Raw genomic sequence first — 54836 nt, 5'->3', positions numbered from 1 at the left:
ACGCTGGGCTGGCTGGACGAAGTGCTCGGGCTTGGGCTGGATGCGTGGCGGCCCGCGGAGCGCGCCTTGCCAGACGCGGTGCGTGCGCTGGTCGAGGCCCGCCAGCAGGCCCGCCTCGACAAACGCTGGGCCGACGCCGACGCCTTACGGGCTCAGATCGAAGCGGCGGGTTTCAGCGTGCGCGATACGGCGGCGGGGCCGGTGGCGGCGCCGGCAGGATGAACTGGTGTATGTACGCGTGCGCACGGAACTGCTGAGGACGGCGCGCTAGCATTCCTCATCGACTCAACGGGAGGAAACATGAAAATCGCACACCGGACCATCATGCGCATTGCCGCGATGCTGGCATTGACCGCGGCGTCTACTGGCGCGCTTGCCCAGAGCGAAGAGTATCGCCGGGGTTACGAGGACGGTTACGCAGCGGCTCAGCGCGCCGCCGGCGGCGATCAGGGCCGGCCGGACGGCCCGGTCGCCTGGGGCCGCCTGCACATCGAAGAAGCCGAGTACGGCACGCGGGATTCCACCTGCAATGCGCGCCGCGGCGTGCGCGACCAGCTGGAGCGCAACCGCGGCTCCGTGGTGGCGAACAACCAGCTGTGCGGCGACCCGGCGCCGGGCGAGCAGAAGCGCCTGCGCCTGGTCTACCGTTGCGGCGACAGCGCACCGGCACGGGCATTCGCACGCGAAGGCGAACGACTGCGCCTGCGCTGCGGACGCTGACGCAGGAGGCGGCTCAGTCGAACTTGCTGAAGTCCGGCTTGCGCTTCTCGAAGAAGGCAGTAAAGGCCTCCTTGGCCTCGCCACCCACCAGCATCGCGCTAAAGCGCTCGTTCTCCACCGCGATGGTCTCCTTGACCAGCGCCGCGCGCGAACGCTTCATCAGCATCTTGGTGGTGCGGATCGAGGCGGCCGGCAGCTTGACCAGCTTGGCGGCCTGGCCCTGTGCGAAGGCCAGCAGCTCGGCGGCCGGCAGCACCTTGGCCACGATGCCCATCTCGAGGGCTTCCTGGGCCGGGAAGGCTTCGCCCAGCATCAGCTTTTCGGCGGCGCGGGTGTAGCCGGCGGCTTGCGCCACCAGCAGCGAGGAAGCGAATTCCGGGCACAGGCCCAGCTGGCTGAAAGGCATCGAGAACTTGGCGGTGTCGGCGGCGTAGACCAGGTCGCAGTGCATCAGCATGGTGGTGCCAATGCCGACCGCGGCGCCGGCCACGGCGGCGACCACCGGCTTGGTGCAACCTTCCAGCGCCTGCATGAACTGGAATACCGGGCGGTCTTCCGTCATGGCGCCTTCGCCGACGTTGTTGAGGAAGTCGTCGAGGTCGTTACCGGCGGTGAAGATCTCCGGCTTGCCGGTGATGAGGATGGCGCGTACTTGCGCGTCGTTCTCGGCGCCGCGCAGGGCTTCGGCCATGACGGTGTACATGGCGCCGGTGATGGCGTTCTTGCGCTCCGGGCGGTTGAATTCGATGCTCAATACGCCGTTGGCGGTGGTGGTCTGGATGTCCATTCAGGGTCTCCGTTTATTGTAGAAAAAAGGCGCTGAGGGTGTGCCCGCAGCGCCTTCTTTTAACCTGCTACGTGTGGATTACACGCGCTCGATGATACCTGCCGCGCCCATGCCGGCGCCGACGCACATGGTGACCATGCCGTACTTCAGGTTGTTGCGGCGCAGGGCGTGCACCACGGTCGCGGCGCGGATCGCGCCGGTCGCGCCCAGCGGGTGGCCCAGGGCGATCGCGCCGCCCATCGGGTTGACCTTGCTGGTATCCAGGCCCAGGTCGCGGATCACGGCCAGCGCCTGTGCGGCGAAGGCTTCGTTCAGCTCGATCCAGTCCAGCTGGTCCTGGGTGATGCCTGCTGCTGCCAGCGCTGCGGGGATGGCGACCTTCGGGCCGATGCCCATGATCTCCGGCGGCACGCCGCGCACGGCGAAGGAGGAGAACTTGGCCAGCGGGGTGAGGTTGTGCTCGCGCAGGATCTTTTCGCTGACGACGATCAGCGCACCGGCGCCGTCCGACATCTGCGAGGAGGTCGCGGCGGTGACCGAACCCTTGGCGGCGAACACCGGCTTCAGCTTGGCCATGCCTTCCATGCTGGCGTCGGCACGCGGGCCTTCGTCCAGGTCGACGGTGCGGCGCTTGACGCTGATCTCGCCGGTTGCCAGGTTCGGCGTGCGGGTCACGATTTCGACCGGGGTGATCTCGTCCTTGAACAGGCCGGCCTGCTGGGCGGCGATGGCGCGGCGGTGCGATTCCAGGCCGAAGGCGTCCTGGTCTTCGCGGCTCACCTTCCACTGGTTGGCCACCTTCTCAGCGGTCAGGCCCATGCCGTAGGCCAGGCCGACGTTCTCGTCCTTGAAGGTCTCCATGTTGATCGACGGGTGGTGGCCCATCATCGGCACCATCGACATCGACTCGACGCCGCCGGCGATCATCACGTCGGCTTCACCGACGCGGATGCGGTCCGCGGCCATGGCCAGGGCGGTGATGCCCGAGGCGCAGTAGCGGTTGACGGTCACGCCGCCGACGGTGTTTGGCAGGCCGGCCAGCACGACCGCGTTACGGGCCACGTTGAAGCCCTGCTCCGCTTCCGGGAACGAGCAGCCGACGATGGCGTCGACGATCAGCGCCGGGTCCAGGTTCGGCACGGCGGCCATGGCGCCGCGGATGGCGTGCACCAGCAGATCGTCCGGACGGGTCTTGTTGAAGAAGCCGCGCGGCGCCTTGCCGATCGGGGTGCGGGTCGCTGCGACGATGTATGCGTCTTGAAGTTGTTTGCTCATGTCAGTAGTCCTTTTTGTCGGCGACTTAGTTACGCACCGGCTTACCGGTCTGCATCATGCCCATGATGCGTTCCTGGGTCTTCGGATTGTTCAGCAGCGAGATGAAGGCTTTGCGCTCCATGTCCAGCAGCCACTGCTCGGAGACGTAGCTGCCCTGGTCGATGTCGCCGCCGCTCACGATCTCGGCGATGGTGTCGCCCAGGTGGTAGTCATAGGCCGAGATGAAGCCGCCGTCGCGCATGTTGACCAGCTGGCCGCGGATGGTGCCCCAGCCGTAGCGGCCGGTGACCGGCACCGGGCGGCGCGCCGGAGCGCGGTAGCCGGCGTCGAACATGGCGCGTGCGGTGACCTTCGCCACGTGCAGCAGTTCGTACGGGTTGAAGACGATGACGTCGTCTTCCTTCAGGTAGCCCATGGCCTTCGCTTCCAGAGCCGACTTCGACACCTGTGCGGTGGCCGCGTTGGTGAAACCGGTCTTCAGGAATTGCAGGATGTCGTTGCCCTTGGCTTCGTTGGCAGCGCGCACTGCCGCTTCCTTCAGGCCGCCGCCGGCCGGCACCAGACCGACGCCGACTTCGACCAGGCCGATGTAGGACTCGATCGAGGCCACGCGCTTCGACGCGTGCAGCGCCATCTCGCAGCCGCCGCCCAGGGCCAGGCCGGCCACGGCCGCCACCACCGGGATGTTCGAGTACTTCATCTGCATGAAGGTGTCCTGCAGTTCCTTGACGATCGGGTCCATCGCCTTGGCGCCGCCGGCCATGAAGGCCGGCAGGGCCGATTGCAGGTCGGCGCCGGCCGAGAAGGCGCCGCCTTCGGCTGCGTCGGTGTTCCAGATGACCAGGCCCTTGAAGCCCTTTTCCGCTTCTTCCAGGCCGCGCTTGATGCCCTTGATGACGCCGTCGCCGATCACGTGCATCTTGGTCTTCAGCGAGATCACCAGCACTTCATCGTCCGAGTGCCACAGGCGGACCGAGTCGTCCTCGAACACGGTGGTGCCCGCGGTCTTCGGATCGACGGTGGTGCTGCCGACGACCGGCGCGCGGAACTGCTGGCGCTTGTAGACCGGCAGGTCGGACAGCGGCACGTAGGCGTTCTTCGACGCCGAGTACGAACCCTCGGCGGTGTGCACGCCCTTCTCGGCCACCGGTGCATTGAACACCCATGCTGGCAGCGGGGTGTCGGTCAGCGCCTTGCCGGCTTCGATGTCTTCCTTCACCCACTGGGCGATCTGGGTCCAGCCTGCGGCCTGCCAGGTCTCGAACGGGCCGACGCTCCAGCCGAAGCCCCAGCGCATTGCGAAGTCGACGTCGCGGGCGTTGTCGGCGATGCTGTCCAGGTGGACGGCGATGTAGTGGAAGGCGTCGCGGTAGATCGCCCACAGGAACTGCGCCTGCGGGTTGGTCGATTCACGCATGGCCTTGAACTTCTTGACCGGGTCTTTCTCTTTCAGAATGCGGCCGACGATATCGGCGGCTTTCGCGCCGCTAGCCACGTATTCGCCGGTGGCGAAGTCCAGGCGCTGGATCTCCTTACCGACCTTCTTGTAGAAGCCGCCGCCGCTCTTCTGGCCCAGCGCGCCCTTCTCGATCAGCTTGGCCAGGACGTCCGGCGTCTTGTACAGGCTGAAGAAGGGATCGTCCTGCAGGGTGTCCTGCATGGTCTTGATCACGTGGCCCATGGTGTCCAGGCCGACCACGTCCGCGGTGCGGAAGGTGCCCGACTTGGCGCGGCCCAGCTTGGCGCCGGTCAGGTCGTCGACCACGTCCACCGACAGGCCGAATTTCTCGGCTTCGTGGATGGTGGCCAGCATGCCGAAGATGCCGACGCGGTTGGCGATGAAGTTCGGGGTGTCTTTTGCACGCACCACGCCCTTGCCCAGGGTCGAGGTCAGGAAGGTCTCGAGCTGGTCGAGGATTTCCGGACGGGTGCTGGTGGTCGGGATCAGCTCGACCAGGTGCATGTAGCGCGGCGGGTTGAAGAAGTGGACGCCGCAGAAGCGCGCCTTCAGGTTGTCATCAAAGCCTTCGGCCAGCTTGTTGATCGACAGGCCCGAAGTGTTCGATGCGAAGATGGCGTTGGCGCCGATGTGCGGAGCGACCTTCTTGTACAGGTCATGCTTCCAGTCCATGCGCTCGGCGATGGCTTCGATGATCAGGTCGCAGCCGGCCAGCATGTCGAGGTTGTCCTCGTAGTTGGCTACTTCGATCAGGGCTGCGTCTTCCTTGTTGCCCAGCGGGGCCGGCGACAGCTTCTTCAGGCCTTCGATGGCCTTCAGGACGATGCCGTTCTTGTTACCCTCTTTCGCAGGCAGGTCGAACAGCACGACCGGCACCTTGGCGTTGACGCAGTGCGCGGCGATCTGCGCGCCCATCACGCCGGCGCCCAGCACGGCGACTTTCTTGACGATGAAATTGGACATTCTCGTTATCCTTTGATTAGTCGTCATTCCCGCGGAGGCGGGAATCCAAGTTTTGCGATATGCCGAGAAACTTGGATCCCCGCCTGCGCGGGGATGACGGGTCTATGTAGCGGGTGTACGCGTTAGTACGTGATGGTCTTGCTTAAAACAGATCTGCGTCCAGCGCCAGCAGGTTCGCCGAACCCGAACGCGCCTGACGGATCAGCATCGCGGTTTCCGGGTACAGGCGGGCGAAGTAGAAGCGTGCGGTTGCCAGCTTGGCTTCGTAGAACTTGTCGCCCGAATCCTTCTTCTCCAGCGCGATCTTCGCCATCTGAGCGAAGAAGTAGCTGAACACCAGGTGGCCGACCACGCGCAGGTAAGGCACGGCAGCGGCGCCGACTTCGTCCTGGTTGGTGAAGGCCTTCATGCCGATTTCCATGGTCAGCTTGGTGACCTTCTCGCCCAGTTCGCCCAGCGGGGTCACGAACTCGGACAGGTTCTCGTCCAGGCCGTTGTCTTCAACGAAGGCCTTGATCTTCTCGCCGAAGGCGCGCAGCTTGGCGCCGTTGTCCATCAGGATCTTACGGCCCAGCAGATCCAGCGACTGGATCGTGTTGGTGCCTTCGTAGATCATGTTGATGCGGGCGTCACGCACGTACTGCTCCATGCCCCACTCGCTGATGTAGCCGTGGCCGCCGTACACCTGCATCGCTTCCGAGGTGGCGATCCAGCCGTTGTCGGTGATGAAGGCCTTGACGATCGGGGTCAGCAGCGCGACTTCGCCGGCGGCTTCCTTGCGCACTTCTTCGTCCGGGTGATTCAGTTCGCGGTCGATCTGCAGCGCGACGTACGAGGTCAGGGCGCGCGCGCCTTCGGCGTAGGCCTTGGCCGTCAGCAGCATGCGGCGCACGTCCGGGTGCACGATGATCGGGTCGGCAGGCTTGTCCGGTGCCTTCGGGCCCGACAGGCTGCGCATCTGGATGCGGTCTTTCGCATACACCAGGGCGTTCTGGTAGGCGACTTCGGTCAGGCCCAGCGACTGCATGCCGACGCCCAGGCGGGCGGCGTTCATGAACACGAACATCGCGTTCAGGCCCTTGTGCGGCTGGCCGATCAGGGTGCCGACGGCGCCGTCCAGGTTCATCTGGCAGGTCGAGTTACCGTGGATGCCCATCTTTTCTTCGATGGCGCCGCAGAAGATCGGGTTGCGTTCGCCGATCGAACCGTCGGCGTTCGGCAGGAACTTCGGCACCAGGAACAGCGAGATGCCCTTCGAGCCTTCCGGTGCGTCCGGCAGGCGCGCCAGCACCAGGTGGACGATATTTTCCGAGACGTCGTGTTCGCCGGCCGAGATGAAGATCTTCGAGCCGGTGATCTTGTAGGTGCCGTCGGCTTGCGGCTCGGCCTTCGAGCGCAGCAGGCCCAGGTCGGTGCCGCAGTGGGCTTCGGTCAGGCACATGGTGCCGGTCCATTCGCCCGACACCAGCTTCGGCAGGTAGAACTTCTTCTGGTCTTCGGTGCCGTGCTCCTTCAGGCACTCGTAGGCGCCGTGCGACAGGCCCGGGTACATGGTCCAGGCCTGGTTGGCCGAGTTCAGCATCTCGTAGAAGGAGTTGTTCAGCGAGACCGGCAGGCCCTGGCCGCCGTATTCCGGATCGCAGGCCAGTGCGGCCCAGCCGCCTTCCACATACTGTTTATACGCTTCCTTGAAACCCTTCGGCGTGGTGACGGTCTTGGTGGCGGCGTCGTAGTGGCAGCCTTCGCGGTCGCCGGAGTGGTTCAGCGGGAACAGCACTTCCTGCGTGAACTTCGCGCCTTCTTCGAGCACCTGGTTGATGATGTCGGCGTCGATTTCCTGGTAAGCCGGCAGGTTCTTGAACTCCTCGGTGACGTTCAGGAATTCGTGCAGAACGAACTGCATATCCCGGATTGGCGCGACGTACTGACCCATGTTGATCTCCTGACGAAGGTAATGATATTGGTGATTATTCGGCGCGGCTCGTGACCGCTTGATGACTTTGATTGCTTTGCGGATTGCGGTAATTCTCGATCAGGCGCCCGAAGCCGCGGTGCGCGCGTTCGGGGGCGCCGGGGATGCGCAGGAAGCGCGCATCGTGGTGCACCGCCAGCACCAGGCCGTACATCTCGTACACCAGCTGCTGCGGGTCGGTATCGGCCTTCAGGTCGCCGCAATCGACGGCCTGCTGGGCGCAGCGCACCAGGGCGCCCTGCCAGATCCTCACCATGCCGACCAGCTCGTCACGGATCGGGCCCGGGCGGTCGTCGTATTCGACGGCGCCGCTGATATAGATGCAGCCGGAAGCGATTTCGACCGAGACGCGCTTGAGCCAGTGCCTGAACATGGCTTCCAGACGCGGCAGGCCGCGCGCTTCCTTGACGCTGGGGACGAACACCTCCTGCTCGAAGCGGCGGTGGTACAGTTTCAGCACCTCGATCTGCAGGTCTTCGCGCGAACCGAAGTGGGCGAACACGCCCGATTTGCTCATGTTCATGCGGTCAGCCAGCAGGCCGATCGTGAGTCCCTCGAGGCCGTCGCGGCTGGCGAGTTCGAGCGCAACGTCGAGAATCGCTGCACGCGTCATCTCGCCTTTGCGCATGACCATGGATTTGGCTGAAGTGTTAATACGAGACCCCCGTTTGAAGCGAGAAAAAATCCGAACGCTCGTACTATTATCTACCAGCCTTGAAATGTCAAACGGGAAGTTTAGAGTTGGTGTTCTAGTAGGGTGGGCACCCTGTGCCCACGCGTAACGCTAGAACAGCCAACTGCTGCCTTACGTGGGCACGGGGTGCCCACCCTACGAGTCACTAGCCCTTTCGATCGCGCGGCGGTCACGCTTGGTGGGTCGGCCCTTGATCGTGCTGCTGGGTTCCGGGGACAGGCGGCGTGCTTCCTGGTCGTTCGCGCGTTTCTGGATGCTGACGTCCGTTTCGCGATACAGCGCCTGCGCCACCGGGGCCGGACCGCGGGTGCCGGACAGGCCCAGCACGATGACTTCCCAGCGGGTAGAACCGTTATCGATGAGGATCTTGTCGCCCAGCTTTACCGAACGCGCCGGTTTGACGTTCTCGGCATTGATCTTGATGCGCCCGCGGTCGACCGCCTCCGCGGCCAGCGAGCGCGTTTTGAAGAAGCGCGCCGCCCACAGCCATTTGTCGATCCGTACGTTGTCATTGTCGCTCATAAATCACAGTTCTTGCTCAGGCGTAGCCGATGGTAAAAATCCGCATCGTCAGTTTATACAAAAGATAGGCGATTTCGTGGCCGGTGCGGCGCACCCAACTGAGTTGCTTCAAGTCATCGAGCCCGACCGGCACGCCATCGGCAATGCCGCACTCGATCTGTTTGGCCATGCTGGAGGCGAAGGCGGCATCGCGCACGACCACGTTCGCCTCCTGGTTCACGAACAATGACAGGCCGTCGCAGTTGCTGGAGCCGACCGTGGCCCAGTCATGATCGACCACCGCCACCTTGGCGTGCAGCTGGGTCTTGCGGTACTCGACGATGCGCACCCCGGCCGCCAGCAGCTGCGGGTAGAAGGAGCTCGCAACCGCATCCTGCATGCGGAACTCGCCCACGCCGATCAACAGGCAGACGTCGACCCCGCGCCGCGCCGCCTGCGCCAGCGCCTGGCGGAATTTGAGTCCCGGTGCGAAATACGGCGTGGCCATCAGCACCCGCTTGCGGGCGCGGCCGATCGCCTGCAGATAGGCGCGCTGGATAGTGCGGCGGTTGCGCAGGTTGTCGCGCACCACGAAGCCGGCGCGCATCGGATGCTCGCCCAGCCCCGGCGCCTGCCTGCGCGATTCGCGGAACAGGTGGTAGCGGTGTTTCAGGTTCAGGTGGCCGGCGCGGGTCCACTGGGCCTGGGCTTCGCGGTGGATGCGCTCCACCAGCGGGCCGCGCACGCGCACCGCGAAATCCCAGCGCGGCGCCGGCAGCGGTTTGTAGGGCGCGTAGTCGCACAGGGTATCGTCGTTGGTGTTGATGCCGCCGACGAAGGCGGTCTCGCCGTCGACCACGCAGATCTTGCGGTGGCTGCGCGCGGCGCCGCGCCGGAACCAGGGATTGAACATGCGGTAGTGCACGCAGTGTTTGTTGAATTCCTCGCCCAGGCGGCAGGCCGTGCGGCGGCCGGTGCCGAACCAGTCGACCAGCACGCGCACCTTGACCTCGCGCTTGGCGGCGCGGATCAAGGCCTCGGTGACGGCCTGCGCCGTCTCGTCCTCGGCGTAGATATAGGTCTCGTAGAGGATTTCCTGCTTGGCCGAATCGATCGCGGCCAGCAGTTCCTTGAAATAGTTGCCGCCACTTTCCAGCAGCTTGACGTCGTTATTGGCGACGTAAGGGACCGAACGCATGGGCGGTCAGGACAAGGCCAGGTTGGCGACGATGGGCGCGTGGTCCGACAACTTGGCCCATTGCGGCCCGTGCAGGACTTCCGCCTGCTCGACCTTGAAACCGCGCACATAGATGCGGTCGAGGCGGAACCAGGGCATGGCGGCCGGGAAAGTGCGTGCCGGCACCAGGCGGCGCTCGCGGCCGGCCACGTTGCGCACCAGCTCGCCGATCTTCGAACCCCGCTCCAGCTCGTCGAACACCTCGACCACGCCCAGCTTCAGGCGCAGGCAGTCGGACAGGGTATTGCGCCAGTCGTTGAAGTCGCCGGCGATGATGACCGGCTCGCCGTTCGGCGCCGAATCGTTGACCGCGCTGATCAGGGCATCGGTCTGGCGCCGGCGGCTGCCTTCGAACAGGCCCAGGTGGACCACATAGCAGTGCACCTTGCCGACCGGCGTGTCCAGCACGCAGTGCAGGATGCCGCGCTGCTCGTAGGCGTGGTCGGAGATGTCGTGGTTATGCTCGTTGGCGATCGGATAGCAGGACAGCAGCGCATTGCCATGGTGGCCATGGTCGTAGACCGCGTTCATGCCGTAGGCGGAATGCAAGCCCTCGCCGGCAAAGAACTCGTGCTGGGCCTTCTCCGGCCAGTGGTGGTGGGGACTGCGCACCTTCTCGCCATAGCGTGCCTGGTAGCGGTCATGCCGGCCCTGCACTTCCTGCAGGAACACGACATCCGCATCGAACATGCCGATAGCCTTCTTCAGCGCCAACACACGCGGTGTGCTGCGGAAAGAAGAGACGCCTTTATGGATGTTGTAGGTCGCAACACGAATTTTCATGGGAACATTTTAACCCCATCATTCCGTGTTCTTCCGGTAAGCGCGCCAATCGTGCGGCGCGTCAGGGCGCGGCCAGGACCCTGTCGAGTACTTGTTTCTCCAAGGCACCGAAATCGGCATCGCCGCGCGCCCGCGGACGCGCCAGCCCGGTCGGCAAATCCAGCGCCAGCCGCCCCGCTTCGATGAGGAGGATGCGGTCGGCCAGCACCACGGCTTCCTGCACGTCGTGGGTCACCAGCACGGCGGTAAAGCCGCGTGCGACCCACAGCGTTTCGATCAGCTGCTGCATTTCGATGCGGGTCAGCGCATCGAGCGCGCCCAGCGGTTCGTCGAGCAGCAGCAGCTGCGGCTGGTGCACCAGCGCGCGCGCCAGGGCCACCCGCTGGCGCTGGCCGCCCGACAGCACCGCCGGCCAGTCATCGGCGCGGGCTTCCAGGCCGACGCTGGCCAGGGCCGCCCTCGCCTTTTCCCGTCCATCCGGCAAGCCGAGTGCGACGTTCTCCAGCACCGTCTTCCAGGGCAGCAGGCGGGCGTCCTGGAACATCATCCTGACCTCGGGCTTGGTGCCGCCGCCGCCGATCTTGACCTGGCCGCTGTCCGGCTTTTCCAGCCCGGCGATGGCGCGCAGCAGGGTGCTCTTGCCGCAGCCGCTGCGTCCGACCACGGCGACGAATTCCCCCGGCTTGATCTTCAGGTCGACGCCCTCCAGCACGCTGCGCCCGGCATAGCGCTTGCCCAGGCCGCGCAGCACCAGGTGGGCGCCCCTGGCCGGCTGGTGCGCGGCTTCATCGGCAGCCTCGCTGACCCGCCTTTCTTCGATCCGGTTCACGTGCATGAGAGGACTCCTTATAGATAGGCGTGGTGCCAGCGCAGGAAACGGCGTTCCAGCCCGACCGCGAACAGGTCGGCCGCCTTGCCCAGCAGGGCGTACAGCAGGATCCCGACCAGCACCACGTCGGTCTGCAGGAACTCGCGCGCATTCATGGTCATGTAGCCGATCCCAGCCTGGGCCGAAATCGTCTCGGCGACGATCAGCAGCACCCACACCAGCCCCAGCGAAAAGCGTACCCCGACCAGAATCGAAGGCAGCGCGCCCGGCAGGATCACGTCGCGGTACAGGGCCCAGCCGCGCAGGCCGTAGCTGCGCGCCATCTCGATCAGGCCGGCGTCCACCGCGCGGATGCCGTGGAAGGTGTTCAGGTAGACCGGGAAGAACACGCCCACGGCCAGCAGGAACAGCTTTGCCGCCTCGTCGATGCCGAACCACAGGATCACCAGCGGGATCAGGGCCAGGGCCGGGATGTTGCGGATCATCTGCAGGGTGGTGTCGAGCAGGGTCGCGGCGCGCCGGCTGCTGCCGTTCAAGAGGCCGAGCAGCAGGCCGAAGCCGGCGCCGATGCCGAAACCGGCCGCCGCCCGCCACAGGCTCACCTTCAAGTGCGCCCACAGCTCGCCGGACAGGGCCAGGTCGCGGGCCGCCGTCGCCACCGCCCAGGGTTCGGGCAGGATGCGGCTGGACAGCCAGCCCAGTCGTGCCGCCGCTTCCCAGGCCAGCACCAGCAGTACCGGCAGGGCCCAGGGCGCCAGCGGGGCGAATAGGGCTCTTGCGCGCGCCATTTACGCCGCCTTCTTCGGCACGATATCGCTTGCCATCACTTCGCCGAAGGGCCCGGTCAGCGAGTGCTCTCCGCCCTGCTTGCCTTTACCCAGCAGCGGGAACACCAGCTCGGCGAAGCGGTAGGACTCTTCCAGGTGCGGATAGCCGGACAAAATAAACGTCTCGATGCCCAGGTCCGCATACTCCTTCATGCGCGCCGCCACCGTTTCCGGATCGCCGACCAGGGCGGTACCGGCGCCGCCGCGCACCAGGCCGACACCGGCCCACAGGTTGGGCGAGACTTCCAGCCTGTCGCGCCGGCCGCCGTGCAGGGCCGCCATGCGCCGCTGGCCCACCGAATCCATCTTCGCAAACGCGGCCTGGGCCTTGGCGATGACTTCGTCGTCGAGGTGGCTGATCAGTTCATCGGCGGCGCGCCATGCCTCTTCGTTCGTCTCGCGCACGATCACGTGCAGGCGGATGCCGAAGCGCACCGTGCGTCCGTGCTTGGCGGCGCGGGCGCGGATGTCGGCCAGCTTCTCGGCCACGGCCGCCGGCGGCTCACCCCAGGTGAGATAGACGTCCATCTGCTCGGCCGCCAGCTCGTGCGCCGCCTCCGAGGATCCGCCGAAGTACAGCGGCGGATAAGGCTTCTGCAGCGGCGGGTACAGCGTGCGCGCGCCTTTCACGGTGATGTGCTTGCCCTCGAAGTCGAAGCCGGCCTGGCCGCCCTCACCCGCCATCGCCGCGCGCCAGACGCGGAAGAACTCGTCCGAGATTTCGTAGCGGGTCGCATGGTCGGCAAACAGGCCATCGGCTTCCAGTTCTCCCTGGTCGCCGCCGGTGACGACGTTGATCAGGAGGCGCCCGCCAGACAAGCGGTCGAAGGTCGAGGCCATGCGCACCGACAGCCCAGGCGTCGACAGGCCCGGGCGGATCGCCACCAGGAATTTCAGCTTCCGGGTTTCGTGGATCAGCGAGGACGCCACGATCCACGCATCCTCGCAGGAGCGCCCGGTCGGCAGCAGCACGCCGTCATAGCCCAGCGTATCGGCCGCCACTGCGACCTGGCGCAGGTAATCGCCGTCGACGGTGCGGGCGCCGCGGCTGGTGCCGAGGTAGCGGCTGTCGCCGTGGGTCGGCAGGAACCAGAAGATCTTAGGCGCCGCGCCCGGCGCCGTGCTTAAGGTGGACATGGCTTACTCCTTCGCGAGCAATTGGGCAGGCGGCTGCGCATCGCGCACCACGATGGGTTTCGGGATCAGCTTCAGCTTGTGGAAGGCGTCGGCGATGGTCTGCTGCGCTTTCAAGACCTCCGGCGTGACCGGCTTCACGCCATACGAATAGCGCTGCCCCGCCAGCGCCACCACCTCGTTCGCCAGGCCGGTCTGCGCCGAGAGGATGGCCGCCACTTCCTGCGGATGCGTGCGGCCCCATTCATCGACCTTGGCCAGTTCGTCGAGCAGGATGCGCACCAGCTCCGCGTTCTGCTGGGCGAAGCTGCGCGAGGCCAGATAGAACTGGTGGTTCGCCACCAGGCCCCGGCCGTCGACCAGCACGCGCGCGCCCAGCTGCTTTTCGGCCGCGGCCAGGAAGGGATCCCAGATCACCCAGGCGTCGACGGCGCCGCGTTCGAAGGCGGCCCTAGCGTCGGCCGGCGGCAAATAGACCGGCTGGATGTCGGTGTAGGCGATGCCCGCCTTTTCCAGCGCCTTCACCAGCAGGAAGTGCACGTTCGAGCCCTTGTTCAGGACGATCTTCTTGCCCTTCAAATCGGCCAGCGAGCGCAGGGTCGAACCCTTGGGCACCACGATCGCCTCCGAGCCGGGCGACGGCGGCTCGTTGCCGACATAGACCAGGTCGGCGCCGGCGGCCTGGGCGAAGATCGGCGGCGCCTCGCCCACGGTGCCGAAGTCGATGCTGCCGACGTTCAGCCCCTCGAGCAGCTGCGGGCCGGCCGGGAACTCAGTCCACTTGACGCTGATGTTCTTTTCAGCCAGGCGCTTTTCCAGCGTACCGCGGCCTTTCAGCAGGGTCAGGGTGCCGTACTTCTGGTAGCCGATGCGCACCTCCTTCGGTGCGGCTGCAGCGTGGGCCGGCAGGCCGGCGGCCAGGGGAATGGAGGCGGCGGCGAACAGCAGGCCGAGGGTACGGCGGCGCTGATGCACGCGGTCCAGGGGATCGCTCATGGTGGTCCTCGATAAGTGGATGAATTCAGGCGGCGACGGCGACGGCGGCCGGGGGCTGCACTGCTTTGCGCAGCTGCGCATGCTGCAACTCCGCGTGCAGGTGCGCGATGCCGTCAGCGATGCGTTCGGCGATGGGGCCGTCCGGCTGCAGGCCCTGCTCCGAATGCCAGGGCAGCTGTGTGGACGTCGCGTAGATGCTGGGCAGGATGTGGCGCGGTCCCAGCGAGGCCAGCACGGGCCGCAAGGCGTAATCGAGCGCCAGCATGTGCGACTGGCTGCCCCCGGTGGCCACCGGCAGCACCAGCTTGCCGGCCAGGCCGTCCTGCGGCAGCAGGTCGAGGAAGACCTTCAGCACGCCCGAGAACGAGGCCTTGTAGACGGGGGTGCCGACGACGACGGCATCGGTTTCATGGACCAGGGCCAGCGCCTCGCGCAGCACCGCATCGTCGGCGTCGGCCTGCAGCAGGGCTTCGGCGGGCAGCTGGCGCACCTGCAGCGCCACCGTGCGGTGCCCCAGCCCGGCCAGGCGTTCGCCAATCAGCTGCAGCAGGCGCCAGGTGGTCGAGGGGCTGGAAGGGCTTCCGCCCAGCAATAAGACATTCATGGTGGATTCCGGATCGGATGGACGAGTACAGGCTACCGTCCGGCCCATGGAATCGGAACGAATGCTTTCGCGCTTCGATATGACGATTTAGTTAAAAGGTTTTGCGCATATCGATGTGCGCTGAACTAGGCTTGCACAGCCAGGACGACGCGATTGCGCCCTTCCCGCTTGGCCCGGTACATGGCCTGGTCGGCGGCCAGGAACAGCGCGTCGGCGTCGGCGCCGTGGAGCGGGTATTCGGCCACGCCGAACGAGGCCGTGATGACGTCCGGGCCGGCGCCGTCGTTCATCGGCGGCGCGCCCGCGATGTCGGCGCGCAGCGCTTCCGCACGCCGCGCGGCATCCGGCTGCGCGCAGTCCGGCATCAGGATCACCAGTTCCTCGCCGCCGTAGCGGCAGGCGACGTCGCAGTAGCGGATCGACTGCCGTACCAGCTGGGCGATCGCGCGCAGCACCGCATCGCCGGCGGCATGGCCGAAGCCGTCGTTGACGCGCTTGAAGTGGTCGACGTCGAGCACCACCAGCGACAGCGGCGAGGCCATGCGCCGCGAACGCGCCAGCTCGCGCCTGAGGGTCTCGTCGAAGTAGCGGCGGTTGAACAGGCCGGTGAGCGGATCCAGCACCGACTGGCGGCGCAGCGATTCGCGCAGCCTGGCGTTGCCGAGGGCAAGCGCCAGCTGCTCGGCGACCGTGACGGCCAGCTGCTCCTGCTCCGCGCGCGCGGCCGCTTCCCGCGCCAGGCCTTCGAGGTGAACCAGGCCGACCACTTCGTCGTGCGTAATCAGCGGCACGCACAGGCGCATGCTGCCCTTGCCGGCGGGCCCGTGGCTGCGGTAATGCGCGCAGGACGGCCCGTCGTAGCCCGAGGTCTTGTAGGGCGTACCGTGGTACAGGGCCCAGCAGTCGTCCTGGGTCATCTCCGACGGCTGGGCGGACGCCTCGCCCCAGCGCGACAGCTGGCGCAGCGTGCCGTCGCCGTCGCCCAGCGCAAAAAAGGTCCCGCCGGCGCCGGGGATCAGCCTGGCGAAACCGCGCGCCACCACCGCCCCGGTATCCAGCCAGGACGGCAGGGCCTCGATCGCGCGCAGCATCTCGGCGACGACCCTGAGTTCGCGGTTCTGGCGCGTGCCCAGTTCGACCGCGCTGGCCAGCTGCGCCGCTTTCTGCTCCAGCTGGAGGGCGGTCTCGCGGCGCTCGCGCAGCATGCGCCCGAGGACGACCAGCAGCGCGCCGAACACGCAGGTGTTGATGAGGGTGGCGGCCAGGCTCACGCTGAAGGAACGGCGCGAGGCGGCCAGCATCTCGGCGCGCAGCACGGTACGCCGCGCCTCGGTACGCGCATGCCGCGCGGCGACCAGCTGGCGCAGCTCGTCCATGGTGGCCTTGCCGCGCAGGGAGACCTCAGCCTGTCCGGTTTTCTCGAGGCCATCGAGCTCGGCCAGCTTGAGCTCGGCCAGGCGGGCGATCCGCAAGGTGTCAAGCCGCTCGACATCGTCGTCCGCCCTGTCCCTGGCGTCGCGGATGGCCGCCGGCAGCGTCTGCCGGGCACGGCGCCAGGGTTCGAGGAAGGCTTCGTTGCGGGTGATGATGAAGCCGCGCTGGCCGGCTTCGGCATCGCGCAGCGCATTCAGGATATCGTCGACGCGCTGCTGCCGCTCCCTTTCCACGCGCAGCGCCTCGACCAGGACTGTGGTGGATCGGTCGAGCCAGAAGGACACGGCCGCCCCCAGCGCCATCACGAAAAAGACGGCCAGGGCGGCAAACTCGATGTTTTTTTTACTCCGCATGCGACGCTCGGCAAACACCTTGTTCAGGGGGCGGCCAACCATAGCATAGATTTTGAACAGCACGATTGCGGTCGCCATTTTTAGACGCGGCGCCCGCTCCCTGCTCTATTGAAGAGATATATCTTTATAGAAATTATTACGATGAAGCGCCGAGGTGCCGCGGCAGCTGCAGAATCGCCTCCGCATTCGAGCTGGAGAAGCAGCGGTCGGCCGCCTCCAGCAGCGGCAGCCAGGCATATTGCAGGTGCTCGCGCGGCGCCAGCGTGATCGGAATATCGCGCGGCACGCAGACGGAAAACACGTGCTCGGTGTTGTGGGTGACGCCGGGGGCGTAGCGGTGGCGCCAGGTCTGGTAGATCTCGTAGACGTTGGAGAGGTGCCAGTCGTGCAGGCGGATGCTCTCGCCGTCGGCGTGGATGCCGGTTTCCTCGAACAGCTCGCGGGTGGCGGTGTCGAGCAGCGGTTCATCGACGCGGTCGAGGGAACCGGTGACGGATTGCCAGAAGCCGGGCCGGTCGGCGCGCTCGATCAGCAGGACCTCGAGGTCGGCGGTGTGGATGACGACGAGGACGGATTCGGGGATTTTGTGGGGCATACGGCTATTGTAGCGTTACCCGGATCCGTCGTCCCCGGCACTGCCGGAGACGACTTCCCGCGAAAGCGGGAACCCATGCTGAGCGTGATAAAGCTAGCTCAGTATGGATCCCCGCTTTCGCGGGGATGACGTGGTGGTGAGGCTTTACGCGACCTTCGGCTGCTCGTTACGCAGACGGATGTGCAGTTCCTTCAGCTGCTTCTCGTCGACTTCCGACGGCGCGTTGGTCAGCAGGTCTTGCGCGCGCTGGGTCTTCGGGAAGGCGATCACGTCGCGGATCGACTCGGAGCCGGTCATCAGCGTGATCAGGCGGTCCAGGCCGAAGGCCAGGCCACCGTGCGGCGGCGCGCCGTACTGCAGGGCGTCCAGCAGGAAGCCGAACTTCAGCTGGGCTTCTTCGGCGTCGATCTTCAGGGCGCGGAACACCTTGCTCTGGACTTCTTCGCGGTGGATACGGATCGAACCGCCGCCCAGTTCCCAGCCGTTCAGGACCATGTCGTAGGCCTTGGCGACGCAGGCGCCCGGGTTGGTCTCGAGCATGTCTTCGTGGCCGTCCTTCGGTGCGGTGAACGGGTGGTGGGTGGCGTTCCAGCGGTCGCCTTCCTCGTCGTACTCGAACATCGGGAAGTCGATGACCCACAGCGGCGCCCAGCGGTCGTCGAACAGGCCGGCCTTCTTGCCGAATTCCGAGTGGCCGATCTTCACGCGCAGCGCGCCGATGGCGTCGTTGACGACCTTGGCTTTGTCCGCACCGAAGAAGATCAGGTCGCCGTCTTCGGCGCCGGTCAGTTCGAGCACCTTGGCCAGGACTTCATCGGAGATGTTCTTCACGATCGGCGACTGCAGGCCATCGCGGCCCTTGGCCTTCTCGTTGACCTTGATGTAAGCCAGGCCCTTGGCGCCGTAGATGGCGACGAACTGGGTGTACGCGTCGATTTCCGAACGCGGCATCGAACCGCCCTGCGGCACACGCATGCCGACCACACGGCCGCCGGCCATGTTGGCGGCGCTGTTGAAGACCTTGAATTCGACGGTCTTCATCAGTTCGGTCAGGTCGGTGAACTCCAGTTTGACGCGCATGTCCGGCTTGTCCGAACCATAGGAGCCCATGGCGGTGGCGAAGTCCATCACCGGGAACGGGTTCGGCAGGTCGATGCCGGCGGCGTTCTTGAAGACGACGCGCATCATGTCTTCGAACAGGTCACGGATTTCCTGCTCGGTCAGGAACGAGGTCTCGCAGTCGATCTGGGTGAATTCCGGCTGGCGGTCGGCGCGCAGGTCTTCGTCGCGGAAGCACTTGGTGATCTGGTAGTAGCGGTCGAAGTTCGACACCATCAGCAGCTGCTTGAACAGCTGCGGCGACTGCGGCAGCGCGAAGAAGTTGCCCGGGTTGACGCGCGAGGGCACCAGGTAGTCGCGGGCGCCTTCCGGGGTCGACTTGGTCAGCATCGGGGTTTCGATGTCGATGAAGCCCAGGTTGTCCAGGTACTTGCGCACTTCCATCGAGACCTTGTAGCGCAGGCGCAGGTTGTGCTGCATCTGCTGGCGGCGAAGATCCAAAACGCGGTGCGTCAGGCGGGTGGTTTCCGACAGGTTGTCGTCGTCCAGCTGGAAAGGCACCGGCACCGACGGGTTCAGCACTTCCAGCTTGGTGGTGTTGATTTCGATCTTGCCCGACTTCAGGTTGGCGTTGGCGGTGCCCTCCAGGCGGTTCACAACGGTGCCGGTGACGCGCAGGCAGTACTCGTTGCGCACGTGCTCGGCGGCCTTGAACACCTCGGCGTTATCCGGGTGGCAGACAACCTGCACCAGGCCTTCACGGTCGCGCAGGTCGATGAAGATCACGCCGCCGTGGTCGCGGCGACGGTGCACCCAGCCGCACAGGCTGACGGTTTGGCCCAGCAGCTCTTCGGTCACGAGGCCGCAGTAGTTGGTACGCATGGAGGACATAGTTTTTCGATCCAGGTTGGTTATTCGGTGCCTGCTGCCAGGCGTTAGATTCTTGCTATTCGGGCGCCACGACGCCCATCGACACGATGTACTTCAGGGCCGCGTCGACCGTCATATCCAGTTCGACGACCCGGCTGCGTTCCATCATCAGGAAGAAGCCGGAGGTCGGGTTCGGGGTGGTCGGCACGTACACGCTCACGTAGTCGCCCACCAGGTGATTCTTCACGTCGCCGCCCGGCACCCCGGTCAGGAAGGCGATCGTGTACGAGTTCTCGTGCGGGTAAGGGATCAGCACGGCCTTGCGGAAGGCGTTGCCCGAGGACGAGAACAGGGTGTCGGACACCTGCTTGACGCTGCCGTAGACCGAGTTCACCACCGGAATGCGGTTGAGCAGGCGCTCCCACAGGCGCACGAACCACTTGCCGACCAGGTTATTGGTCAGCACGCCGGTCAGGAACACGATCGCCAGCGTGATGATGGCGCCCAGGCCGGGGATGTAAGTCCGCGGCTGCCAGTCGTTCGGCACCAGCACCAGCGACTGGTCCAGCAGGCTGATCACGAAGTTGAGCACCCAGGCGGTAATCGCCAGGGGAACCAGGACCAGCGCGCCGGTAATGAAATATTTACGCATTCGGTGTCCGCAAAGGGGTCAGGTACTGCTGTCGCCCGGCGTCGAAGCCGGTGCGGGCGCCGGCGCGGCGCTGGCGGTGCTGCTTTCGCTTGCGCTGCCGGCGCTGCCGCCATCGGCCGACGGCGCCGTGCCGGTCGCGGGTGCGCTGCCACCGCGGAAGTCGGTCACGTACCAGCCGGTACCCTTGAGCTGGAAACCGGCGGCCGTCACCTGCTTCTTGAACGATGACTTGCCACACGACGGGCAGACGCTCAGAACCGGATCGGAAATCTTTTGCAGTACATCCTTGGCAAAACCGCATTCATCGCAGCGGTAAGCGTAAATCGGCATCTGAATACTCCGCAAAAATCATCAAAACCCTGAATTATAAAGCTTTTGCGCAGGGATTTGCCGGTTGGCGCTATGGCCGGGCGGATTGAACAGCCTTAAAAATTGCTGCCATTCAGCAACAGTGTTGTTTTTATTCTGCACAATGGATGAGTTGCGTTTGCCGAACATCAACATACCTGTTTAAATAGCACTCCTTAGTTGCTAAGAAACAGAAGTTTGCGCGACCGGCCTCGAGCCGCCGCCGCCAAGCCATACAAGAACGACTTCAAATCAAGGGCCCGTTGCGGGCCCTTTTTCTTTTACAGCGTCAGTCCGCCGGACACTTCCAGCGTGGCGCCGTTCACATAGCTTGCATCCGCGGACAGCAGGAAGGCCACACAAGAGGCCACCTCGTCCGGGCTACCCATGCGCCCCTGTGGAACCGCCTCGACCATGCCGTCAAGCAGGTGCTGCGGAATGTCCTTGACGATGCTGGTCTCGATGAAGCCCGGGCACACCGCATTGCAGCGCACGCCCTTGCGGCCCAGCTCGCGCGACCAGGTCCTGGTCATGCCCAGCACGCCCGCCTTGGCGGCCGCATAGTTGGTCTGGCCGAAGTTGCCGCTCAGGCCAACGATGGACGAGATGTTGACGATCGCGCCGCGGCTCTCGATCAGCGCTTCCACCGTCGCGCGGGTGCAGTTGAACACGCCCTTGAGATTGACGTCGATGACGCGGTCCCACTGCGCCTCGCTCATCTTGCGCAACTGCGCGTCGGCCACGATGCCGGCGTTATTGACCAGGCCATCCAGGCGCCCGAAGTGCGCCAGCGTCGCCTCGTGCGCCGCCTGCACGCTGGCCATGTCCGATACATCGACCACGCATCCCAGCACCTCCCCACCCAGGCTCGCGACCGCGGCGTCGACCGCATCCGCGCGCAAGTCCCATACCGCGACGCGGGCGCCATCGGCCACGCAACGCCGGGCGATCGCCAGGCCGATGCCCTGGGCGCCGCCGGTGACCACGACCACCTTGCCGTTCAAATCCATATTCCATCCTTTTCTGTTGAACTATCCCGCCATCCTACCGGGCCCCGGCGCCGGCGCCAAAAAAAACGCCCCGGGCGGGGCGTCGGCGGGATGCATCAGCGCCTTACTTCCACAGCGGACACTTCGACTCGGCCTTGGTCATGTAGGCGGTGTCGCCCGGGATCACGCTGGCGACTTTCAGATAGTCCCACGGGTACTTCGATTCCGACGGCTTCTTCACCTGCAGCAGGTACATGTCGTGCACCATGCGGCCGTCCTGGCGGATGACGCCATTGGCCGTGAACATGTCCTTGATCGGCGTCTTCTTCATGTAGGCCATGACCTTGTCGCTGTCGTCGGTTCCCAGGGCTTTCACCGCTTTCAGGTAGGTGAGCGCAGCCGAGTAGTCGCCGGCCTGGGCCAGCGAGGCTTCCTTCTTCATCTTCGCGAAGTAGCGCTTGGACCAGGCGCGGGTTTCCGGGTTCAGGTCCCAGTACCAGGCGTCGGTCAGGTACATGTCCTGGGTCAGCTTCAGGCCCAGCGAATGCACGTCGGTAATCGTCATCAAGAGGCCGGCCAGCTTCATCTGCTTGTTGATGCCGAATTCGTTGGCGGCCTTGATGGCGTTGATGGTGTCGCCGCCGGCGTTGGCCAGGCCCAGCACCTGCGCCTTCGAGCCCTGCGCCTGCAGCAGGAAGGACGAGAAGTCGGAGGCCGCCAGCGGATGCTTGACGCTGCCCAGCACCTTGCCGCCCTTGGCCTTCACGATGTCGGCCGAATCCTTTTCCAGCGAGGCGCCGAAGGCATAGTCGGCGGTCAGGAAGAACCAGTTCTTTTCGCCGCGATCGAGCAGCGCGCCGCCGGTGCCGCGGGCCAGCGCCGCGGTGTCGTAGGCGTAGTGCACGGTATAGGGCGTGCAGTCCTCGTTGGTGAGGCGGGTCGAGCCGGCGCCGACGGAAATGAAGACCTTCTTTTTCTCCGCCGCGACCTTGGCCATGGCCAGGTTGGCGCCCGAGTTGGTGCCGCCGATCAGCATGTCCACGCCCTGCTGGTCGAACCACTCCCGCGCCTTGCTGGCCGCGATGTCGGCCTTGTTCTGGTGGTCGGCCACGACCAGCTCGATCTTCGCGCCCTTGATGTTTCCGCCGGCATCTTCGATGGCCAGGCGGATCGCCTCGGCGCCGCCCGGGCCGTCGAGGTCGGCATAGGTGCCGGACATGTCGGTAAGGAAGCCGATCTTGATCGTGTTGCCCGAGATTTGCGACTGCGCGTAAGCGGTGCCGGCCAAGGCACAGGCGGCGCCGAGGGCGAGTGCGGTGAGTTTGGTTTTCATGCGGTCTCCGTTATTCATTTATTGGTGAATAAAACTATAGAACGGGCTTTGCCGTTCCAGCAAGACATTTTTACAAGACTCGCGGTGCGATTGTTTCCACAATGTCAGTTTTTGTTCTTGCCCAGCCGTTTCAGGCACTGCTATAGTTTATTCATCAGTTAATTAATTAAAATAAACGGAGACACCATGCCCACCTCGCGCCCGCGCCGCCGTGCCTGCCCGGCCGGCCCTCCTTTCCATACCTGACGTCCCCGCGTCGCTGTAAACCCCCGTTTTTTTCGGTACGCCGGTCGTCGCCGAGGCCCCCTTACGCCTGTCGCCGCCGGTTCTCAATGACGTTCTCAAAACAAAAAGGAAGAACAATGCAGAAGAAGGTCCTGTCCCTGGCGCTGGCACTCGCATGCGCCCCCCTCGCCTCGCAGGCAGTCGACTTCAAGGTCGGCGCCAGCACCAATCTGAGCATCAGCGGCCTGGTCGCGGTCGGCCTGAAGGATTCGGAGGTGACCAACACCACCCGCGCGGTCGAGCGCGAGACCCGCGTCGACGACAACACCTCGCGCATCATCTTCTCGGGTAACACCGAACTGGGCGAGGGCCTGAAGGCGGTATTCCGCATCGAGACCCGCTACACCAACGACACCCGCCCCTCGACCCCGCTGGTGCCCGGCTCGACCACCTCGACCATCAGCACCGGCACCGGCTGGGCCGACGGCGACACCTGGGGCGGCCTGTCCGGCGCCTTCGGCACCATCGTGTTCGGCAAGTCGGCCATCTATTACACCGACACCCTGCAGGCGACCGCGGTCAACCTGAAGGGCGCCGGCGAAAGCTACCGGATCTGGGACGTCAACGGCCTGGGCATCTACAACATCCTGGGCGAGGTCGGCACCCGCGGCGCCAACTTCCAGACCCTGGGCCTGAGCCGTTCGCAGAACGTGATCCGCTACGATTCGCCGGCCTACGAGGGCTTCGACGCCAGCGCCGCCTTCACCAAGAACCCCAGCGGCGACGAGAACAAGTTCGGCTGCGCCGGCTGCGCCGCCGACTACGAGTCGGGCGCGACCTGGTATGGCCGGGTGCGCTACAACAAGGGCCCGCTGTCGGCCTCGCTCAGCCTCCTGAACAGCAAGGTGCAGGGCAAGGTGGTGACCGCGCCCTACCTCGGCCCGCTGGACAAGACCGCCTACCGCATCGGCGCCGCCTACACCTTCGACAGCGGCTTCCGCCTCGGCCTGGTCTACGACAACACCAAGGTGAAGAACGGCATCCCGGGCGCGGCGGGCGACGCCAAGCGCGGCGCCTACTCGATCCCGCTGAGCTACACCTGGGACAAGCACGCGCTGTACGCGACCTACAGCCGCGCCAACGACACCAGTGGCGTGGCCGACAGCGGCGCCAAGCAGATCAACCTCGGCTACGACTTCATGTTCGCGAAAAACACCTACGTGGGCCTGTACTACACGAAGCTGACGAACGGCGCCAACGGTGCGTATACGCCCTACCTGACCAACACCGCCCTCGGCGGCACCGGTCCGCGTGCGGGCGAAGGCTTCCGCCAGTTGTCGCTGGACCTGAACTACTGGTTCTGACGCTTCCGCAACCCCGGCGGGGCGCCCGCTCCGCTGGTGTAGAATTGCGCGTCCCCATGAATCTCAAAGTCAATGACGCGCTCTTCTGAAACCCGCATCCCTGCTGCCAAGGCGCGCAAGGCCAGGTCGGTCGGCCGCCGTCCCAAGACCGACGGCGGCAAGGAGACCGCACCGGTCATCCTCGATGCGGCCGAAAAGCTGTTCTCGATTCATGGCTTCCATGGCGTGACGGTGCGCGCCGTCGCCGTCGAATGCGGGGTCGACTCGGCCCTGGTCCACTATTATTTCGGCACCAAGCAGGAGCTGTTCGATGCCGTGTTCGCGCGCCGCTCGGCCCTGATCAACCAGGACCGCCTGGACGCGATGACCCGCTACGAAGCGGAGTACGGAAGCGACATGACGGTCGAAGGCGCGGCCTCGGCCTTCCTGATGCCGCTGCTGGACCGGGCCCGCCACAGCGACCCGGGCTGGAAGAATTATTTTGCCCTGCTCGGCCTGGTCAACAACTCGCGCGACTGGGGCGCGGACACCATGACCAGCAACTTCGACCCGGTGGTGCGCCACTTCATCGGCCTGCTGCACAAGGTGCTGCCACACGCCGCCACCGACGACCTGTTCTACAGCTACCACTTCCTGACCGGCGCCCTGTGCCTGACCCTGAGCGACACCGGCCGCCTGGACCGGCTGTCGGAGGGCGTTGCTTCTTCCTCCGACATGAGCGCGATTGCGCCGCGCATGATCGCCTACGCGGCGGCAGGTTTCAGGGCCGTGTGCCGGCCCCGCACCGGAACCCAGGCAGCCTAGACGCCGGGCGCCTGCGCCGTGCGCGCTGCGCCCGAGGCCCCATCGGCCTTGCGGCGCGCCGCGAACAGCGCCCCGATCTCGCCCACCACGCCGCGGCGGAACAGCAGCACGCAGGCGACGAACACCAGGCCGGTCACCATGCCCACCGATTCGCCCAGGGTCGAGAACCACTCGACGTGGGTGAGCTCCGCCAGCCAGGCGCCGAGGTCGCCCAGGCGGTTCTCCAGCGAGATGATGAGGAAAGCGCCGACGATCGGCCCCACCAGCGTGCCCATGCCGCCGACGAGCGTCATCAGGATGACGAGGCCGGACATGGTCCAGTGCACGTCGGTGAGGGTCTCGAAGCTCAGCACCAGGGTCTTGGTGGCGCCGGCCAGGCCGGCCAGCGCGGCGGACAGGACGAAGGCCAGCAGCTTGTAGCGGTCGACGTCATAGCCCAGCGAAATCGCGCGCGGTTCGTTTTCCTTGATCGCCTTGAGCACCTGGCCGAAGGGCGAGTGGATGGTGCGCACGATCAGCGCGAAGCCGCCCACGAAGATCGCCAGCACCACGTAGTACAGGGTCAGGTCGTTCGACAGGTCGAGGCCGAACAGGCTGCCGCGCGGGACGCCCTGCAGGCCGTCCTCGCCGTGCGTGAAGGGTGCGCGCAGCGCCGCGAAGTACACCATCTGGGCCAGCGCCAGCGTGATCATCGAAAAATAGATGCCCTGGCGGCGGATCGCCAGCGCGCCCATCACGAGGCCGAGCAGGCTCGATGCCAGCACGGCCAGCAGGATCCCGACCGGCACCGGCAGGCCCAGGGCCGTCAGCGCATAGCCGGCCACGTAGCCGCCGGCGCCGAGAAAGGCGGCGTGGCCGAAGGACAGCAGACCGGTATAGCCGATCAGCAGGTTGAAGGCGCAGGCGAACAGGCCGAAGCATAGCAGCTTCATCAGGAACACCGGGTACGCGAACATGGGTGCGGCGAGCGCCAGTGCCAACGCTGCCATGCATAAGATTTTCTTATTCATATATCCTCTCTTAAGTGGCCTCGAAAACCGTAGCGAGCGGCCGCAGTGTTGGCCGAGAAGCGCAGCTGTACAAGCGTACAGCGAGCATCGCAGGCCAACAATGCAACGCGCAGTAGGTTTGCGAGGTCACTTACTTTTCCTTGCCGAACAGGCCTGCTGGGCGCAGCAGCAGCACGATCACCATCACCACGAACACCACCACTTCCGAGCCTTCCGGGTAGTACACGCGGGTCAGGCCCTCGATCACGCCCAGGCCCAGGCCGGTGAGGATGGAGCCGAGGATGGAACCCATCCCGCCGATCACCACCACCGCGAACACCACGATGATCAGGTTCGATCCCATCAGCGGCGTGACGTTGATGACGGGCGCCGCCAGCACGCCGGCCAGCCCGGCCAGTGCGACGCCGAAGCCGTAGGTGAGCATCACCATCATCGGCACGTTGACGCCAAAGGCTTCGACCAGCTTCGGGTTCTCGGTGCCGGCGCGCAGATAGGGGCCGAGCCGCGTCTTCTCGATCGTGAACCAGGTGCCGAGGCAGACCGTGACCGAGGCGACCACCACCCACACGCGGTAGTTCGGCAAGATCATGAAGCCCAGGTTGGAGGCGCCGGTCAGCTGCTCGGGCACGTCGAGGGTCTGGCCCGACACCCCATAAAACGAGCGGAACACGCCTTCCAGCAGCAGGGTCAGGCCGAAGGTGAGCAGCAGGCCATACAAATGATCCAGCTTGTACAGCCAGCGCAGCATGGTGCGCTCGATCACGATGCCGAGCACGCCCACCAGCAGCGGCGCGATCACCAGCATGGCCCAGTAGTTCAGGCCGAACTGGGTGACGCCGATGTAGGCGAGGAAGGCGCCGACCATGTACAGCGCGCCGTGCGAAAAGTTGATCACGTTGAGCAGGCCGAAGATCACGGCCAGGCCCAGCGACAGCATCGCGTAGAAGGAACCGTTCACCAATCCGAGCAGCAGTTGGCTCATCAGGGCTTGCAGGGGAACGCCGAAGACTTCCATCACACCCCCAGCAGTTCGGTCAGCACGGGCATCCTGGCGTTCAGGTCTGCCGCGGCGATGGTTTCGACGATCTGGCCATGCTCGATCACATAGAAGCGGTCCGCCAGCGGCGCCGCGAAGCGGAAGTTCTGCTCGACCATCACGATCGTGTAGCCTTTCTGTTTGAGGGTGGTGATCATGCGCGCCAGCGCCTGCACGATGACGGGCGCCAGGCCTTCCGAAATCTCGTCGAGCAGCAGCAGGCGCGCGCCGGTGCGCAGGATGCGCGCCACCGCCAGCATCTGCTGCTCGCCGCCGGACAGGCGCGTGCCCTGGCTCTGGCGGCGCTCGTACAGGTTGGGGAACATCGCGTAGATCTCGTCCAGCGACATGCCTTTGCCGGCATCCAGCACGGGCGGCAGCATCAGGTTTTCCTCGGTCGACAGCGAGGAAAAGATGCCGCGCTCCTCGGGGCAGTAGCCGACGCCCAGGTGCGCGATCTTGTGGGTCGGCAGGCCGATGGCTTCGCTGCCGTTGATCCTGATCGAGCCGGCACGTTTGCCGGTCAGGCCCATGATGGCGCGCAGCGTGGTGGTGCGGCCGGCGCCGTTGCGGCCCAGCAGGGCCACCACTTCGCCCGGCTGCACGCTCAGGCCAATGCCGTGCAGGACGTGCGATTCGCCGTACCAGGCCTGCAGGTTGCTGATCTCGAGTGCGGCGCTCATCAATGTGCTCCCTGCAGTTCGCCGGCGGCGCTGCCCATGTAGGCTTCCATCACCTGCGGATTCTTCGAGACTTCGGCATAGCTTCCTTCGGCCAGCAGGGCGCCGCGCTGCAGCACCGAGATGCGGTCGCAGATGCCGGACACCACGCTCATATTGTGCTCCACCATCAGGATCGTGCGGCCGCTCGATACCTTGGCGATCAGCTCCGTCACGCGGTGCACGTCTTCGTGGCCCATGCCCTGGGTCGGTTCGTCCAGCAGCATCAGCTCCGGCTCCATCGCCAGGGTGGCGGCGATCTCCAGCGCGCGCTTGCGGCCGTAGGGCAGGCTGGCGGTCACGTGGTCGGCAAAGCCGGCCAGGTCGACCTCTTCCAGCAGCTGCATCGCACGGCCGTTCAGCACGTCCAGCGAACGCTCGCTGCGCCAGAAGTGGAAGCTGGTGCCCTGGGTGCGCTGCAGGCCGATGCGCACGTTCTGCAGCACCGTCAGGTGCGGGAAGACGGCCGAGATCTGGAAGGAGCGGATGATGCCCATGCGCGCGATCTGGGCCGGCGCGGCGGCCGTGATGTCGCGGCCATTGAACAGGATCTGCCCGGATGTCGGGGTCAGGAATTTGGTCAGCAGGTTGAAGCAGGTGGTCTTCCCTGCCCCGTTGGGGCCGATGAGCGCGTGGATATGCCCGCGTTCTATCTTCAGGTCGACGCCGCTGACCGCCGTGAAGCCCTTGAAGGCCTTGGTGAGCTTGCGTGTTTCGAGTATGACGTCCGCCACTCGTGTCTCCGTTTTTTCATCCGTTGATGAATTGTTTTTTCAATCATACACGGGTGGGTTCGGCGAAACAAGCGAGGTAAAGCTTATCTAACGGCGCCGCCAGACCATCCAGCGCTCCTTGCCCGCAAAGACCGGGACCGAGTCGGCCACCGGATCGTCGGCGATGCAGTCGAAGTGCGGCGCCAGCAGCGCGTCCAGCTGCGCACGGGCGATGCCGAAGGGCGGTCCTTTCGGGACGTCGTCGAAGAAGAAGTAGCCGGCCAGCAGGCCGCCCGGCGCCAGCAGCTGCGCCCAGCGCGCGGCGACTTCCGGCCAGCGCGCACGCGGGAGCGCGCACAGGAAGGCCTGTTCGTAGACCAGGTCGAGCGGCTCCGGCGGGGTGTAGCCGAAGAAGTCGGCCTGCACGATATGGCCGGCATGGCGTCCCGCCAGCGCCTTTGCGCGCGCCACCGCGACGGGCGAAAAATCGATGGCGGTGGCGTTCCAGCCGGCGTCCAGCATCAGCGCGAGTTCGTAGGCCGAGCCGCAGCCCGGTATCAGCACGGTCAGCGGCTTCGCTGTCTGCGCCACGAAAGCCCGCAGCGCGGCCGGCGCCCTGCCGCGGTCCCAGGGCGTGAACTGCTTGTCGAAGCGCTCGTCCCAGAACGCGGGCGCAAGCGGGTCGCGGCTGGAGAAATCGGGCATGCTGTTCAGAAGCGGACGAAATGCATGGCGGCCAGGCCTACGACCGCGATGGCCGTGACGCTTGCGAGGAAGGCCAGCAGGCGGTTGGTGCGGCGCTGGTTCTCCACCAGCTTGGCCATCAGGTCGCCCATCTCGAGGTCGCTGTGCGCGTGCTTGTGCAGCACCTGGTGCACCAGGCGCGGGATCTGCGGGAAGATCTGGGCGAAGCGCGGCGCTTCATCGCGCAGGCGTTCGACCATGCCGCGCCAGCCGACCTGCTCGGCCATCCAGCGCTCCAGGTAGGGTTTGGCGGTCTTCCACAGGTCGAGGTCCGGGTCCAGCTGGCGCCCCAGGCCCTCGATGTTCAGCATGGTCTTCTGCAGCAGCACCAGCTGCGGCTGGACCTCGACGTTGAAGCGGCGCGAGGTCTGGAACAGGCGCAGCAGCACCTGGCCGAAGGAGATATCCTTCAGCGGACGGTCGAAGATCGGTTCGCAGGTGGCGCGCACGGCGGCTTCGAGTTCGTCGACGCGGGTATCGCGCGGCGCCCAGCCGGATTCGATGTGGGCCTCGGCCACGCGCTTGTAGTCGCGGCGGAAGAAGGCCAGGAAGTTCTGCGACAGGTAGTCCTTGTCGAAGTCGTTCAGGGTGCCGACGATGCCGAAGTCCAGCGCGATGTAGCGGCCGAAGGTCGCCTCCTCCACCGACACCAGGATGTTCCCGGGGTGCATATCGGCGTGGAAGAAACCGTCGCGGAAGACCTGGGTGAAGAAGATCTCGACGCCGTCGCGCGACAGCTTTTTCAGGTCGACGCCGGCGGCCACCAGGCGGTCGGTCTGCGAGATCGGGATGCCATTCATCCGCTCCATCACGATCACGCTGCTGGAGCAGTAATCCCAGTACATCTCCGGGACCATCAAGAGGGTCGAGTCGGCGAAGTTGCGGCGCAGCTGGCTCGCCTGGGCGGCCTCGCGCATCAGGTCGAGTTCGTCGTGCAGGTACTTGTCGAATTCGGCGACCACTTCGCGCGGCTTCAGGCGGCGGCTGTCCGGCCATACTTTTTCGATCAGGCCGGCCGCCATCTGCATCAGGGCCAGGTCTTCGTCGATGGTGGTCTTCATGCCGGGCCGCAGCACCTTGACCGCGACTTCCTTGCCGTTCTTGAGGGTCGCGAAGTGGACCTGGGCGATCGAGGCCGAGGCCACCGGGGTGCGCTCGAAGGTCGCGAACAGCTGATCAGGCGGGGCGCCGAGCGAGCGCGTGATCTGAGCGATGGCCAGGTCGGAATCGAAGGGCGGCACGCGGTCCTGCAGCAGCGAGAGCTCGGCCACGATATCCGGCGGCATCAGGTCGGGGCGGGTCGACAGCACCTGGCCGAACTTCACGAAGATCGGGCCCAGCTCCTCCAGCGCCAGGCGCAGGCGGATCGCGCGCGGCGACGTGATGCGGCGCCAGAAGAAGATCGTGTTGATGAAACGGGCAGTGCGCGGCACGTCGAGGCCGGACATCGCGATCTCGTCGAGACCATATTTCGAGAAAACCGCGAAGATTTTCAGCAAGCGCAGGAATTTCAGGATCATCAGCTATCCGATTTGGGGTCCGGGAGTGCAGGAACGGTGGCGGCGCTGCGCTGGGCCCGCTGTTGTTCCAATTTCTGTTCCAGTTTCTGCTCCAGTTTGGCGATACGCTTGGCGGTGCGTTCGACGTCGTCGCGGGTGCGGTTCACCTCGTCCGCGAAGGCGTCGACGCTGCTCGGGCGGATCAGGACGCGGCGCTCTTCGAGCAGGAACTCGGCGACGTTCTCGGCCAGGCGGCGCGAGGCGCCGATGGCATGCGAGACGGCTGCGCGCGCGCCGCCCACCAGGCGGGTCGCCGCGATCGGGCCGAACAGGCGTTCGAGGTCATGCTCGGCGTCCCAGCGCAGGCCTTTCGACAGCTGCGAGATGGTATTGGCGAATTCAGCGTCGCCGTCGATGCGCACATAGGAAAAGGCGCGGTCGCGGTTTTGCAGGATCAGCGGCAGGTCGCTGAGCTTGACGTGGATGGTCACGTCCGGCGCCTCACCGTCGCCGGCCACTTCCAGCATGCCGTCCTTCGCCACGCGCATGCACAGGCGGAGATGGCCGCTCAGTTGCTCGACGCTGATGCAGGCGACCTTGCCGGCCTTGCGCATCAGCGTATCGCGCGCCCAGGCTTCCTGGGCCAGCAGGTGATTGACGGTCGCTACGAATAAAGAAGAAGTCGGTGACATTGATGCTTGCGTTCAAAAAAAAACCGCCCTGCTTGGGCGGTTTCGATCTTACCAGTTCGCCGGCGCACAAACCCGGCGGCACGGGTCGTTCTGACAAAAATTGTCAAAAATATTAGGTAATTTGCTGGATACCAGCCAAAACCCATCCCCCGTTACCGTTCAGCGGCTTGGCCAGGTTCCACACCTCGACATAGGGCTCGGCCTGCGCGCCCGGGGCGTTGCGGATCATGCCGTTAAACTGCACGCTGGCCAGGTAGTCGCGCTCGGTGGTTTCGATGCCCAGCAGCTGGGCGTCGATCGAGACGACCTCGGTGAAGTCCTGGTTGCCGCCGCGTTCCTGGATCTGCAGCTGCAGCTCGGCGAACACCTCGGGCGAGGTGAACTCGCGCAGGTCGGCGACGTCGCCGCGGTCCCACGCGGCCTGCATGCGAATGAAGGAGGCTTTCGCGTGGCGCAGGAAGGCTTCGGTGTCGAAGCCGGCCGGCACTCCCCATTGCTCATGCGCGCCCTGCTTGTTCAGCGAGACGTTCGAGGTCGGCTGGTTGTAGCCGCCAGAGTAGGTGCTCGACGAGTTCGGCTGCCAGCCCTGGTTCAGACCGGAACCGATTTCCGGCGTGCCGCCGCTCGGCGTTCCGGCAGCCGGCATCGGGCTCGGCGTGAAGCCGGAGAACTGCGAATTGGCCGGGGTGGCCTTGCGGCGGAACATGCGCACGATGAACATCACGGCGAACACCAGCAGCAGGATCATCAGGATCGAGGACAGCGCACTGGCCATGGCGCCGCCGATGCCGAAGTGCGAGAACAGCGCGCCCAGGCCGAGGCCCAGCAGCGCGCCGCCCAGCACGCCCTTCCACATGCTCGGACGCTTTTGCGGAATCGGCTGCGGCGCCATCGGGGCCGGCGCCGGGCGTTGCTGGTAGCCCGGCTGCTGATACGGAGCCGGTGCAGGCGCCGGGGCCGGCGCGCGCATCCGGCTCACCGACGAGGACTGGCGGCCGAAGGAACGGCCGCCGCCCACTGGGCGTGCGAACGCGTCGGCAACGAAGGACAGTGCGGTCACCGCGATCATCGTGCTGGCCAAGAATTTCTTCATCGTGGACACCTTAAAGTTTGATGCCGGTGTGCAGTGCAGCCACACCGGCCGTCAGGTTGTAGTACTGCACGCGTTCCAGGCCCACCGTTTCCATCATGGACTTCAGGGTTTCCTGGTCCGGATGCATGCGGATGGATTCAGCGAGGTAGCGGTAGCTCTCGGCATCGCCCGCAATGCGCTGGCCCAGCCACGGCAGCACCGAGAACGAATAAACGTCGTACGGCTTCTGCAGCGGCGCGGCCACTTTCGAGAACTCCAGCACCAGCAGCTTGCCGCCCGGCTTGAGCACACGGCGCATTTCCGCCAGCGCCTGGTCCTTGTGCGTCATGTTGCGCAGGCCGAAGGCCACGCTGACCCGGTCGAAATAATTATCCGGGAAGGGCAGCTTTTCGGCATCGCACAACAAGGTGGGGGTTACTAGACCTTTATTCAATAGACGGTCGCGGCCGACCCGCAGCATCGATTCGTTGATGTCGGTGAGCCAGACCTCGCCGCTCGGCCCCGCCTGCTTGGCGAAGGCCTTGGCCAGGTCGCCGGTGCCGCCGGCAATGTCGAGCACCTTGAAGCCGGGGCGGATGCCCGCCTGGGCAATGGTGAAGGTCTTCCAGATGCGGTGCAGGCCGCCGGACATCAGGTCGTTCATCACGTCGTATTTCGACGCGACCGAGTGGAAAACCTTGGCGACTTCGTGAACCTTCTCGTCCTCGGAGACGGTCTTGTAACCGAAATGGGTGGTGTTGGTCATTATCGTTTGCCAGTTTGATCTTCTTGCATTATACAAGCGGCCTGCTGGGTGGCGCGTGCACGCTGCGATCTAGAAAAACATTCGCCGGCGCAAGCATATTTTCCCAATGGATTCAGTCCCGCGCATACTGCTGAGCTGTTGTCGCGGAAATAACAACACTGTCAAAAACTTTCTTTCAATCGTGCAGCACTTTCTTAAAATTTTGCTTATAGTGATTCAGCTTTGTTGAGTCCGCCAGGCGAAGACCTGGGGCAAGGCAGAGTTTGGACAATCCTTTAAAGAGAGAAAAGACATGGCGACTGGCACTGTGAAATGGTTTAACGACTCCAAGGGCTTCGGCTTCATCAAACCGGATGATGGCGGCGACGATCTGTTCGCGCACTTCTCGGCGATCAACACGGCCGGCTTCAAGTCCCTGGCGGAAAACCAGCGCGTCAGCTTCGATATCACCACCGGCCCGAAGGGTAAGCAGGCTGCCAACATCCAGCCGCAGGCATAAAGCCGACCAGCCGGCTTGAGCCGGCATAAAAAAAGCGCCGAGCGGTTTCGCCGGCGCTTTTTTCGTTTACCTGCTGCTTAGTGCTTGTGGCCGCAGCCGCTGGCCGCCTTCTCGGGGGCGCCCGGCAGCACCGTGCCCGGCTCGCGGCCGCTGTCGCCTGCAAAACCGGCGGCGTGCAGGCGCTGCAGGTAGCCCTGCCACAGCGCGTCGTGCTCCTTACCCAGCTTGTACAGGTAATCCCAGGTGTAGATGCCGGAATCGTGGCCATCGGTGAACAGCGGCTTGACGGCGTAATTGCCGACCGGCTCGACGCCCTGGATGCCGACATTGCGCTTGCCGACCTGCAGCACTTCCTGGCCGGGTCCGTGGCCTTTCACTTCGGCCGAGGGCGAATAGACGCGCATCAGCTCGAAAGGGATGGCGAAGGCGGCGCCGTCGTCGAAGGCGATTTCCAGGATTTTGGACTGCTGGCGGATGGTGAGGTTGGTTGGGTTGGGCATGGTGTCAGTGGAACCGTAACAGGTGAGTCGTCATTCCCGCGAAAGCGGGAATCCATGCTGAGCTTATGTGCACGCGGCGTATGGGTTCCCCCTTTCGCGGGAACGACGGTGGTTTGCGATAACTGGATTTTAGCCGTTTGCGAACTTCCGCTCGATCGCCTGCTTCAATTGCGGCAGCAGTGCCCTTCTCTCCTCCAGCACGCCCGGGTCCGTCGCACGCACGGCCTGCGCCCACACCGGCGCCGGGAAATGCGCATCGTCCGCGTAGCGCGGTATCACGTGCCAGTGCAGGTGCGGCACCACATTGCCCAGGCTGGCCACGTTCACCTTCAGCGGCTGCATCACCTCGCGCACCGCCTGCTCCAGCTTCCAGACGGCGTCGTTGAGCAGCAGGCGGTCCGCATCCGCCAGGTCGCTGATCTCGCGCACGTGCTCGTTCCAGATGACGCGGGCGAAGCCGGGGTAATTGGCCTCGTCCGCGAGGATCACCGCGAATTTATCGTTGGCGACAACCTTTGAAGAAGCCGCCAACTCACACAGCTCGCAACCCGCCACTTTGGACGTCATACCAGCACCCTTTCGATGCCGCCGTTGTTGGCGTTGGCCACGTAATTCGGCAGCCAGTTCTCGCCCAGCAGATGGCGCGCGATCTCGACCACGATGTAGTCGGCAGTGGTGCCGCTGTCATCGTTGTAGCGCGACAGGCCCTGCAGGCAGGACGGGCAGCTGGTCAGGATTTTCACGTCGCCCTTGAAGCCGTCGGCGCGCAGTTTATCCGCGCCCTTCTCCATTTCTTCTTCCTTGCGGAAGCGGACCTGGGTCGCGATGTCCGGACGCGACACGGCAAAGGTGCCCGACTCGCCGCAGCAGCGGTCGTTCTTCTCGATCTTCACGTTGTCCACGGTTTGCACCAGCGCGTTCACGGTCTTCATCGAATCCTGCAGCTTCATCGGCGTGTGGCAGGGGTCGTGGTACATGTAGCGGGTACCGGTCACGCCTTCCAGTTTCACACCCTTCTCGAGCAGGTATTCGTGGATGTCCATGATGCGGCAGCCCGGGAAGATTTTCTCGAACTCGTAGGTCGCCAGCTGGTCGTAGCAGGTGCCGCACGAAACCAGCACCGTCTTGATGTCCAGGTAGTTCAGCGTGTTGGCCATGCGGTGGAACAGCACGCGGTTATCCGTCATCATCTTGTCGGCCTTGTCGTACTGGCCGGCGCCGCGCTGCGGATAGCCGCAGCACAGGTAACCCGGCGGCAGCACGGTCTGCACGCCGACTTCCCACAGCATCGCCTGGGTCGCCAGGCCCACCTGCGAGAACAGGCGCTCGGAGCCGCAGCCCGGGAAGTAGAACACCGCCTCGGTATCGGCGTTGGTGACCTTCGGATTGCGGATGATGGGGATGACCTTGTCGTCCTCGATGTCCAGCAGGGCGCGCGCCGTCTTCTTCGGCAGGTTGCCCGGCATCTTCTTGTTCACGAAGTGGATCACCTGCTCGCGGATCGGGGCCTTGCCCGTGGTCGGCGGCGGCGCCTTGGTCTGCTCTTTCGCCACCGCCTTCAGCACGCTGGCGCCCATGCGCTGCGCCTTGTAGCCCCAATCGACCATCGCCTTGCGGGTGGCGTTGATGGTGGTCGGGTCGGTCGCGTTCAGGAAGAACATGGCGGCGCGATTCGCCGGCTTGAAGCTGCGCTTGTCCATCTTGCGCAGCAGGTTACGCATGTTCATCGAGACGTCGCCGAAGTCGATGTTGACCGGGCACGGCGTCACGCACTTGTGGCACACGGTGCAGTGGTCGGACACGTCCTCGAATTCTTCCCAGTGGCGGATCGAGACGCCGCGGCGGGTCTGTTCTTCGTACAGGAAGGCTTCGATCAGCGCCGAGGTCGCGAGGATCTTGTCGCGCGGCGAATACAGCAGATTCGATTGCGGCACGTGGGTGGTGCAGACCGGCTTGCACTTCCCGCAGCGCAGGCAGTCCTTGATGCTGTTGGCGATCTCGCCGATGTCGCTCTGTTGCATGATCAGCGACTCGTGGCCCATCAGGCCGAAGGACGGCGTGTAGGCGTTGCGCAGGTCGGCGTAGGCGCCATCGAGGTTGAGCAGCTTGCCCTTGTTGAAGCGGCCTTCCGGATCGACGCGCTTCTTGTACTCGCGGAAGTCGTGGATCTCTTCGTCGGTCAGGAATTCGAGCTTGGTGATGCCGATACCGTGTTCGCCCGAGATCACGCCGTCCAGCGAACGGGCCAGCTTCATGATGCGCTCGACGGCCTTGTGCGCATCCTGCAGCATCGCGTAATCGTCCGAGTTCACCGGCAGGTTGGTGTGCACGTTGCCGTCGCCGGCGTGCATGTGCAGCGCCACGAAGACGCGCGAGCGCAGCACGCGCTGGTGGATGGCGGTCGCTTCGTCCAGGATCGGCTTGTAGGCGGCGCCGTTGAAGATGTGGCGCAGCGGCGCGCGGATATCCTGCTTCCACGAGACGCGTACGGTGTGGTCCTGCACCACGTCGAACAGGGTGGCGTCGGGCTGCTCCGCCAGGCGGCGCGTGAACGTGTCGTAGAAGCCGTCGAGGCCGAATTCCGCCAGCTTCGGCAAGGCTTCCTTCAGCGGCTGGTCCAGGTTGGCCAGCAGCCAGCCCCAGCGCGCCGCGGTCTTCGCCAGCAGTTCTTCCGCCTGCTGCGGACGGTCGCCCAGAATCTCTTCCTTCGACACGCCTTCGCCGGTGGCGTCGTCGGCCTTGGTCACTTCCAGCTGACCCGAAGCGATCAGCGCATGCAGTTCCCCGACCAGCTGCAGCTTGTTCTTGATCGACAGCTCGATGTTGATGCGCTCGATGCCATCCGTGTATTCGCCCATGCGGTTCAGCGGAATCACGACGTCTTCGTTGATCTTGAAGGCGTTGGTGTGACGTGCGATGGCCGCGGTGCGGGCGCGGTCCAGCCAGAATTTCTTGCGCGCTTCCGCGCTGACGGCGATGAAGCCTTCGCCCACGCGGGTGTTCGCGATGCGCACCACTTCCGATGCCGCCTGCGCCACCGCGTTCTCGTCGTCGCCGACGATGTCGCCGAACAGCGCCATCTTGGGCAGCGTGCCGCGCTTGGATTTGGTGGCGTAACCGACCGCGCGCAGATAGCGCTCGTCCAGGTGCTCCAGGCCCGCCAGGCGCAGGCTCTCGAATTCCGGCTTGCCGTTCTTGGGCAGGCTGTCCAGGTAATCCTTGATCTCGACGATAGACGGAATCGCATCGCGTGCCTGCCCGAAGAATTCCAGCGCCACGGTGCGCGTGAACTTCGGCATCTTGTGCAGGATCCAGCGCGAAGACGTGATCAGGCCATCCGTCCCCTCTTTCTGGATGCCCGGCAGGCCGGCCAGGAATTTGTCGGTGACGTCCTTGCCCAGGCCCTCCTTGCGGAAGCGGCGGCCTTCGATGCTCAAGGTCTCGGTGCGGAACGGCGCGCCCTTGGGTGCGCCCTTCTCTGACGGATGCGTCCACTCCAGCTTGAAGGTGGCGACCGGGGCGTCGTGGATCTTGCCGAGGTTGTGGTCGACGCGGGTCACGTCCAGCCAGTCGCCGTTCGGGTCGACCATGCGCCAGGACGCCAGGTTGTCGAGCGCCGTCCCCCACAGCACGGCCTTCTTGCCGCCCGCGTTCATGGCGATGTTCCCGCCGATGCAGGAAGCGTGGGCCGAAGTCGGATCGACCGCGAACACGAAGCCGGCCTTCTCGGCCGCCTGCGAGACGCGCTGCGTGACCACGCCGGCGCCGGTGTAGATGGTCGCGTATTCGCGATCGACGCCCGGCAGGCGGCTCATCTCGACCTCGCCCATGGCGATCAGCTTTTCGGTGTTGATCACCGCCGACATCGGGCTCAGGGGGATCGCGCCGCCCGTGTAGCCGGTGCCGCCGCCGCGCGGGATGATGGTCAGCCCGAGTTCGATGCAGCCCTTCACCAGGCCGGCCATCTCGTCCTCGCTGTCCGGCACCAGCACCAGGAAGGGGTATTCGACGCGCCAGTCGGTGGCGTCGGTCACGTGCGAGGTGCGGTGCATGCCGTCGAAGCGGATGTTGCGCTTGTCGGTGTAGCGCCCCAGCACGGTCTTGGCGCGCTTGCGCAGGTCGTACATCTCGCGGAACTCGCGGCCGAAATCGTCGACCGCTTTACGGGCCGCTTCGAGCAGCTGCTCGACCGCGTGGCTGCGCGCTGCGGCAGTGGCCGGGTCCGTATTGTCGTTCGTGTCCACCGTCAGGCGGCGCTTGTCGACTTCCGCCAGGCGGTGATGCAGGGCCTCGATCAGCTTGGCGCGCCGTTTCGGGTTGTCCAGCATGTCGTCCTGCAGATACGGGTTGCGGCGCACCACCCAGATGTCGCCCAGTACCTCGTACAGCATGCGCGCCGAGCGCCCGGTCTGGCGTGCGCCGCGCAGTTCGTCCAGCAGCCGCCACGAAGATTCGCCCAGCAGCCGGATCACGATCTCGCGATCGGAAAACGAGGTGTAGTTGTACGGGATCTCGCGCAGGCGGGCGGGCGCGTTCTCTTCGAGCAGGGCGTGGATGTTTGCTGGTGCGTTCATGGGCTATCGGATGCTGACGAACTGGCGCGTAGGGGACAGCCATTCTAGCTTATTGCGATGCACCACGCTGGATCACGAGCGATTTTTACATCTCCGTTTTAGCACAAACATCGGAAAAACGCGCTTCCATGCAAATTTCCGATGCATAAAAACGCGTTTTTGCACCGAAAACTCGGCGTTGTGAGTAAGCTGGTATCTTATCCACGGAGGGTCGATCTGGCCGCGTTCCAGGCCCGGTAACGCCGCGTCAGGCGCGCACCGCGCAACTGGTCGAGCACCATCGTGAACAAGGGGCTGTAAGCGGCCAGCGCCCCGCCGCCCTTGGCCAGCGCATGCAGGCGCCGCCGCACCAGCGCCATCTGCGCCAGGCTGTTCAGCGCCTTGTCCTTCCAGGTGACGGACGGCATGCGGGCCACCGGCTCGCTCCCCGCCTGCCACTGGCGCGGCAAATCGGGCACGGCGGCCAGCGCGGTCGCGATGCCGACGATGGCGACGCCGCTCGCAAGCACCTGCTCGGCGATGGCGCGGCGCGCAATGCCGCCGGTCGTCATCAGCGGCATCCTGGCCACCTGCGCGAGATCCCTGGCGAAATCGAGGAAGTAGGCTTCGCGCGCGAGCGTGCGGCCGTCGGCGGTGCGGCCCTGCATGGCGGGGCTTTCGTAACTGCCGCCCGAGAGTTCGACCAGGTCGACCTGCTCCCGATTCAGCATTGTCAACACCTGGCGGGCATCGTCTTCGGAAAAGCCCCCGCGCTGGAAGTCGGCGGAATTCAGTTTCACGGCCACGCAGAAGCCTGGCGCCACGCGCCTGCGCACCGCCCGCACCACTTCCAGCAGCAGGCGCGCGCGGTTGGCGAGGCTGCCGCCCCAGGCGTCGTCCCTGCGGTTGGTCAGCGGCGACAGGAACTGCGAGATCAGGTAACCGTGCGCCGCGTGAATCTGGACGCCGGTGAAGCCCGCCTGTTCGGCCGCATGGGCGGTGGCGGCAAAGCGCTCGATGACCTCCTCGATATCGCCCTCCTTCATCGCCACCGGCTGCGCGAACAGCTTGCTGTGCTTGCCCAGGTCCAGCGCCACCGCCGACGGCGCCCATGCCAGTCCTCCCATGTTCGCCATCACCTGGCGGCCCGGGTGGCTGATCTGCATCCAGGCTTGCGCGCCATGTGCGCGTATCTCCTGGGCCCAGGCCTGGAAGGGCGCCAGCGGCGTGCCGGCTTCGAGGGCGATGGTGCCCGGGCCCGTCAGGGCACGGCTGTCGACCATCACGTTGCCGGTGATGATCAAGCCGGTCCCGCCCTCGGCCCAGCGCCGGTACAGGCGCTGGATTCTCGGTCCCGGCAGCTGGCCTGCGTCGGCCAGGGTTTCTTCCATCGCGGCCTTGGCCAGGCGGTTGGGGACAACGGCGCCGTTCGGCAGGGTCAGGGGCATGAACAGCATGGGACTTCCTTCAGTTTTATGTCGATGAGGTATCCTAAGCTTGAAGTCAACTTCAAGGTCAAGCAAAAAAATGGAGATGAAAATCGGCGAACTGGCGGAGCGCACCGGCATTCCGGCATCGACCATCCGCTACTACGAACGGGAAGGCCTGCTGCCGAAGGCGCAGCGCGGCGCGAATGGCTACCGGGTCTACCAGGCTGCGGCGCTGGATCGCCTCGACCTGATCCAGCTGGGCCAGAACCTCGGCTTTTCGCTGGACACGATCCGGACGATCACCGCACTGCACGGCGATGCGCTGAAGGACGCGCTGCTCGGTCAACTGGCAGCGCGGCTGGAAGAAATCGACCGCCTGAGCGCCATCCTGGCCGCCCAGCGCAGCTCGGTGGCCGCTGCGAAGGAACGGGTGCTGGCGGCCCTGCCGCGCGGCGAGTGCCGGGTGCAGGAGGCGTGGACCGCGGATGAGTGCTTCAAGAAGAACTGAGTAATCAGCCGAACCAGCGGCTAGTCGTCTCCCCGATCGCCTTCCACCACCCATCCGGCACATACAGCAGGGTCGCGGTCATGAAGATATAGCGCCCGAACTTGCCGATCGCCATGTAGATCACGCTGGACCAGAACGGCAGATGCAGCCAGCCGGCCAGCGTGCACAGCGGGTCGCCGATGCCCGGCACCCAGGACAGCAGCATGGTCTTCGAGCCGTAGCGCGCCAGCCAGTGGAACCAGCGCGATTTCCGCTCCTTGGCGAAGGCCACCTTGGCGCGGTAGCCGATCCAGTAATCGACGACGCCGCCCAGCGTGTTGCCGAGGGTGGCGACCAGCACCGTGGGCCAGAACATCGCCGGATTGGCTTTGACGACCGCGAACACGGCCGGCTCCGAACCGAGCGGCAGCAGGGTGGCCGAGACGAAGGCGATCAGGAAGACGGAGGTAAGCCCGACGGCCGGCGCGGCAAGGATTTTCAGCAGCCAGAGGACGGCGGACTCGATCATGGGGTGGTGGTGTTGAAGGTTGACGAGTCCATTATAATGAGGAAAAACCAAGCATCACGACACGGTAGGCTTCGCTCCACCCGGCACCGCCTGCCACACTGCACGCCTCATCGGTTACCGCCACAGCAGGACAGTCCAGCGTCGCCCGGAAAACTATTGGATCCGCCATGACTACCGACTACCTCAAGAAAATCCTGACCGCGCGCGTCTACGACGTGGCCCAGGAAACCCCGCTCGAATTCGCGCCGACGCTGTCCCAGCGCTTCGCCAACCGCATTTATTTCAAGCGCGAGGACATGCAGAGCGTGTTCAGCTTCAAGCTGCGCGGCGCCTACAACAAGATGGCGCACCTGACGTCCGAGCAGTTGAAGCGCGGCGTGATTTGCGCCTCGGCCGGCAACCATGCGCAGGGCGTGGCCCTGTCCGCGAGCCGGCTCGGCTGCCGCGCGCTGGTGGTGATGCCGACCACCACGCCGCCCGTGAAAATCAACGCGGTCAAGGCGCGCGGCGGCGCCAACGTCGAAGTCGTGCTGCACGGCGACTCCTATACCGACGCCTACAATCACGCCCTGCTGCTCGAGCGCGAGCAGAAGCTGACCTTTGTCCACCCCTTCGACGATCCGGACGTGATCGCCGGCCAGGGCACGATCGGCATGGAGATCCTGCGCCAGCATTCCGGCCCGATCCACGCGATCTTCGTGGCGATCGGCGGCGGCGGCCTGATCTCGGGCGTGGGCGCCTACGTGAAAGCGGTGCGCCCGGACATCAAGATCATCGGCGTGCAGACCGTCGATTCCGATGCGATGGCGAAGAGCCTGAAAGCCGGCGAGCGCGTGACCTTGCCCGATGTCGGCCTGTTCTCGGACGGCACCGCGGTCCGCCTGGTGGGCGAGGAGACCTTCCGCATCGCCAAGGAAGTGATCGATGAGATCGTGATCGTCGATACCGATGCGATCTGCGCCGCGATCCAGGACGTGTTCCAGGACACGCGCAGCATCCTCGAACCGGCCGGCGCGCTGGCCGTGGCCGGCGCCAAGGCCTATGTCGAGCGTTCGCAGATGGGGAAGAATCCAGTCAAGGGCGAAACCCTGGTGGCGGTGGCCTGCGGCGCCAACATGAACTTCGACCGCCTGCGCTTCGTCGCCGAACGTGCCGAGGTGGGCGAGGCGCGCGAAGCCGTGTTCGCCGTCACCATCCCCGAGCAGCGCGGCAGCTTTAAACGCTTCTGCTCGCTGGTCGGCCCGCGCAACGTTACCGAATTCATCTATCGCATCAGCGACGAGCGCGAGGCCCACGTTTTTGTGGGCGTGCAGATCGGCGACCGTAGCGAGTCGGCGACCGTCGCCCGCACCTTCGAGGAGCACGGCTTCCGCACTCTCGACCTGAGCCACGACGAGCTGGCCAAGCTGCACGTGCGCCACCTGGTCGGCGGCAAGAGCCCGCTGGCCCACGACGAGCTGCTGTACCGCTTCGAATTCCCGGAGCGCCCGGGCGCGCTGATGCGCTTCCTGGACAGCATGGCGCCGAACTGGAATATCTCGCTGTTCCACTACCGGAATCAGGGTGGGGACGTTGGGCGGATTCTGGTGGGGCTGCAGGTGCCGGCCGGGGAGATGGATGAGTTCAGGGAGTTCCTGGCGAGTCTCGGGTATCGTCATTGGGACGAGACCCAAAACCCCGTCTACAAACTTTTCCTGTGATGTTGCGCGTGGGCACGGGGTGCCCACCCTACGCGTAGGGCGGGCGGCCCCCGCCCGCGATCCGGATACGCATCAAATCCTGGAACGGTGTACGATACGCGGCTTTGTCGCAGCCGCGGTCCGGCGATCCGGAGCGCCACAAGCCGGCGTATCGAGACTGAACCAATGACTAATACCCCTGATCAATCGCCGCTCGGAAAGTCCTCGGCCTACCAGACCCAGTACGCCCCCGAGCTGCTGTTTCCCATCCCGCGCCAGCAAAAGCGCGACGAGCTCGGCTTGACCGGCACGCTGCCCTTCTTCGGCGTCGACATCTGGAATGCTTACGAACTGTCGTGGCTAAACATGCGCGGCAAGCCGCAAGTGGCGATTGCGACCGTGACCGCGCCGGCCGATTCGCCCAACATCGTCGAATCGAAGTCCTTCAAGCTGTATCTGAATTCTTTCAACCAGACCCGTCTGGCGAACACGGACGCCCTGCTGGCCCTGCTGCGCGAAGACCTGTCGAACGCCTTCGGCGCGCCGGTGCACGTGGCGCTGACCCTGCCGGAAGACTTCGGCAAGCTCAAGATGGGCGAGCAGGAAGGCCTGCTGCTGGACCGCCTCGACGTCGAGATCGACAGCTATGCGCCGGCGCCGGAACTGCTGAGCGCCAGGCATGACGAAGCGGCGGTCGAGGAGACCCTGGTCTCGCACCTGCTGAAATCGAATTGCCTGGTGACGGGCCAGCCGGACTGGGCGAGCGTACAGATCCATTACGTCGGCCCGCAGATCGACCAGGAGAGCCTGCTGCGCTACCTGATCGGTTTCCGCGAGCACAATGAATTCCACGAGCAATGTGTGGAGCGCATCTTCACCGACATCCTGCGCCACTGCAAACCGAGCAAGCTGGCCGTGTACGCCCGCTACACCCGGCGCGGCGGCCTCGACATCAACCCTTGGCGCGCCAATTTCAGTACTGGAAAACCGCCGAATTTGCGGACCGCTCGCCAGTAAGACCACCGTCCCGGCGCGGCCGCTAGTGAAAAGCCGCGCGTCACCCCCATCTAGTGTCCGTTTCCAGCGACAGAATCGTGGCGTCAAGGCGACGTAGCGTGCCGCATGACGCCTCGCCGCTACCTGGGCAGTTAGGCAAGATTCGGCTAGAAAATATGAAGGATGGGCCTGAAACAGTCCTTTCTGGTCGCCAAATTTGAAATTTCGTAGCGGAAATTGCGTGAGTATGACAAACGGTTGCGCGCGCTCAAATCGACGTTTTATGGCGGGGCTAAAACAGCTTGCCGTACAGACGCGAAATCGAATGTCACGGCCATGAAACAGGCCTATAATTCCCGCTCGCAAGTACCTGGTGCACCGCAATATCGAAGCGTGATATGACTAATTTAAGCAAAATTCTGTCGCTCGAGAACGTTCAGTTGGATTTGGAAGTCTCGAGCAAGAAGCGCGCCTTTGAACAGGCCGGCCTCATTTTCGAGAACAACTGCGGCATTGCCCGCTCGACGGTCTCGGACAATCTGTTCGCGCGCGAACGCCTCGGATCGACTGGGCTCGGCCATGGTGTGGCCGTACCGCACGGCCGCATCAAGGGCAGCAAGAGCCTGAAGTCGCCGCTCGCCGCCTTCGTGCGCCTGGCCGAACCGATCCCCTTCGAATCGCCGGATGGCCAGCCGGTCAGCCTGCTGTTCTTCCTGCTCATTCCGGACCACGTTACCCAGCAGCACCTGGAGATCCTGTCCGAAATCGCCGAGCTGTTCTCGGACGAAGCCGTGCGCACTGCGCTGGCCACCGATCCGGATCCGCGTTCGGTACACGAGCGCATCATCAACTGGCAACCGAGCCTGCAGGCACTGGGGTAAAATCAGACCATGCTCCAGACCCCGCTGACCATCCAGAGGCTGTACGACGATAATCGAGACAGCCTGCAGCTCGGCTGGTTTGCAGGTTTCCCCGGCGGCGAGCGCCTGATCTCGGGCGACGCCGTCTCCGCCGCCGACCAGGTCGGCCACCTGAACCTGATCCACCCGGGCCGTATCCAGGTGTTCGGGCACCAGGAACTGAATTACTACCAGCGTCTCAAGACCGGCTCGCGCAGCCACATGATCGGCGAAATGATCGCGGGCGGCCCGCCGGCCCTGATCATCGCCCAGGGCCTGGACACCCCGCCGGACATCCTCGCCATTTGCGACGAGCAGAACATTCCGCTGTTCTCGACCCCGCTGCCGGCGGCCCAGGTCATCGACTTCCTGCGGGTCTATTTATCGAAGAAACTGGCGCAACGCGTCATCATGCACGGCGTGTTCATGGACGTGCTGGGCGTGGGCGTCCTGATCACCGGCGACTCCGGCCTCGGCAAGAGCGAGCTGGGCCTGGAACTGATTTCGCGTTCGCACGGCCTGGTGGCCGACGACGCCGTGGAGTTCTCGCGTATCGCCCCGAACATGATCGAGGGCCGCTGCCCGCCGCTGCTGCAGAACCTGCTCGAAGTACGCGGCCTGGGCCTGCTGGACATTAAGGCGATCTTCGGCGAGACCGCGGTGCGCCGCAAGATGCGGCTGAAGCTGATTGTCCACCTGGTCAAGCGCGGCGCGCTGGACGAGGAAGTCGAGCGCCTGCCCTTCCACTTCCCGACCGAAGACGTGCTCGGTCTGCCGATCCGCAAGGTCGTGATCCCCGTCGCTGCCGGCCGCAACATCGCGGTGCTGCTGGAAGCCGCGGTACGCAATACCATCCTGCAGCTGCGCGGCATCGACACGCTGCAGGAGTTCATGGAACGCCAGCGCCAGGCGATGAGCGGCGACTAAGCTGCGGCTAAGCTGTGACTAAGCGGTTGGACCAATAGCGACAAACAAAGTACTGATGCGGTATCATCAAGGCATGCGCATCGTACTCATCACCGGTATCTCGGGCTCCGGTAAATCGGTTGCCCTCAATGTCCTCGAAGACGCAGGTTACTACTGCGTCGACAACCTGCCCCCCGCCCTGCTGCCTTCGCTGGTCGACACGATCAATGGCGCCGACAGCAAGTGCGTTGCCGTCGCGGTGGACGCCCGCAGCGCCGAATCGCTGGCGGAACTGCCGGTGATGGTCCGCGCACTGCGCGAACAAGGACACGACGTCAAGGTGATGTACCTGACCGCCAGCACCCACTCGCTGGTGGCGCGCTTTTCCGAAACCCGCCGCAGCCACCCGCTGTCGCACGAGCTGCGCCCGGGCGAAAACCCGGCCTCGCGCCGTACGCTGATCGAATGCATTTCGGAAGAGCGCGAGCGCCTGGGCTCGATCGAGAAGCTGGGCCACGTGATCGACACCTCGGAAATGTCGGCCAACAAGCTGCGCGCCTGGGTCAAGGAACTGGCCGAAGTCGAATACGCGAAGCTGACCCTGTACTTCGAATCCTTTGCCTTCAAACGCGGGGTGCCGCTGGACGCCGACTTCGTGTTCGACGTGCGCGCCGTGCCGAACCCCTACTACGACCTGACGCTGCGCCCGCTCACCGGCAAGGACGCGCCCGTTATCGCCTTCCTCGACGCCCAGCCGCAGGCAACCGAGATGCTGGCCGACATCCGCGCCTTCGTCGCCAAGTGGCTGCCCTCCTTCAAGACCGACAACCGCAGCTACCTGACGGTGGCGGTCGGCTGTACGGGCGGCCAGCACCGCTCGGTGTACATGGCCGAGCGGCTGGGGGCGTATTTTGGCGATACCGAACGGGTCGTCGTCCGGCATCGCGAGCAGCACTGAGCCGGCCTACACCAGCCCGGTCGCGTAAAACACCCCAATCACAAAGAACACCGCCAGGGTCTTGATGATCGTGATCGCAAAGATCTCGCGATAGGACTCGCGGTGCGTCAGCCCGGTCACCGCCAGCAAGGTGATCACGGCGCCGTTGTGCGGCAAGGTGTCCATGCCGCCGCTGGCCATCGCGACCACGCGGTGCAGGACTTCCATCGGAATGTGGGCCGCCTCGGCGCCCTTGATGAACAGGTCGGACATGGCCGCCAGCGCGATGCTCATGCCGCCCGAGGCCGAGCCGGTGATGCCGGCCAGCGAGCTCACCGACACCGCGGCGTTCACCAGCGGATTCGGAATCCCCTTCAGCGCATCGCTGACGACGATGAAGCCCGGCAGCGCGGCGATCACGCCGCCGAAGCCGTATTCGGACGCGGTGTTCATGGCCGCCAGCAGCGCGCCGCCGACCGCTTCCTTGGAACCCGCGGCAAAGCGCTGGCTGACGCGGCGGAAGGCGGTCGCCAGCACCAGCAGGATGCCGAGCAGCAGCGCGGCTTCGACCGACCAGATCGCCAGCACGGTTTTCACGGTTGCCGTCACCGGCGCGTGCACGCCGGGCAGGACCTCGGGCGGCACGGTATAGGCATCGGTGCCGTACCAGACCGGAATCATCCGGGTGAACATGAAGTTGGCGACGCCCACCAGGACCAGCGGCAGCACAGCGACGATCGGATTCGGCAGTACTTGCGTGTCCGCGGTCTCGAGCGCTTCGGTGTGGCTACCGTAGCCCTCGCCCTTGGCCATCGCGGCGCGGCGGCGCCATTCCAGATAGGCCAGGCCGACCACGATGATGAACAGCGAGCCGATGGTGCCGAGCACCGGCGCCGCCCAGCCCGTGGTCTTGAAGAAGGTGGTCGGGATGATGTTCTGGATTTGCGGGGTGCCCGGCAGCGAATCCATCGTGAACGAGAAGGCGCCCAGCGCGATCGCGCCCGGCATCAGGCGCTTCGGGATATTGCTTTGCCGGTAGAGCTCGGCCGCAAACGGGTACACGGCGAACACCACCACGAACAGGGACACGCCGCCATAGGTCAGCAGCGCGCACACGGCGACGATCACGGCGTTTGCGCGCGAGCGGCCGATGTAGCGGATCGCGGCCTGCACGATGGCTTTCGAGAAGCCGGACATCTCGATGACCTTGCCGAACACGGCGCCGAGCATGAAGACGGGGAAGTAGAGCTTGACGAAGCCGACCATCTTTTCCATGAATATCCCGGAAAAGACCGGGGCCACGGCGGAGGGGTCGGTGAACAGGACCGCGCCGAGGGCGGCGATCGGTGCGAACAGGATGACGCTGTAGCCGCGATAGGCGGCCACCATCAGGAAGGCCAGTGCGGCCAGTACGATCAGAAACGACAAAACGGACTCCTCTATTGTTGTGCTTTATCAGGCAATGCGGGTATTTCATCGCCTGATGAAATCATCGCATAAAACACCGTGATTATGTTGCAATGCATTACAGCAAACAGAGGAGCCTGGACGACGCTTCAGTCCAGATGACGCAGCGGATGCGCGTAGGCCGGCCACACCGGCTCGAAGAAGCGCGCCACCATCTCCGGGCTCACCTGCTCCAATGCCGGCGGATTCCAGGCCGGCGCATTGTCCTTGTCGATCACCAGCGCGCGCACGCCTTCCAGCACTTCGCCGTGCTCGAAGTTGCGGCGCACCAGCGAGCGTTCCATGCGCAGGCAGTCGGCCACGTCCATGGCGGCGCCGCGCACCAGCATCTCGCGCGTCACGCACATCATCAGGGGCGAGCGCTGGCGCATTGCGCTTAAAACCTTCTGTGCGAAGGGGCTGTCGTCGCCTTCGAGCGAGGACATCACCGCCTGCACGGACGCTGCGCCGAAGTGCTTGTCGATGAGCGCGCGCTGCGCTTGCAGTTCGCTGGCGCCGGCCTGCTGCGCGAACGGCGCCGCAAAGGCACGGATCGCCTCCGCCAGTTGCGCGCCCGGCGTGGCCGCGATCAGCGCGTTCAAGGCCGCCAGTTCGGCAGCCGGCACGAACACGTCCGCCAGGCCGACGTACAGCGCATCGGCGGCGCCGATGGTCAGTCCGGTCAGGCCCAGGTACATGCCGAGCGCGCCCGGCGCATGCGACAGGAAGTGGCTGCCGCCGACGTCCGGGAACAGGCCGATGTTCACTTCGGGCATCGCCATCTTGGTGCGTTCGGTCACGATGCGCAGGCCCGTGTCCGGGCCGCCCTGGGCGATGCCCATGCCGCCGCCCATCACCACGCCATCCATCAGAGAAATATACGGCTTCGGATAAAAATGGATCAGGTGGTTGAGCGCGTATTCTTCGGTAAAGAAGTCTTCCAGCAGAGCACTGCCGCCAGTCGGGTTCGCATGTCCGGCCTGGTGGAAGAAACGGATGTCGCCGCCTGCGCACAGGGCTTTCTCGCTGGTGCTGGTGATGACGACGGCGTCGACGCCAGCGTCCTCGCGCCAGGCCAGCAAGGCCTCCGTCATTGCGCGCACCATTTCCAGCGACAGCGAGTTCAGGGCCTTGGGACGATCCAGGGTAATGATGCCGGTGCCATTGGCCACACGGGTCTGCACGTATTCGCTCATGTTCTTTTATTTATGAATGGGAAAACGGCATTGTAGCGGCCTACCAAACGAAAAGGGCGCCTGATGCGCCCTTCGTCTTGCTTATGCTGCGCCAGCGGAATGATCACGCTGCAGCGGCAGCTTCTCCTCCTTCAATGTCCTCGTTGGCCATGCGTTTTAGTGCTGTGTGACTGTGGTCCTGCAGCATCTGCTTGTACTTCTGAACCTGCCTGTCCAGGCGGTCCATCAGCATGTCGATCGCAGCGTAGAGGTCGTGCGCAGCGCTGGCGACGTGAACGATCTTCCCAGCAACACGCAGGTTGATCTCGGCCTTCTGGCGTTTTTCTTTCTCGGTGAGATTGTCAATGCAGAGGATGACGTGGGAGTCGATCACTTGATCGAAATGGCGGGTGATGCGTTCGAGCTTGTTCTGTACGTATTCACGGATTGCTGGGGTTACATCGAGATGATGTCCGCTGATAGTGAGATTCATACACACTCCTTTGAAGATGCGCTGTCAGGTTATCAGTATCTGGGTGCCCTGCAGCTTATTACAAGGATTTGCGGAGGCTGACGGGCGGGATCTTCAGCGCCTCACGGTATTTCGCGACCGTGCGGCGTGCGATAACCATTCCCTGTTCCCCTAGCATCTCCGCGATCTTGCTGTCGGATAAAGGGTTCTTGGGGTCTTCTGCTCCTGTGAGTTGTACGATGAGAGCGCGTATCGCGGTCGAGGATGCTTCACCACCTGCCTCGGTCGCAACGTGACTCCCGAAAAAGTACTTCAACTCAAACATGCCGTGCGGCGTCAGCATATATTTCTGAGTTGTGACGCGAGAAATTGTGCTCTCGTGTAGACCTAGTGTATCAGCTATCTCACGTAAAACAAGGGGCCGCATGGCAACCGCGCCATGGGAAAAAAAGTTCCGCTGGCGCTCGACGATTGCTTGCGCGACACGCAGGATCGTGTCGAAGCGCTGGCGCATGTTTTTGATCAGCCACTTGGCTTCCTGCAACTGCGCATTCAGCTGCGATTCCGATTTCCCCTGCTTCAGCAAGGCGGCGTAGATGCTGTTCACGCGCAGGCGCGGCATCACTTCCGGATTCAGCTGCACGCTCCAGCCATCCTTCGCGCGGCGCACGATCACGTCCGGCACCACGAAGTCGGAGACGTCGGATGCGAAGGCCGCGCCCGGATGCGGATTGCACTGGCGGATCACGGCCTGGGCTTCGCGCAGGTCTTCGTCGTCGCAGTCGAGGGCCTTCTTGAGCTTGTTGAATTCGCGCTGCGCGAACCAGGTCAGGTAGCGCTCCACGATGACCAGCGCCATGCGCCGCGTCACCATCGCCACGCCGGGCATGCGGCGGATCTGCAAGGCCAGGCATTCGGCGGCGCTGCGTGCGCCCACGCCCGGCGGGTCCATGCTCTGCACCATCGACAGCGCGGTGCGCAGTTCCTCGAATTCGATCTCGAGTTCGGTCGGCATGCGCGCGTGGATGTCGTCCAGCGATTCTTCCAGGTAGCCGTTGTCGTCGAGGGAGTCGACCACGATCTCGACCAGCGCGCAGTCGCGCGGCGAGATGCAGGTCAGGCGCACCTGTTCCATCAGGTGTTCGCGCAGCGAGATGGGGCTGGCTTCCAGCTGCGGGCGGCCGTCCTCTTCCTCGCCGCCGCTGCCCGAGCGGCCCGATTCGCCCCACTCCATCTCGTGCTCGGCGCCGCCGGCCTCGCCGCTGTCGCCGCCTTCCGACTCGCCGCCGCCGCTGCCATTGCCTTCCTCGCCCTGCCCGGATGCGGGAGGCGAATCGGGCGTGGTGGAAGTCGACGCACCGTTGTTGATCGCACCGTCCGCCAACAGGCGCACCGAGCGATCGAGCGGATCGTCGAGGCGCTCGAGCAGCGGATTCTCACCCAGGACCTGTTCGATCTCCTGGTGGAGTTCGAGCGTGGACAGCTGCAGCAGGCGGATCGACTGCTGGAGTTGCGGCGTCAGCGCAAGATGCTGTGAGGTCTTGAGTTGGAGCGTCTGTTTCATGACTACATCCTGAAGTGTTCACCCAGGTAGACGCGGCGGACGGACTCGTTGGCGATGATGTCGTCGGGACGGCCCGAGGCCAGCACGGCGCCCTGGTTGATGATGTAGGCACGGTCGCAGATGCCGAGCGTCTCGCGCACGTTGTGGTCGGTGATCAGGACGCCGATGCCGCGCTCTTTCAGGAAGCGCACGATACGTTGGATCTCGATCACGGCAATTGGATCCACGCCGGCGAAGGGTTCGTCCAGCAGCACGAAGCGCGGATCGGTGGCCAGCGCGCGCGCGATCTCCACGCGACGCCGCTCGCCGCCCGACAGCGACATCGCCGGGTTCTCGCGCAGCTTCTCGATCTGCAGCTCGGCCAGCAGCTCGTCCAGGCGTTCCTGGATGCGCGCCTTGCTCAGCGGCTTGCCGTTCTCGCGCTGCAGTTCCAGCACGGCGCGGATGTTCTCTTCCACCGTCAGCTTGCGGAAGACCGAGGCTTCCTGCGGCAGGTAGGACAGGCCGAGCATGGCGCGGCGGTGGATCGGCAGGCTCGTGATGTCGGTGCCGTTGATGACGATGGCGCCGGCTTCGGCCGGCACCAGGCCCACGATCATGTAGAACGAGGTGGTCTTGCCGGCGCCGTTCGGGCCGAGCAGTCCCACCACCTCGCCGCAGGCGACCTCCAGCGAGACGTCGCGCACCACCAGGCGCTTGCCGTAGCTTTTCTGCAGTCCCTTGGCGACCAGGGTGCTGCCACCGCATGCGATGTCGGCCGTGGCGGCGTTTGCTTGTACATCCATCATTGCTTTCCTGCTTCCGGTTGCGCTGCCGAGGCCGGGCGGCGCGTGTAAAAAGTGACGCTGACGCGATCCTTGCCCGGCTTGTCGCTGCCGCTCACGTCATTCATGTTCAACAGGACTTCTTTGCGGGCGTCGTAGGAAATGAACGGGCCGCTCATCTCTCTGGTCACGGTGCGGCCGTCCAGCTGCCTGATGACGGCGTGCGAGATCAGTTTGACGACATCCGTGCGCTCGTCATATTCCATGCGCTCGCCGTAGCCTTCGGCCCACTCGTCAGCGCCGCCGTCGCGCTTCTGGCGAAACGACGCGGTCTTGCCGTTCGCCCCGAACAGCACCACGGTCCGATAGCCATCCGGCGTTTCCCTGATCTCGGCGCGCTCGGCCTTCAGCAGCATGGTGCCGCGGGTGCCGATCACATTGCCGGTCAGGATCACGGTTTGGGTGGCCTGGTCGATTGTCGCCTTGTCGCCTTCGACATTGAAGGGCTTGAGCGAATCCGCCCGCTCGGCCTGCGCGAGCGGCGCCAGCATCAGCGTGGCGAGGGCGGCGGCGAGGGCGCGCTTCATGTTACTGCTTCCCTGCCGGCGCAGCGGCCGGCGTAGTACGGCGCGGCGCGATAATGATGGTGCTGCGGCCGCCGCCCGCCTTGCTTTCGCCGCTGGCGTCGTTGAACACGTTGGCCTGCTCGGTGCGGTTGTCGTAGGAGATGAAGGGGCCGTTCACCTCGCTCGTCATGCGCTTGCCTTCCAGCTGCTTGACGATGGCGTTGGCGAACAGCTTGACCACCTCGGTACGCTCGTCGTACTCGATGCGCTGGGCCTGGCCTTCGGTCCACAAGTCCGGGCCGCCGTCGCGCTTCTGGCGGAAGCTGGCGGTTTTGCCCGGTGCGGCCGTCAGCGTCAGCAGCATGTAGCCCTCGGGGGTTTCCTTCAGCACGGCCTTGTCCGACTTGATCAGCAGGGTGCCGCGCGTCAGCACCACGTTGCCGGTCAGGATACGCGTCTGGGTGGCTTCGTCGATGTGGCCGCTGTCGAAATCGATCTGGGCCTGCTTGAGCGAATCGGCGCGCTCGGCCGAGGCTGTCAGGCTGGCCAGCGAAAGCATGGCGACGGCGATTATTTTTTTCATTGGAGGCGGTCCTTTCGGTTTGTCCTGTCAGCGTTGGGCATGCGGCGGATAGACGATCCGGCCGCGACCGCCCAGCGTCAGCTGCTGCGTGGCGTTGTTGGCCACCATGCCCACCCCGGTTGCGGAGGCGTGACCCAGCGTCATCTGGATCGGCTTGTCGGTCTTCGAGATTTCCTCGTCCGGCAGCACGGTCAGCGCCTCGGTGCGGATGCGCAGCGGGTCCGAGGTCTTGCTGCCGGGGCGGGAGATGTCGACGTTGCCGGTCAGGTCGATCTGGTTCTGGTCCTGGTTGACCAGGGCCTTATCGGCCGTCATGGTCATGTCCGGATGGTCGGTGCTCTTGCTCTGCACCACCGGCTTCTCGATGACGGAAGTATTGTCGGCCGGGCGGTGGGTCAGGCGCTCGCCCGAGATCACGTAGCGCGGCTGGCCGGTCTCCGACATGCGCACGAAGCTGAAATTGTCGATGATGTAGTCCGGATCGTTGCCCAGGTTGACGTTCGGTCCCTGCGCCTCGCCGCGCATCACCTGCACCAGCCAGAAGCTGCCGAAGGCGAAGAACAGGGCCGTCAGCATCAGCGCCAGCAGGCGCCAGCGGTGCCTGGTGCGCTTGTTGACGTAGGGGGTGGTTGCCATGGGCTGCGTCAGGTTATCCAAAGTACGGTGCCAATGCCTGTTCGTAGGTACCCTGGGCGCGCATCACCATGTCGCAGACTTCGCGCACGGCGCCGCGGCCGCCCGGGTTCTTCGTGACATAGTGGGCGCGGTACTGCACTTCCGGATGGCCGCTCGGCACCGTCACGGCAAAGCCGACGCGGGTGAACAGCGGCAGGTCGATCACGTCGTCGCCGATGTAGCCGCACTCCTCGGCCGTTACGCCGGTCTTCGCCAGCAGCTCGGCAAAGGCCAGGCGCTTGTCGTGCTGGCCCTGGAACACGTGGGTGATCCCGAGGTCGGCCGCGCGCTTGATCACGATGGGCGAGGTGCGCGCGCTGATGATGGCGGTCTGCACGCCGGTGCGATTCAGCAGCTGGATGCCGAGGCCGTCCAGCACATAGAAGGTCTTGGTGATCTCACCGTTGGCGTCATAGGTCAGGCTGCCGTCGGTGAGCACGCCGTCGACGTCGAAGATCATGACCTTCACGCGCGCCGCGCGCTGCACATGTTCGAGCGGGGTCACCATCAGATCACCTTGGCGCGGGTCAGGTCGTGGATGTGCAGGGCGCCGACCAATACATCGTCCTGGTCGGTCACCAGCATCTGGTTGATGCGGAATTCTTCCATCACGGCGACGGCATCGACCGCCAGCTGTTCCGGGTGGATGCGGCGCGGGTTGGCGTGCATGACGTCCTTGATCGTCAGCTTGCTGAAATCATGGGTCTTTTCGAACAGGCGGCGCAGGTCGCCGTCGGTGAACACGCCGACCGGGCGGCCGGCATCGTCGACGATGGCGGTCATGCCCATGCCCTTCTGCGAGATTTCCAGCAAGGCTTCGGTCAGCGGCGCATTCGGCGAAACTTGGGGAATCGCCTCGCCGCTGCGCATGACGTCGCGCACGTGGGTCAGCAGCTTGCGGCCCAGGGCGCCGCCCGGGTGCGAGAGGGCGAAATCTTCGGACTTGAAGCCGCGCAGTTCCAGCAACGCCACAGCGAGTGCATCGCCGAGCGCCAGGGTGACGGTGGTGGAGGCCGTCGGCGCCAGGTTCAGCGGGCAGGCTTCCTTCTCGACGGAAACGTCCAGGTGGACGTCGGCGACCGTCGCCAGGCGCGAGCCCGGCTTGCCGGTCATGGCGA

Annotated in this window: 56 protein-coding genes (2 of these 56 cut by a window edge); 11 read left to right on the top strand and 45 right to left on the bottom strand. The window is 64.9% G+C overall.

What is annotated here, in order from left to right:
* Together cysS and AC07PE_RS24425 are read left to right on the top strand one after the other, a co-directional pair.
* Nucleotides 1–222, top strand: the 3' end of a protein-coding gene (cysS, locus tag AC07PE_RS24430; RefSeq protein ID WP_498769388.1) for a cysteine--tRNA ligase. Its footprint begins 1155 nt before the window's first position; the window shows 222 of its 1377 coding nt (coding positions 1156–1377); its start codon lies off the left edge, out of view; it ends in the stop codon at nt 220–222.
* Between the two features lie 78 nt (nt 223–300).
* Entirely contained in the window at nt 301–720 is a 420-nt protein-coding gene (locus AC07PE_RS24425) for a hypothetical protein (protein ID WP_498769386.1), read from the top strand.
* 13 nt (nt 721–733) lie between these two features.
* On the opposite strand, the gene AC07PE_RS24420 is transcribed toward AC07PE_RS24425, so the two are convergent.
* The 21 genes from AC07PE_RS24420 to AC07PE_RS24320 form a co-directional block, all read right to left on the bottom strand.
* Nucleotides 734–1507, bottom strand: a complete 774-nt coding sequence (locus AC07PE_RS24420) for an enoyl-CoA hydratase (protein WP_498769384.1) — start codon at nt 1505–1507, stop codon at nt 734–736.
* A gap of 78 nt (nt 1508–1585) precedes the next feature.
* Nucleotides 1586–2782 carry an acetyl-CoA C-acyltransferase gene (locus tag AC07PE_RS24415; protein ID WP_498769382.1) on the bottom strand — a complete coding sequence of 399 codons (1197 nt, stop codon included), beginning with the start codon at nt 2780–2782 and terminating at the stop codon, nt 1586–1588.
* Nucleotides 2783–2807: 25 nt separating this feature from the next.
* A complete protein-coding gene (locus tag AC07PE_RS24410) occupies nt 2808–5204 on the bottom strand; it encodes a 3-hydroxyacyl-CoA dehydrogenase/enoyl-CoA hydratase family protein (RefSeq protein WP_498769380.1) in 2397 nt (798 codons plus the stop codon).
* A gap of 142 nt (nt 5205–5346) precedes the next feature.
* Entirely contained in the window at nt 5347–7137 is a 1791-nt protein-coding gene (locus AC07PE_RS24405) for an acyl-CoA dehydrogenase C-terminal domain-containing protein (RefSeq protein ID WP_498769376.1), read from the bottom strand.
* Nucleotides 7138–7171: 34 nt separating this feature from the next.
* The gene (locus tag AC07PE_RS24400) at nt 7172–7804 is read right to left on the bottom strand and encodes a TetR/AcrR family transcriptional regulator (protein ID WP_498769545.1); all 633 of its coding nucleotides are present in this window, start codon (nt 7802–7804) and stop codon (nt 7172–7174) included.
* A gap of 201 nt (nt 7805–8005) precedes the next feature.
* A complete protein-coding gene (locus AC07PE_RS24395) occupies nt 8006–8392 on the bottom strand; it encodes an RNA-binding S4 domain-containing protein (protein WP_498769374.1) in 387 nt (128 codons plus the stop codon).
* A 16-nt stretch (nt 8393–8408) separates the two neighbouring features.
* Nucleotides 8409–9569, bottom strand: coding sequence for a cardiolipin synthase ClsB (gene clsB / locus AC07PE_RS24390; protein WP_498769372.1), 1161 nt, complete (start codon nt 9567–9569; stop codon nt 8409–8411).
* A gap of 6 nt (nt 9570–9575) precedes the next feature.
* Nucleotides 9576–10391, bottom strand: coding sequence for an endonuclease/exonuclease/phosphatase family protein (locus AC07PE_RS24385; RefSeq protein WP_498769370.1), 816 nt, complete (start codon nt 10389–10391; stop codon nt 9576–9578).
* A 61-nt stretch (nt 10392–10452) separates the two neighbouring features.
* Nucleotides 10453–11226, bottom strand: a complete 774-nt coding sequence (locus AC07PE_RS24380) for an ATP-binding cassette domain-containing protein (RefSeq protein WP_498769368.1) — start codon at nt 11224–11226, stop codon at nt 10453–10455.
* Between the two features lie 11 nt (nt 11227–11237).
* Entirely contained in the window at nt 11238–12008 is a 771-nt protein-coding gene (ssuC, locus tag AC07PE_RS24375) for an aliphatic sulfonate ABC transporter permease SsuC (RefSeq protein ID WP_498769366.1), read from the bottom strand.
* Nucleotides 12009–13184 carry an FMNH2-dependent alkanesulfonate monooxygenase gene (gene ssuD / locus AC07PE_RS24370; RefSeq protein ID WP_498769363.1) on the bottom strand — a complete coding sequence of 392 codons (1176 nt, stop codon included), beginning with the start codon at nt 13182–13184 and terminating at the stop codon, nt 12009–12011. It lies immediately after the preceding gene.
* 3 nt (nt 13185–13187) lie between these two features.
* Complete coding sequence (locus AC07PE_RS24365; RefSeq protein WP_498769361.1) at nt 13188–14177, bottom strand: sulfonate ABC transporter substrate-binding protein; 990 nt, start codon at nt 14175–14177, stop codon at nt 13188–13190.
* Between the two features lie 25 nt (nt 14178–14202).
* On the bottom strand, nt 14203–14781 hold the full coding sequence (ssuE, locus tag AC07PE_RS24360) for an NADPH-dependent FMN reductase (protein ID WP_498769359.1): 579 nt from the start codon (nt 14779–14781) through the stop codon (nt 14203–14205).
* A gap of 125 nt (nt 14782–14906) precedes the next feature.
* Nucleotides 14907–16568, bottom strand: coding sequence for a sensor domain-containing diguanylate cyclase (locus tag AC07PE_RS24355; protein ID WP_498769357.1), 1662 nt, complete (start codon nt 16566–16568; stop codon nt 14907–14909).
* Nucleotides 16569–16704: 136 nt separating this feature from the next.
* Nucleotides 16705–17163: a dihydroneopterin triphosphate diphosphatase gene (nudB, locus tag AC07PE_RS24350; protein WP_498769355.1), complete on the bottom strand. Its 459-nt coding sequence runs from the start codon at nt 17161–17163 to the stop codon at nt 16705–16707.
* Nucleotides 17164–17307: 144 nt separating this feature from the next.
* On the bottom strand, nt 17308–19113 hold the full coding sequence (aspS, locus tag AC07PE_RS24345) for an aspartate--tRNA ligase (RefSeq protein ID WP_498769353.1): 1806 nt from the start codon (nt 19111–19113) through the stop codon (nt 17308–17310).
* Between the two features lie 55 nt (nt 19114–19168).
* Complete coding sequence (locus AC07PE_RS24340; protein ID WP_498769351.1) at nt 19169–19744, bottom strand: DUF502 domain-containing protein; 576 nt, start codon at nt 19742–19744, stop codon at nt 19169–19171.
* Nucleotides 19745–19762: 18 nt separating this feature from the next.
* The gene (locus AC07PE_RS24335) at nt 19763–20074 is read right to left on the bottom strand and encodes an FmdB family zinc ribbon protein (RefSeq protein WP_498769350.1); all 312 of its coding nucleotides are present in this window, start codon (nt 20072–20074) and stop codon (nt 19763–19765) included.
* 21 nt (nt 20075–20095) lie between these two features.
* Entirely contained in the window at nt 20096–20242 is a 147-nt protein-coding gene (locus AC07PE_RS24330; RefSeq protein ID WP_498769348.1) for a hypothetical protein, read from the bottom strand.
* 131 nt (nt 20243–20373) lie between these two features.
* Complete coding sequence (fabG, locus tag AC07PE_RS24325; RefSeq protein ID WP_498769346.1) at nt 20374–21102, bottom strand: 3-oxoacyl-ACP reductase FabG; 729 nt, start codon at nt 21100–21102, stop codon at nt 20374–20376.
* 103 nt (nt 21103–21205) lie between these two features.
* Nucleotides 21206–22414 carry an ABC transporter substrate-binding protein gene (locus AC07PE_RS24320; RefSeq protein ID WP_498769344.1) on the bottom strand — a complete coding sequence of 403 codons (1209 nt, stop codon included), beginning with the start codon at nt 22412–22414 and terminating at the stop codon, nt 21206–21208.
* A gap of 362 nt (nt 22415–22776) precedes the next feature.
* Between AC07PE_RS24320 and AC07PE_RS24315 the strand changes: the two genes are divergently transcribed.
* On the top strand, nt 22777–24003 hold the full coding sequence (locus AC07PE_RS24315; protein ID WP_498769342.1) for a porin: 1227 nt from the start codon (nt 22777–22779) through the stop codon (nt 24001–24003).
* Nucleotides 24004–24075: 72 nt separating this feature from the next.
* Nucleotides 24076–24807 carry a TetR/AcrR family transcriptional regulator gene (locus AC07PE_RS24310; RefSeq protein ID WP_498769340.1) on the top strand — a complete coding sequence of 244 codons (732 nt, stop codon included), beginning with the start codon at nt 24076–24078 and terminating at the stop codon, nt 24805–24807.
* Here the strand turns inward: AC07PE_RS24310 and AC07PE_RS24305 are convergent.
* The 9 genes from AC07PE_RS24305 to ubiE form a co-directional block, all read right to left on the bottom strand.
* On the bottom strand, nt 24804–25817 hold the full coding sequence (locus AC07PE_RS24305; RefSeq protein WP_498769338.1) for a branched-chain amino acid ABC transporter permease: 1014 nt from the start codon (nt 25815–25817) through the stop codon (nt 24804–24806). The genes AC07PE_RS24310 and AC07PE_RS24305 overlap by 4 nt on opposite strands.
* A gap of 130 nt (nt 25818–25947) precedes the next feature.
* A complete protein-coding gene (locus AC07PE_RS24300) occupies nt 25948–26832 on the bottom strand; it encodes a branched-chain amino acid ABC transporter permease (protein ID WP_498769336.1) in 885 nt (294 codons plus the stop codon).
* Nucleotides 26832–27536 carry an ABC transporter ATP-binding protein gene (locus tag AC07PE_RS24295; protein ID WP_498769334.1) on the bottom strand — a complete coding sequence of 235 codons (705 nt, stop codon included), beginning with the start codon at nt 27534–27536 and terminating at the stop codon, nt 26832–26834. Before AC07PE_RS24295 ends, AC07PE_RS24300 begins: the two co-directional genes overlap by 1 nt.
* On the bottom strand, nt 27536–28306 hold the full coding sequence (locus AC07PE_RS24290) for an ABC transporter ATP-binding protein (RefSeq protein WP_498769333.1): 771 nt from the start codon (nt 28304–28306) through the stop codon (nt 27536–27538). The genes AC07PE_RS24295 and AC07PE_RS24290 overlap by 1 nt, the downstream gene beginning before the upstream one ends.
* A gap of 87 nt (nt 28307–28393) precedes the next feature.
* The gene (locus tag AC07PE_RS24285) at nt 28394–28990 is read right to left on the bottom strand and encodes a methyltransferase (protein WP_498769331.1); all 597 of its coding nucleotides are present in this window, start codon (nt 28988–28990) and stop codon (nt 28394–28396) included.
* A gap of 5 nt (nt 28991–28995) precedes the next feature.
* Nucleotides 28996–30549, bottom strand: coding sequence for a ubiquinone biosynthesis regulatory protein kinase UbiB (ubiB, locus tag AC07PE_RS24280; protein ID WP_498769329.1), 1554 nt, complete (start codon nt 30547–30549; stop codon nt 28996–28998).
* Entirely contained in the window at nt 30549–31220 is a 672-nt protein-coding gene (locus tag AC07PE_RS24275) for a ubiquinone biosynthesis accessory factor UbiJ (protein ID WP_498769327.1), read from the bottom strand. Before AC07PE_RS24275 ends, ubiB begins: the two co-directional genes overlap by 1 nt.
* Before the next feature lie 112 nt (nt 31221–31332).
* Nucleotides 31333–32313, bottom strand: a complete 981-nt coding sequence (locus AC07PE_RS24270; protein ID WP_498769325.1) for a Tim44 domain-containing protein — start codon at nt 32311–32313, stop codon at nt 31333–31335.
* A gap of 10 nt (nt 32314–32323) precedes the next feature.
* Nucleotides 32324–33058 (bottom strand): bifunctional demethylmenaquinone methyltransferase/2-methoxy-6-polyprenyl-1,4-benzoquinol methylase UbiE, encoded by a 735-nt coding sequence (ubiE, locus tag AC07PE_RS24265; RefSeq protein WP_498769323.1) that lies wholly within the window; start codon nt 33056–33058, stop codon nt 32324–32326.
* 292 nt (nt 33059–33350) lie between these two features.
* On the opposite strand from ubiE, the gene AC07PE_RS24260 reads away from it, so the two are divergent.
* Nucleotides 33351–33557, top strand: coding sequence for a cold-shock protein (locus AC07PE_RS24260; RefSeq protein WP_258843944.1), 207 nt, complete (start codon nt 33351–33353; stop codon nt 33555–33557).
* A gap of 77 nt (nt 33558–33634) precedes the next feature.
* Here the strand turns inward: AC07PE_RS24260 and AC07PE_RS24255 are convergent, their stop codons facing one another.
* From AC07PE_RS24255 to AC07PE_RS24240, 4 genes are all read right to left on the bottom strand, one after another.
* Nucleotides 33635–34057, bottom strand: coding sequence for a gamma-butyrobetaine hydroxylase family protein (locus AC07PE_RS24255; RefSeq protein ID WP_498769321.1), 423 nt, complete (start codon nt 34055–34057; stop codon nt 33635–33637).
* A 129-nt stretch (nt 34058–34186) separates the two neighbouring features.
* Nucleotides 34187–34624 (bottom strand): HIT family protein, encoded by a 438-nt coding sequence (locus AC07PE_RS24250; protein ID WP_498769320.1) that lies wholly within the window; start codon nt 34622–34624, stop codon nt 34187–34189.
* Nucleotides 34621–38631: a DUF3683 domain-containing protein gene (locus tag AC07PE_RS24245; RefSeq protein ID WP_498769319.1), complete on the bottom strand. Its 4011-nt coding sequence runs from the start codon at nt 38629–38631 to the stop codon at nt 34621–34623. The genes AC07PE_RS24250 and AC07PE_RS24245 overlap by 4 nt, the downstream gene beginning before the upstream one ends.
* 197 nt (nt 38632–38828) lie before the next feature.
* On the bottom strand, nt 38829–40067 hold the full coding sequence (locus tag AC07PE_RS24240; protein ID WP_498769317.1) for an NADH:flavin oxidoreductase/NADH oxidase family protein: 1239 nt from the start codon (nt 40065–40067) through the stop codon (nt 38829–38831).
* A gap of 76 nt (nt 40068–40143) precedes the next feature.
* On the opposite strand from AC07PE_RS24240, the gene AC07PE_RS24235 reads away from it, so the two are divergent.
* Nucleotides 40144–40548: a MerR family transcriptional regulator gene (locus AC07PE_RS24235; RefSeq protein WP_498769315.1), complete on the top strand. Its 405-nt coding sequence runs from the start codon at nt 40144–40146 to the stop codon at nt 40546–40548.
* Nucleotides 40549–40552: 4 nt separating this feature from the next.
* Here AC07PE_RS24235 and AC07PE_RS24230 read toward each other — a convergent pair whose 3' ends face one another.
* Nucleotides 40553–41056 (bottom strand): YqaA family protein, encoded by a 504-nt coding sequence (locus AC07PE_RS24230; RefSeq protein ID WP_498769313.1) that lies wholly within the window; start codon nt 41054–41056, stop codon nt 40553–40555.
* A 167-nt stretch (nt 41057–41223) separates the two neighbouring features.
* Here AC07PE_RS24230 and ilvA point away from each other — a divergent pair, with 167 nt between their 5' ends.
* The 5 genes from ilvA to rapZ all read left to right on the top strand — a co-directional run bounded on the left by ilvA (nt 41224) and on the right by rapZ (nt 46494).
* A complete protein-coding gene (gene ilvA / locus AC07PE_RS24225; RefSeq protein ID WP_498769311.1) occupies nt 41224–42756 on the top strand; it encodes a threonine ammonia-lyase, biosynthetic in 1533 nt (510 codons plus the stop codon).
* Nucleotides 42757–42921: 165 nt separating this feature from the next.
* The gene (queF, locus tag AC07PE_RS24220) at nt 42922–43752 is read left to right on the top strand and encodes an NADPH-dependent 7-cyano-7-deazaguanine reductase QueF (protein ID WP_498769309.1); all 831 of its coding nucleotides are present in this window, start codon (nt 42922–42924) and stop codon (nt 43750–43752) included.
* A 377-nt stretch (nt 43753–44129) separates the two neighbouring features.
* Nucleotides 44130–44612 carry a PTS sugar transporter subunit IIA gene (locus AC07PE_RS24215; protein ID WP_258843953.1) on the top strand — a complete coding sequence of 161 codons (483 nt, stop codon included), beginning with the start codon at nt 44130–44132 and terminating at the stop codon, nt 44610–44612.
* Nucleotides 44613–44621: 9 nt separating this feature from the next.
* A complete protein-coding gene (gene hprK, locus AC07PE_RS24210) occupies nt 44622–45557 on the top strand; it encodes an HPr(Ser) kinase/phosphatase (protein WP_230024320.1) in 936 nt (311 codons plus the stop codon).
* A gap of 73 nt (nt 45558–45630) precedes the next feature.
* Nucleotides 45631–46494, top strand: a complete 864-nt coding sequence (gene rapZ / locus AC07PE_RS24205; RefSeq protein ID WP_498769306.1) for an RNase adapter RapZ — start codon at nt 45631–45633, stop codon at nt 46492–46494.
* A gap of 6 nt (nt 46495–46500) precedes the next feature.
* On the opposite strand, the gene AC07PE_RS24200 is transcribed toward rapZ, so the two are convergent.
* From AC07PE_RS24200 to AC07PE_RS24155, 10 genes are all read right to left on the bottom strand, one after another.
* A complete protein-coding gene (locus AC07PE_RS24200; RefSeq protein ID WP_498769304.1) occupies nt 46501–47901 on the bottom strand; it encodes a GntP family permease in 1401 nt (466 codons plus the stop codon).
* A 128-nt stretch (nt 47902–48029) separates the two neighbouring features.
* On the bottom strand, nt 48030–49115 hold the full coding sequence (locus tag AC07PE_RS24195; protein ID WP_498769302.1) for an enoyl-CoA hydratase/isomerase family protein: 1086 nt from the start codon (nt 49113–49115) through the stop codon (nt 48030–48032).
* A gap of 103 nt (nt 49116–49218) precedes the next feature.
* Nucleotides 49219–49587, bottom strand: coding sequence for a ribosome hibernation-promoting factor, HPF/YfiA family (hpf, locus tag AC07PE_RS24190; protein ID WP_498769300.1), 369 nt, complete (start codon nt 49585–49587; stop codon nt 49219–49221).
* A 58-nt stretch (nt 49588–49645) separates the two neighbouring features.
* Nucleotides 49646–51130 (bottom strand): RNA polymerase factor sigma-54, encoded by a 1485-nt coding sequence (locus tag AC07PE_RS24185; protein WP_498769298.1) that lies wholly within the window; start codon nt 51128–51130, stop codon nt 49646–49648.
* Between the two features lie 2 nt (nt 51131–51132).
* Nucleotides 51133–51915, bottom strand: a complete 783-nt coding sequence (gene lptB / locus AC07PE_RS24180; protein ID WP_498769296.1) for an LPS export ABC transporter ATP-binding protein — start codon at nt 51913–51915, stop codon at nt 51133–51135.
* Nucleotides 51915–52481: a lipopolysaccharide transport periplasmic protein LptA gene (gene lptA / locus AC07PE_RS24175; protein WP_498769294.1), complete on the bottom strand. Its 567-nt coding sequence runs from the start codon at nt 52479–52481 to the stop codon at nt 51915–51917. Before lptA (AC07PE_RS24175) ends, lptB begins: the two co-directional genes overlap by 1 nt.
* Nucleotide 52482: 1 nt before the next feature.
* A complete protein-coding gene (gene lptA, locus AC07PE_RS24170) occupies nt 52483–53043 on the bottom strand; it encodes a lipopolysaccharide transport periplasmic protein LptA (RefSeq protein WP_498769292.1) in 561 nt (186 codons plus the stop codon).
* Nucleotides 53044–53070: 27 nt separating this feature from the next.
* Nucleotides 53071–53679, bottom strand: coding sequence for an LPS export ABC transporter periplasmic protein LptC (lptC, locus tag AC07PE_RS24165; RefSeq protein WP_498769290.1), 609 nt, complete (start codon nt 53677–53679; stop codon nt 53071–53073).
* 13 nt (nt 53680–53692) lie between these two features.
* A complete protein-coding gene (locus tag AC07PE_RS24160) occupies nt 53693–54226 on the bottom strand; it encodes a KdsC family phosphatase (RefSeq protein ID WP_498769288.1) in 534 nt (177 codons plus the stop codon).
* A protein-coding gene (locus AC07PE_RS24155; protein ID WP_498769286.1) for a KpsF/GutQ family sugar-phosphate isomerase crosses the window boundary here: on the bottom strand, nt 54226–54836 show its 3' portion. 412 nt of this gene lie beyond the right edge of the window; 611 of the gene's 1023 nt are visible here — the last part of the coding sequence; its start codon lies beyond the right edge, outside the window; it ends in the stop codon at nt 54226–54228. The genes AC07PE_RS24160 and AC07PE_RS24155 overlap by 1 nt, the downstream gene beginning before the upstream one ends.

The sequence above is a fragment of the Telluria sp. GW821-FHT07G12 genome (assembly GCF_059418525.1).
The sequence above is the reverse complement of the archived record's forward strand: the minus strand, read 5'-3'. Positions and strand labels throughout refer to the sequence as shown.

What these genes read in the sequence shown, in the direction of transcription:
- AC07PE_RS24425 (WP_498769386.1), top strand. Translation starts at nt 301, where the DNA reads ATGAAAATCGCACACCGGACCATCATGCGCATTGCCGCGATGCTGGCA.
- AC07PE_RS24420 (WP_498769384.1), bottom strand. Translation starts at nt 1,507, where the DNA reads ATGGACATCCAGACCACCACCGCCAACGGCGTATTGAGCATCGAATTC.
- AC07PE_RS24415 (WP_498769382.1), bottom strand. Translation starts at nt 2,782, where the DNA reads ATGAGCAAACAACTTCAAGACGCATACATCGTCGCAGCGACCCGCACC.
- AC07PE_RS24410 (WP_498769380.1), bottom strand. Translation starts at nt 5,204, where the DNA reads ATGTCCAATTTCATCGTCAAGAAAGTCGCCGTGCTGGGCGCCGGCGTG.
- AC07PE_RS24405 (WP_498769376.1), bottom strand. Translation starts at nt 7,137, where the DNA reads ATGGGTCAGTACGTCGCGCCAATCCGGGATATGCAGTTCGTTCTGCAC.
- AC07PE_RS24400 (WP_498769545.1), bottom strand. Translation starts at nt 7,804, where the DNA reads ATGCGCAAAGGCGAGATGACGCGTGCAGCGATTCTCGACGTTGCGCTC.
- AC07PE_RS24395 (WP_498769374.1), bottom strand. Translation starts at nt 8,392, where the DNA reads ATGAGCGACAATGACAACGTACGGATCGACAAATGGCTGTGGGCGGCG.
- clsB (WP_498769372.1), bottom strand. Translation starts at nt 9,569, where the DNA reads ATGCGTTCGGTCCCTTACGTCGCCAATAACGACGTCAAGCTGCTGGAA.
- AC07PE_RS24385 (WP_498769370.1), bottom strand. Translation starts at nt 10,391, where the DNA reads ATGAAAATTCGTGTTGCGACCTACAACATCCATAAAGGCGTCTCTTCT.
- AC07PE_RS24380 (WP_498769368.1), bottom strand. Translation starts at nt 11,226, where the DNA reads ATGCACGTGAACCGGATCGAAGAAAGGCGGGTCAGCGAGGCTGCCGAT.
- ssuC (WP_498769366.1), bottom strand. Translation starts at nt 12,008, where the DNA reads ATGGCGCGCGCAAGAGCCCTATTCGCCCCGCTGGCGCCCTGGGCCCTG.
- ssuD (WP_498769363.1), bottom strand. Translation starts at nt 13,184, where the DNA reads ATGTCCACCTTAAGCACGGCGCCGGGCGCGGCGCCTAAGATCTTCTGG.
- AC07PE_RS24365 (WP_498769361.1), bottom strand. Translation starts at nt 14,177, where the DNA reads ATGAGCGATCCCCTGGACCGCGTGCATCAGCGCCGCCGTACCCTCGGC.
- ssuE (WP_498769359.1), bottom strand. Translation starts at nt 14,781, where the DNA reads ATGAATGTCTTATTGCTGGGCGGAAGCCCTTCCAGCCCCTCGACCACC.
- AC07PE_RS24355 (WP_498769357.1), bottom strand. Translation starts at nt 16,568, where the DNA reads ATGCGGAGTAAAAAAAACATCGAGTTTGCCGCCCTGGCCGTCTTTTTC.
- nudB (WP_498769355.1), bottom strand. Translation starts at nt 17,163, where the DNA reads ATGCCCCACAAAATCCCCGAATCCGTCCTCGTCGTCATCCACACCGCC.
- aspS (WP_498769353.1), bottom strand. Translation starts at nt 19,113, where the DNA reads ATGTCCTCCATGCGTACCAACTACTGCGGCCTCGTGACCGAAGAGCTG.
- AC07PE_RS24340 (WP_498769351.1), bottom strand. Translation starts at nt 19,744, where the DNA reads ATGCGTAAATATTTCATTACCGGCGCGCTGGTCCTGGTTCCCCTGGCG.
- AC07PE_RS24335 (WP_498769350.1), bottom strand. Translation starts at nt 20,074, where the DNA reads ATGCCGATTTACGCTTACCGCTGCGATGAATGCGGTTTTGCCAAGGAT.
- AC07PE_RS24330 (WP_498769348.1), bottom strand. Translation starts at nt 20,242, where the DNA reads ATGTTCGGCAAACGCAACTCATCCATTGTGCAGAATAAAAACAACACT.
- fabG (WP_498769346.1), bottom strand. Translation starts at nt 21,102, where the DNA reads ATGGATTTGAACGGCAAGGTGGTCGTGGTCACCGGCGGCGCCCAGGGC.
- AC07PE_RS24320 (WP_498769344.1), bottom strand. Translation starts at nt 22,414, where the DNA reads ATGAAAACCAAACTCACCGCACTCGCCCTCGGCGCCGCCTGTGCCTTG.
- AC07PE_RS24315 (WP_498769342.1), top strand. Translation starts at nt 22,777, where the DNA reads ATGCAGAAGAAGGTCCTGTCCCTGGCGCTGGCACTCGCATGCGCCCCC.
- AC07PE_RS24310 (WP_498769340.1), top strand. Translation starts at nt 24,076, where the DNA reads ATGACGCGCTCTTCTGAAACCCGCATCCCTGCTGCCAAGGCGCGCAAG.
- AC07PE_RS24305 (WP_498769338.1), bottom strand. Translation starts at nt 25,817, where the DNA reads ATGAATAAGAAAATCTTATGCATGGCAGCGTTGGCACTGGCGCTCGCC.
- AC07PE_RS24300 (WP_498769336.1), bottom strand. Translation starts at nt 26,832, where the DNA reads ATGGAAGTCTTCGGCGTTCCCCTGCAAGCCCTGATGAGCCAACTGCTG.
- AC07PE_RS24295 (WP_498769334.1), bottom strand. Translation starts at nt 27,536, where the DNA reads ATGAGCGCCGCACTCGAGATCAGCAACCTGCAGGCCTGGTACGGCGAA.
- AC07PE_RS24285 (WP_498769331.1), bottom strand. Translation starts at nt 28,990, where the DNA reads ATGCCCGATTTCTCCAGCCGCGACCCGCTTGCGCCCGCGTTCTGGGAC.
- ubiB (WP_498769329.1), bottom strand. Translation starts at nt 30,549, where the DNA reads ATGATCCTGAAATTCCTGCGCTTGCTGAAAATCTTCGCGGTTTTCTCG.
- AC07PE_RS24275 (WP_498769327.1), bottom strand. Translation starts at nt 31,220, where the DNA reads ATGTCACCGACTTCTTCTTTATTCGTAGCGACCGTCAATCACCTGCTG.
- AC07PE_RS24270 (WP_498769325.1), bottom strand. Translation starts at nt 32,313, where the DNA reads ATGAAGAAATTCTTGGCCAGCACGATGATCGCGGTGACCGCACTGTCC.
- ubiE (WP_498769323.1), bottom strand. Translation starts at nt 33,058, where the DNA reads ATGACCAACACCACCCATTTCGGTTACAAGACCGTCTCCGAGGACGAG.
- AC07PE_RS24260 (WP_258843944.1), top strand. Translation starts at nt 33,351, where the DNA reads ATGGCGACTGGCACTGTGAAATGGTTTAACGACTCCAAGGGCTTCGGC.
- AC07PE_RS24255 (WP_498769321.1), bottom strand. Translation starts at nt 34,057, where the DNA reads ATGCCCAACCCAACCAACCTCACCATCCGCCAGCAGTCCAAAATCCTG.
- AC07PE_RS24250 (WP_498769320.1), bottom strand. Translation starts at nt 34,624, where the DNA reads ATGACGTCCAAAGTGGCGGGTTGCGAGCTGTGTGAGTTGGCGGCTTCT.
- AC07PE_RS24245 (WP_498769319.1), bottom strand. Translation starts at nt 38,631, where the DNA reads ATGAACGCACCAGCAAACATCCACGCCCTGCTCGAAGAGAACGCGCCC.
- AC07PE_RS24240 (WP_498769317.1), bottom strand. Translation starts at nt 40,067, where the DNA reads ATGCTGTTCATGCCCCTGACCCTGCCGAACGGCGCCGTTGTCCCCAAC.
- AC07PE_RS24235 (WP_498769315.1), top strand. Translation starts at nt 40,144, where the DNA reads ATGAAAATCGGCGAACTGGCGGAGCGCACCGGCATTCCGGCATCGACC.
- AC07PE_RS24230 (WP_498769313.1), bottom strand. Translation starts at nt 41,056, where the DNA reads ATGATCGAGTCCGCCGTCCTCTGGCTGCTGAAAATCCTTGCCGCGCCG.
- ilvA (WP_498769311.1), top strand. Translation starts at nt 41,224, where the DNA reads ATGACTACCGACTACCTCAAGAAAATCCTGACCGCGCGCGTCTACGAC.
- queF (WP_498769309.1), top strand. Translation starts at nt 42,922, where the DNA reads ATGACTAATACCCCTGATCAATCGCCGCTCGGAAAGTCCTCGGCCTAC.
- AC07PE_RS24215 (WP_258843953.1), top strand. Translation starts at nt 44,130, where the DNA reads ATGACTAATTTAAGCAAAATTCTGTCGCTCGAGAACGTTCAGTTGGAT.
- hprK (WP_230024320.1), top strand. Translation starts at nt 44,622, where the DNA reads ATGCTCCAGACCCCGCTGACCATCCAGAGGCTGTACGACGATAATCGA.
- rapZ (WP_498769306.1), top strand. Translation starts at nt 45,631, where the DNA reads ATGCGCATCGTACTCATCACCGGTATCTCGGGCTCCGGTAAATCGGTT.
- AC07PE_RS24195 (WP_498769302.1), bottom strand. Translation starts at nt 49,115, where the DNA reads ATGAGCGAATACGTGCAGACCCGTGTGGCCAATGGCACCGGCATCATT.
- hpf (WP_498769300.1), bottom strand. Translation starts at nt 49,587, where the DNA reads ATGAATCTCACTATCAGCGGACATCATCTCGATGTAACCCCAGCAATC.
- AC07PE_RS24185 (WP_498769298.1), bottom strand. Translation starts at nt 51,130, where the DNA reads ATGAAACAGACGCTCCAACTCAAGACCTCACAGCATCTTGCGCTGACG.
- lptB (WP_498769296.1), bottom strand. Translation starts at nt 51,915, where the DNA reads ATGGATGTACAAGCAAACGCCGCCACGGCCGACATCGCATGCGGTGGC.
- lptA (WP_498769294.1), bottom strand. Translation starts at nt 52,481, where the DNA reads ATGAAGCGCGCCCTCGCCGCCGCCCTCGCCACGCTGATGCTGGCGCCG.
- lptA (WP_498769292.1), bottom strand. Translation starts at nt 53,043, where the DNA reads ATGAAAAAAATAATCGCCGTCGCCATGCTTTCGCTGGCCAGCCTGACA.
- lptC (WP_498769290.1), bottom strand. Translation starts at nt 53,679, where the DNA reads ATGGCAACCACCCCCTACGTCAACAAGCGCACCAGGCACCGCTGGCGC.
- AC07PE_RS24160 (WP_498769288.1), bottom strand. Translation starts at nt 54,226, where the DNA reads ATGGTGACCCCGCTCGAACATGTGCAGCGCGCGGCGCGCGTGAAGGTC.